Origin of the sequence: Xanthobacter sediminis, assembly GCF_043195015.1 — a bacterium.
Taxonomy (GTDB): Bacteria; Pseudomonadota; Alphaproteobacteria; order Rhizobiales; family Xanthobacteraceae; genus Xanthobacter.
In genome coordinates this window covers 113,894-171,135 of record NZ_JBAFWH010000011.1, presented here as the reverse complement: position 1 = coordinate 171,135, position 57,242 = coordinate 113,894, and the positions used below count along the sequence as shown (strand labels likewise).

The window sequence follows — 57,242 nt, the reverse complement described above, 5'->3', positions numbered from 1 at the left end:
ACGACATAGATGCCGCTACCGCCCGCACCGCCAAAGCCGCGCGTACCGCTTGCACCGCCTGCACCGCCCGTCACCTGCGCATTGATCCGAGCCGACGCCGCCGCGGAACTGGAGATGAAAAGGGCGCCGCCGCCCGTGCCGCCCATGCCGCCGAGGGCGAGGGCGCCGCCCGGCGTCCCGCCAGCGCCACCCACGCCGCCGGTGGCAGAGGTCATCAGCGTGCCCAGATTGCCTGTACCGACGACGATGGCGCCAAATCCGCCGCCACCACCACCACCACCGCCGCCGTTGGCGGTGGTGGTGGTGCCGCCGTTGCCACCCTTCCCGCCTGCGCCACCCAGCACATTGTAGGTAGGCAGCAACAGCCCCATATAGTCATGTATGCCGCCGCCGCCGCCGCCGCCGCCGCTGCCAGCCGCGCCATTGGAACCAATCGAGCCAAAGACGGGATCGCCGCCAAGACCACCCGCACCGCCGCCACCGCCTCCCGCGCCGCCAGCGCCGGCGGAGTCACCGCCGGCGCCACCCGCGCCGGAGGTGCTTGCCGAACCCGCCCCTCCCTGGCCCGAGATGCCGTCATAGCCCGCACTGCCCGAGCTGCCCGCGCCACCGCCGCCGCCGCCGCCGCCGCCACCGCCGCCGCCGCCACCGCCGCCGCCGCCGCCCTGGCCACCGCCAGTACCGCCGGCGCCACCGGCCTCGGCGGGAATCAAAATCCCCCCAGGCGCCGAGAGCGCGGGTGTGGCCACCGCCAGCGAGAGGGCCAGAACCGGGACCAAGGCCGAGCTGAGCAGCAGACCACTCCGCACGGAAGACCTCTCGGTGGCAGCATGTGCCGGGATGACGAAGCCCACGTAGCCATCAAGCTTCCGCTTTCCGCCCAGAACATTCCCCCGCACCATGACTTCCCCCAAGCTTCGCCCCACCGGCACCAGGACACGCGCCATCAGGCACGTCTTTGCGAACGTGCGGCTCAGGGCATGACCGCGCCCACGCAAGTCAAGGGGGAGTATATGTAAGTCTCTGGAAACGAATAGAAATCAATTGTTACGAATGTAACGCTCGGCAACGAATGTAACAAAAACCGTTGCCCCAGCATCACACCACCAGCCTAATCGTGCAGCCATGCGATGCACGACAGGGCACGCACCCCGGGGGACATCGCGAAATTTGCCCGCTGGCACTCACGCTGATTCCATGGAAAATATAACGAAGCGGGATATCTTCCCGCATGGGACAGGTGTGGAGCGCGAATACTCAGGCGCCTTGCAGCGGCAGGGCCATTCGAACGCAGGTTCCCTCGTCCTCGACGCTGTCGATATCCACCCACCCGCCATGGGCCGCGGCGATCTTCGCGACCAGCGGCAGGCCCATTCCGGTGCCGTCAGCCCTGCCGGTATTGGAGCCGCGGAAGGCGCTGTCGAACACATGCGGCAGATCCGCTGCGGGAATGCCGATGCCCTGATCCTGTACCGAAATGACGACGCCGCCCTCAGCGCTGGCCTTGAGCGCCAGGGTCACCGCCGCCCCGCCCTTGATGGCCGTGTATTTCACGGCGTTTTCCAGAAGGTTCAGGACCGCCAGCTCAAGCATGCTAGCATCCGCGCGGATGCGCATGTTGGCAACCGCCAACGGCATGTCGAGCCGGATATCCGGGCTATTGAGAAGGTCGCGCGCCCGCTGGTGCGCCGCCAACAGCACCACACCAAGCGCCACCTGGGCGAATTGCGGACGAAAGGAGGCGCCTTGCAGTAGGCTGCGCTCCAGATTGACCTCAAGAATTCCGACCAGCCAGCTAATCGACCGGCGCACCCTCTCGATGCGGGTGCGGTTCGCCGCGTCGTCGCCCGCCAGGGAGAGGCCGATGCTGTCGATGTCGGTGCGAATGGCGGCAAGCGGTGTGCGGTATTGGTGCGAGACAACCTCCATGAAACGCACCTGCTGCCGCTGAGACTGCTGCTCCGCCCTCAGGGCATCCTCGGCAACGCCGCGCGCGGCCACCAGTTCGCGTGTTCGCTCCTCGACCAGCCCCTCCGCGATCCGCTCGGCCTTCTGCGCCTCCTGGAGCAGGCTGTCCGTCATACTGCGGCTCAAGGCCTCGGCGGCACGCAGCCGCACGGCCAGTGCTCCGGTCAGCAGCATGGTCTGCACCAGCCCAGCGACACCGTAACTGTTGTGCACCCAGTTCGGGACCCCGGCCACGCCGAACCGTTGCAGCATGGACAGGAGGATGCCGATGAAGATGGCGGTAAAGGCCGCCGCCGTCAGCCGGCTCGCTGCCCCCTCACTGTTGGCGTAGCGCAGTCCGACGACCATGTTGAGCGCCCCGACAAGAATGCTGAGCGACGCGCCGAAGCTGCCGAAGGCGGAGCCCTGTTCCAGAAAGGCGCGCAATACGCCGACGGCGCCGGTGATGGCGATCCCGAGGTAGAGCCGGTGCAGCCATGTGCTCCGGCGCTTCAGAGCGAGGATGCGGTCGTAGGCGAGCGCGCTCGCCGCGAGACCGGCCCAGGCGTTGAAGCCAAGAAAAATGTTGTTGGCCGCACCGTTCGTGGGAAACAGATAGACGTGGCTGTAGCCGAGATTACCGAAATAAATGAGCATGATCCCGAGCGTGCTGAATGCCAGCAACGGATACTCCGCTTTCCTGTCGAAGTAGAAAAAAACAAATTGAATTATGCATAAAGCGCCCATCGCCCCAAACCAGACGCCGAATACGCTTACCTTTGCTACGCTCTCGTAGGAGTATGTGTCTGCTGGAGTGAGGGAAATATTAAGATGAACAGACGATGTTGGACTGACGATTCGAATAAACGCCATCGTCGTTTTTCCGACCGCGAATTCCAGCAGCACAGCCTCCTCGATATTGGATAGGCCGTTACGAGATGGCGTGCGGCGATCACCCGCGTCATATCGTGTGTAATCCTGCGCCCGCCCGCCCATGCCGGGCATGGCCGTGTAGACATCGATGAGATCGAGGAAATTGGGCGACAGCGAGAGCACGCCCTGCGCATTGTCTGCAGCGGGCAGCGACAACCGCACCCAGGCCGCATGTCGAATGTAACCGAAATTGATGCCATCACCGACGACAGGGCGAAAGGCCGCCTGTCGCTCCGGTTCGAGAATATCCGCGAGCGACAGGGCGGATGATTCATCCTCCAGAATGGCGATATGGCCTTTGAGAGCAGGAAGTCCAGCCGGGCCGGACAGGTCGTTCGCCTGAGCGGCCGCCGGAAAAAAGAGCAGCGCCAGGAGCGAGAACAGCGGCAGACGCTGCGCCCAGACACAGAAAGCCTTCTCGCAACGATGGCCCGCCGAGCGAAACACGGAACGAACCCCGCCCACTTGTGCCAATTCCAGCACCCCTGATATGGTCGCCCACGAAAAGCAGGAATAATCAAGCATAATCGTGGATTGTGATGCAAGCGTTGACGACGGAAAAGGACCGCGCCACCGAGCTTCGGCCGAGCATCATTCTCGTCGAGGATAATGAGGTCCTGCGGCAGAGTATTGCCGAATACATGCGCCTACGTGGTGCGGATGTGACCGAAGCCGCCTCCGGAACGGAGTTCCACGAACTCTTGCTAAAAGATCATTATGACATCGCAATTCTTGATGTGAACTTGCCAGACACGAGCGGATTTGAGCTGGCAGCCCAGCTCTCAGCGCGCGACGACATGGGTATCATCATGCTGACCGCCCGTGCCCGGCGCGACGACCGGATACACGGCTATCAGCAGGGCGCGGACCTCTACTTTACAAAGCCGGTCGACAGCGCGGAACTGGCCGCCGCGATCACCAACCTCACCCGCCGCGCGCGGAAATCTGACACATTGAGGACCGCACTCCCCGCGGCCGAGGCCCCTCCGGCCGCGCAGCACCTCGTGCTGGACCGCCGGCGACATATGCTGCAGGCCCCGGAGGGCGCATACGTCAGGCTCTCGGTGCGCGAAACCCTCTTCCTCGAATATCTGGCGCAGCGGCCGGGAACGACGGTGTCGCGCAACGATATCGCGGCCATATTCGGCAAGACGGAGCTGTCGGCGGAGAGTCGCGTGATCGATGCCGCGCTCACGCGTCTCCGAACGAGATTTCGCGCGGCGGAATTGGAGCTGCCCATTCAGGTTATATACAATGCCGGCCTTCGCCTGACGCGCCCTATTGAGCTGGTCTGATCATCATTTTTGTGCGGAAGAAAACACCCCTCAGATTTAGAGTGAGAAATAAAAAATTATGTAATTATTTAATTTTTAAAAATTGTTATACATAATTTATTACAATCATGTGCCCAACCATAGCCTATGACGGCACATGTTCAGAAACGGCACCGAGGCTATGATCGGACTTTATAATTGCCGCGGCTTTCTCGCCGATCATCACTGCCGGCGCGTGCGTGTTGGACGATGGCATGGTGGGCATGATCGCGGCATCCGCGACGCGGAGGCCCGCAATGCCGATAACCCTGAGCTTGGAATCCACCACGCTCAGGGTGTCCACCCCCATCTTGCAGGTACCGATGGGATGATACGAGCTCAAGCCGGTTGAACGCGCCCAATCGAGAAGCTCGTCATCGCGCCCCAGCGGCTCGAACGCCGGATCCACGGATCGGACGAAATCCCTGAAAGCATTGTCTGCCACAATCTTACCGATCAGGCGGAGAGCGCCGATGGTCGAGCGGATATCATCCTCATGCCGCAGGTAATTGGCGGAAATCTCGGGTGGAGCGTCCGCGTCATTGATCCGAATATGGCATGACCCTGCCGATTCCGGCCGCAATACAAAATTCGACAAGCTGAACCCTGGCATTGAATCCAGGCGCGTGCTGATGTTTCCGGTGGAATGTCCGGCGCTATATTGCAGCAATTGAATCTTTACATCGGCGCGATCAAGGTCTGGCCGTGTTTTCGCCCAGGCATGTGCTGTCGCACCGATGATCGACAGCGGGCCACCACGCTGCCGCAGCCACTGCCAGCCTGCGTTCAATTTCCAGAACAGGCTGTGCTGGACATCGTTGAGCGTACCGCGGAAATGGGTGTGATATCCGATCCGCGAATTCAGATGGTCGCGCAAATTCTCGCCGACGCCGGGCCGATGCAGGAACGTGGCAACGCCGGCCCGCTGAAGTATGTCATGATTGCCGATACCCGAAAGCTCCAGCAGTTTGGGAGAGTGGATCGCGCCGCAGGAAATGACCACTTCGCGTCCACAATACGCAGTATTCAAGCCGCTGCGCGTGCGATACTCGACACCAACAGCCTTCGCGCCATCGAAGATGATCCGCGTTGCAAGAGCATTCTCGCGAATGACCAGATTGCCGCGCTTGCGCGCGCTATCGAGATAGGCGCGATCCGTCCCGTGTCGAAGGCCGCCGCGCAAGTTGAATTGCAGATAGGCCGCCCCCTCGGAGACCCCCGCATTGTAATCGTCAGGCAGCGGGATCTGCAGATTGCGGCAGGCGGCCAGGAAGGCGCCGGAGAGGTCATCGGCCGGGCGATGGCGAACGACGGAAACATTACCTTTCCGCCCCCTCTGGCCGGGGTTTCCATGCGTATAGGTTTCGCTGCGTCGGAAATGGTCCAGGAGATCGGCGTACGACCACCCCTCACATCCCATGGCCGCCCACCGGTCATACTCTCTGGGATCCCCGCGCACCCAGAGCATGCCGTTGACGAGGGAAGAGCCCCCCATTCCCTTGCCGCGCGGCCACGCCAATGTGCGCCCGTTCAGCCCCGCTTCGGGTTCGGTGGCGAAGTTCCAGACCGCGCGCTTTTGGGCCAGCGCAAACGGGGTCAGGACCGGCAGGCGGAACTTCAAGCCGTTCTCCCACACTCCGGCTTCGAGAAGCAGGACGCGCACGCGGCTCTGCTCGGAGAGCCGCGCGGCGACAACGGCGCCGGCGGATCCTCCGCCGACGACGATGAAATCGAAATGTTCAGCAGTTGGGTCGGACACCGGAATCCTGCTTTCTATAGATCCAGCCCGAAGAGTTCGGCAGTGTTTTTGCCCAGGACTCGCTCCTTCACCGTATCGCTCACCGGCAATTCCAGATGACGCCGGATATGCTCAGCGTGCGGCACCACCGGATAGGCAGTGCCGAACAGGACCCGCTCCTGCCCGAAGGTCTTGATAAGGGCCAGGTAGTCTGCCTCGCCGGGAAGGCCGGGGAAGTAGAGATCCGGCAGCACCCAGACATTGCTTCTCCGGAAGACGACGCCGCAGATCTCCTGAACGTGCGGATAGCCGCCGTGGACCGCCACGATCTTGAGCTGGGGAAAATTCTCCGCGATCCGATCGATGTAGGTCGGATCGCTGAAGCCGATATCCGGGCCGGAACTTCCCCCGCCCATGACGTAGGCGACGAGACCGGCCGACTGAGCCGCCTCGTAGATGGGGAAATTGCTGGGATGGTCGACCGGATGGTGGTTGGCCCCCAGGCCGCTTTCGACGGTCACACCCTTGAGACCGGATTTGACGGCGGCGTCGATGAACGCGCCGGCATCGGTGATGCTGCCCGCATCGGCGCCGGCAAGGCCGGTCAGGTATCCCCCGCTGCCGGCGATCAGCTCGATCAGGGAGGCGGGGTCGCCGCCGCCCAGGGTCGGGTTCGGCGCGCGGGCGGGCACGATGCCGTGCCGAACGCCCGCGCTGCGCATTTCACTCAGAACGACCTGGACGCTCGATGTATCCGGATGTGGAACATGCCCGTAACCGGCCTGACGACGGAAGCCGTGGAGAAAATCCTTCTCATACAGCTTGCTCTCGGTGAACATCCGGATCGGCGGACGGACACGGGCGTCGACAATCAGCATGGTTTTTCCTTTGAGTGATGCCGGGTATTAAGTGAATCCGCCGTTCGCGACGGGTGTCCTCATGCGGCAAGAAAGCCGCCGTCACAGGGAATGATGGCGCCGGTCACATAGTCGGCGGCGTCACTTGCGAGGAATACGGCCAGTCCGGCCACGTCCTCCGGCCGCCCCCAGCGGCCGGCGGGGATGCGCTTCAGGAAATCCGCCACAGCGGCTGGATTGCTGCGCAGCTTCTCCGTGAGCGGAGTGATCATCGCCCCCGGCGCGATGGCATTCACGCGCAGACCCGAGGGCGCCCATTCATTGGAGAGGGTCTGGGTGAGGAGCGCGATGGCGCCCTTGCTTGCCGCATAGGCTGCCGCATTCATGCCGCCCCGAAGGCTGCGGATGGAACCGATGTTGATGATGCGCCCCCATCCCCGGGGCAGCATCACTTCCGCCGCGCGGCGGCTGAGGGCGAACGCCGCCGTCAGGTTGACCTCGATGATCCGGTCCCAGGTCGCAAGCGGCATGGTGATGGACGGCGTGTCATCCCAGACTCCGGCATTGTTGACGAGGATGTCGAGCTCCCCGCCAAGACTGGCCAATGCGGCATCGAAGCCCGCCTGCAACTGCTCCCGGTCGGCGAGATCGGCAGCAACAGACGCGATGCGGGCGCCCGCCGCGCTCAGGCGATCGACGTCGGCGAGGCTTCCGGGACGGTCGATGACCGCCACCTGCGCCCCGGCCGCCAGGAAGCCCTCGACGATACCGAAGCCGAGCCCGCGCCCACCGCCCGTAACGAGCGCCCTGCGGCCTGAGAGAGAAAACATGGGTACGCCTTGAAGAAGATGTTCACCGCAGGCCCGCCGGGCCGCCGCTTGTCCCGGAGATGGCCGTGACAAGCGGCAAGGCGACGGCGACGGGCCGGCGTGGAGAGCGGGCGTCAGCGGGAGGCGGGTGCCGCCACGAACTTCGCCACATCGAACGGCTGGCGAATGAAGCGGTTCTCGAGAAGGAACTTCACGGAGTCGGCGAGTTCGGCCTCATCCGCCTTGGTCACCGGCGGGTTCCAGTCGAAGCGCGCGAAGGCGAGCTGCGCCTGCGCCGGCGTCAGGCCGACCACCGGTGCCAGCACTTCCGCCCCTGCTGCCGGATCGGAGCGCAGGGAATCCGCGCCGCGCTTCACCGCCCGCAAATAGGCTTCGAGCACCTGAGGATGCTTCTCCACGAACGTGGCCGAGGCGACGATGGGATTGAGATTGCTCTTCAGGCCCGCCCCATCCCGCAGGGTGCGCGAGATGCCCTCGCTGTCGAGCTTGGTGAGCAGGGGCTCCCAGACCAGCACCGCATCGACGTCGCCCTTAGTCAGGGCGATGCCCATGTCCTGCAGGCCGAGGTTGATGAATTCGACATCGGAGATCTTGAGACCGGCCTCGCCCAGCACCGCCACCAGCAGCTCATGCACATTGCCGCCGCGCAGGGTCGCGACCTTCTTGCCCTTCAGGTCCTGCACCGTCTTGATCGGGCTGTCCTTCAGCACCAGCAGGGCTTCCGCCTTGGCGCCCTTGCAGGCAAGGCCGACGAGGCGGGTATCGATGCCGTTGGCGAAGGCGACGAGAGCGGGCGTATCGCCGAGGGCGGCGATGTCGATGGCGCCGGACGCGAACGCCTCGTTCACCGGCGGGCCGCCGGCGAACTGGTGCCACTTGACCTCAAGGTCCTTGAAGCCGGCCTTGGCGAATTCTTCTTCCACCCAGCCCTTCTGCTTCGCGAGCAGGATCGCGGAATAGGGCACGAACGGCATGAAGCCGATACGCACGGTTTCCGCGGCGGCGGAAGACGCCCAAAGGGCGGTCACGGCCGCAAGGGCACAGAGGGTTCTGGACAGAATTTTCAGCATGGCATGGTGTTCCTGTCGGGCAAGGGTCAGTGGCCGTGGCGGAAGAACTGGTCATGCAGTTCGTGCCGCAGGCGGGCGAATTCGGCGCTGCCGCGGTCACGCGGATGCGGCAGGTCCACCTGGAACCGGGCCCGGACATGGCCGGGACGGCTGGAGAGCACCACGATCTCGTCGCCGAGATAGATGGCTTCCTCGATGTCGTGGGTGATGAGCACGGTGGTGAGATGCTCGGTTTCGCGGATGCGCAGCACTTCGTCCTGCATCTGCAGGCGGGTCAGCGCGTCGAGCGCGCCGAACGGCTCGTCCAGCAGCAGGAGTTCCGGCTGGTGCGCGAGCGCGCGGGCAATGGCGACCCGCTGCGCCATGCCGCCGGACAATTGCTGCGGGTAGGCATCGCGGAACCCCTCAAGGTCGACCAGCCGCAGCTTCTCCGCGATGACGCGGCGCTTGTCCGCGGCGGACAGCCGGTGCAGGCCGAAGGCGATGTTGCGCTCCACCGTCATCCACGGCACCAGGCGATGGTCCTGGAACACGATGCCGCGGTCGAGCCCCGGCCCCTTGAGCGGCCGGCCGCCGAGTTGCACGGCGCCGCTGAAGTCCGCCTCCAGCCCGGCGATGATCCGCAGCAGCGTGCTCTTGCCGCACCCGCTGGCGCCGATGATGCAGGTGACGCTGCCGTCGGGCACCACGAGGTCGATGTGGTCGAGCGCGCGCACCTCGGCGCCATCCGGCCGCAGGTAGCTTTTGGAAACGCCCCGGACCACCAGCGAATGGTCCGTGTGATCGGCGGTCCGCGCGACGGAGGAAGTGGCCATGGCTGTCCTCTAGAGGCCGTTGAAGCTGTTGCGCCAGCGCACCAGCCGCCGCTCGGCGAAGCGCAGCGCGTCGTCGGTCAGCTTGCCGAGGATGCCGAGTGTGATCATGCCCGCCAGCACCACGCTGGCGTCCGACATCACGCGCCCGTCCATGATGAGGAAGCCGATGCCGCTGGACGCCGCGATCAGCTCCGCTGCCACCACGCACATCCACGACATGGTCACGCCCAGCCTCAGCCCGGTCATGATCTGCGGCATGGCGCCCGGAATCATGACCTCGCGGATGAAGTTGAGGCGCGGCACCTCCAGCACCCGTGCCAGCTCCACATAGCGCGCGTCGGTCTGGCGGACGGCATCGAGGGTGCTGACGAGAATGGGGAAGAAGGCGCCGAGGAAGATGATGAACACCTTGGCGCCCTCGCCGATCCCGAACCACAGGATGGAGAGCGGGATCCAGGCGATGGGCGGGATCGGTTTCAGGATCTGGATGATGAGATCGGCGAGGCGGTTCAGCGGCCGCGCGAGCCCCATCAGAATGCCCAGCGCAAGCGCGAGGAGGGCGGCGATGGAAAACCCCTGAAGCACCCGCGCGCCGCTCACCGCGACATGCACGGCAAGCTCACCGCTGCGCGCCATTTCCCACATGGTGCGGGCAATGGCCAGGGGAGACGGCAACAGCACGGGCCGCACGAACCCGAGGTCGCACAGCGCCTGCCACACCACGAGCAGCACCACCAATGGCCCGACACGCACCGCCGCGTCGGCGAGCACCGTAAACGGCCGGCTGGGAAGGGGACGGGCGCGGGGTGCGCTGGTTGCCTGCTCGCTCATGCGCGCACCGAAGTGTCGAAGCCGGCCGACCTCAGAGAAAGCGGCAGGCCGAGATTGTCCCGGAGGGTTGAGCCGCGATAATCGGCGTCCACGAGACCGCGCCGCCGCAGCAGCGGCACCACCTCGTCGACGAACACGGAGAAATCTCCGGGCAGCTCCTGGGGCATGATCATGAACCCGTCGACGGCCTCCGCGGTAAACCAGGCTTCGATGGTGTCGGCGACCTGTTCCGCGGTGCCGACCACCGACAGATGGCCCCGGCTCCCGGCCAATTGGCCTGCAAGCTGGCGGATCGTCAGCGGCTCCGTGCTGTCCGCGAGGTCGCTGATGACCGCAAACCGGCTCTTGATGCCTTCATAAAGGTCGATGTCCCCGAGCCTTCGGGGCAGGGGCGCGTCGAAATCGAAGGCGGACAGGTCGATGCCGAAGCTGTCGAGCCACGCCAGCGAAGCGGCTGGGACGATCAGGTCGTCCAGCGCCTGCTTCTTCGCGCGCGCTTCAGCCTGCGTCCCCGCGATCGTGGGGGCGAGCCCGAGGACGATCCGTATCGAGTTGGGATCGCGACCGTGCGCCACCGCCCGCGCACGCAGATCGCGGCGAAAGGCCTGGGCGTGGGACATGTCCCATTGGGCGCTGAACACCACTTCGGCGAAGCGGGCGGCGAAATCCCTCCCGTCCGGCGAGGAACCCGCCTGCACCAGCACCGGACGACCTTGAACCGGACGCGGCACGGGCGCCTCGCCCGGCGCCTCGGCAATGCCGTCCCACAGGGCGAGAACGCGGCTCGTGGCCTCCGCGCCCAGGCGATAACGCTCACGGTGGGGGATCGGCGCGGCAAAGCCGTAGTTGGCCGCCGCGGCGAGGTCGCCGGAGGTCACGATATTCCAGGCGGCGCGCCCGCCGGTGACGCCGTCGAGCGTGGCGAAGGTCCGGGCGATCTCGACCGGATCGGCAAAAATGGCCGAGCCGGTGGCGATGAAGCCGAGATTGCTGGTGGCGCGGGCGATGGCGGCGAACAGCGTCACCGGCTCCAATTCCCACCGGGGACTGTATTTCACCGCCGGGTTGAAGGCGAAGAAGTCAGCCATGAACATCGCATCGAAACGCCCCTTCTCGGCGATGCGGGCGATCTCGGCATAGTAATCGGGGCTGTGGATGCGCTCGGGCTGCGCGCCGGGCGTGCGCCACGCGGCCTCATGATGGCCGCAGAGCAGCGGATTGACGAACAGCGCGAGACGACGTCGATCCATCGCTTACACCCGACGTTCCGACGCGACCGAGGCGAAACGCCCCGAAGGGCGCCTCAGGCCAAGGGCCGCGCGCGGGCTGTCACGGGCGATGGACGACTGCGAAAGCGGCAAGCCCTCGGACGCCAGCGCGACGCCAGCCGGAGTGGCCTCGGCCCGTCGGAGGAAGCCGTCCGGCACCCCGGTCTCTGACCAGCGATGCGAGAGCGTTTCGCTTTGACCGGATGGCGCCCCGGCGATCCTGATGGGCCGGTCCGGTGCCGGCGCGCCCTTCGACGCCGTCCCGGTATCGGAGGGCAGCAGAACGACGTCCGCGACACTCAGGTCCGGGTCAACGCTCTCCGCCATCTCACGGACGAGGACCGGGCGGCCTTGCGGCGGGCGCGGGATATCAAGGGGACCGGCGACGCGGAAGGCAGCGCCGGCATGATCGAGGCGATGCACCTTGCCAAGGTCGACATAGAGCCCGCGCGCCTTGTCATAGAGCTGCGCGTCGTCGTCCCAGCTGTCCCAAAGATCGGAAACGACGGTGATGAATTCATTCATGCGCGCGGCGGCTTCCGCGCCTTGCGCGCGTGTCGTCGGCTTCCAGGCCGCGCGAGCGCTCGATACGTGATCGAGGGAGGCGAGGCAGCGGGCGAAGTCGTAAGGCGGCGTGCGGTCCACGTCCACCACCGCGGCGAGGCCGATGCGGGTGGTGCGCGCCGCAATGGCTGCCAATGCCGTGATCGGGTCGTAGGGGCAACCTGGACCGCCGATGATGGTCATCGTCCATCCGCGGGCTTCGGCGGCCTCGGAAGCGGAGAGAAGCGTCTCGATGCTTGTGCCGGAATAGCCTTCAAAAGCTATGGCGAACACGGGATTGGCACTCATCACGCCCTGCGATTCCGGTTGGAGCTTCCATCCCGCGCGCGCCGCCTGCGATGCCCGGCTGCGGAAACCTCTGAATGCTGCCGTCTAATCAAATACATATATTATGTCAAATTATCATGGCGCCTCCAGAGCCGACATCTCCCCTCGCGGCGCGCGCTGACGCGAAACGGCCTTCCAGCGAGCGGCAGGGCTTCAGTTCAGGCCCCCGTGCCCCAGCAGCCTTCCGACAGCACGTCCGAACTCTCTCCAAGGACGATGGCGGCCCCCTCGGCCGCACGGCACGTCCCATTCTCAGCCGTGGGCAGCCACGTGGATTGCATCCAATATCATCGGGAAAATGCCATGAAACACCACAATTGCATGCAAACTAAGCACGCACCATTCGCGCATGGCCGACGCCAGGACGCGGGCAGAAACCATACATTTTCATATGAAGATGCTGTTATTCCGGAGGGTTCGAAAATACATCCGTTGCCGGCTCGCGAATGGCACACTGCATGCAAACTCCATGGCAGCAACCTGCGTGGAGATGGACGATATGCGTGGACGTAAGCGAGTGGCGGGCTGGTTGGCAGCCGTGCCCGTTGCCATGATGCTGTGTGGCAGCGCCTATGCGGAAACTGTTGCCCGCTACGGCATCTCAATGGCCGATATTCCCCTCACCACCGGCCAGCCGGACCGTGGCGCGGGCGCCTACCAGTTCACCGGCCACACCCTGTATGACCCGCTGATCGCCTGGGAAGCCAATGTGGGCGACCGCCCCGGCAAGCTGGTGCCCGGCCTTGCCACCGCGTGGGAGGTGAACCCGGCCGACCAGACCAAGTGGGTCTTCACCCTGCGTGATGGCGTGAAGTTCCACGACGGCTCCGACTTCAACGCCGATGCGGTGATCTGGAATCTCGACAAGGTTCTCGACAGCAAGTCCCCGCAGTTCGATGCCAAGCAGGCCGCGCAGGTGGTGCCGCGCATTCCCTCCATCGCCTCCTATCGCAAGATCGGCGACAACAAGATCGAGATCACCACCAAGGCGGTGGACGCGCTCTTCCCCTATCAGCTGCCGTGGTTCCTCATTTCCAGCCCCGCCCAGTGGGAGGCCGTGGGCCGCGACTGGAACAAGTTCGCCAGCACCCCTTCCGGCACCGGCCCCTTCAAGCTGGACAAGCTGGTGCCGCGCGAGCGGGCGGACCTCGTGAAGAACGACGCCTACTGGAATGAAAGCCGCAAGGCCAAGACCGACCGCATCGTGCTGCTGCCCATTCCCGATGCCATGACCCGCGCCAATGCGCTGCTCACCGGCCAGGTGGACATCATTGAAACCCCGCCGCCGGATGTGCTGCCCCAGCTGAAGGCCAACGGCTTCTCCATCGTCCAGAACGTCACCCCCCATGTGTGGCCCTACCACTTCTCCACGCAGGAGGGTTCTCCCTGGGCGGATATCCGTGTGCGCAAGGCGGCCAACCTTGCCGTCGACCGCGCCGCCGTCGTGGCGCTGCTGAGCGGGCTCGCCACCCCCGCCAAGGGACAGGTGGATGTCACCAGCCCGTGGTTCGGCAAGCCCGAATTCGACATCAAGTATGACCCCGCGGCCGCCAAGGCCCTGATGAAGGAAGCCGGATACAGCCCGGAAAAGCCACTGAAGGCCAAGGTCATCATCGCCCAGGGCGGCACGGGGCAGATGCTCTCCCTGCCGATGAATGAGTTCATCCAGCAGAGCCTCGCGGAAATCGGCATCGATGTCGAGTTCGAGGTGGTGGAGCTGGAAAATCTCTACCTGCACTGGCGCGCCGGTGCCAAGAACGAGATGAATGCCGGCAAGAACATCACGGCCATCAATCTCGGCTACGTCACGGCAGACCCCTTCTACGCCATCACCCGCTTCGCCTATTCGGGTTATGTGGCGCCCAAGGGCGTGAACTGGGGCGGCTATTCCAACCCCAAGGTCGATGCGGCCATCGAGAAGATCCAGACCACCTTCGACACGAAGCAGCAGGATGCGCTGCTGGCCTCCGTTCACCAGCAAATGGTCGACGACGCCCTGATGCTCTGGGTGGTGCATGACGTGAACCCGCATGCGCTTTCGCCCAAGGTGAAGCAGTTCATCCAGGCCCAGCACTGGTTCCAGGACCTCACCACCATCGGCATGGAAACGGCCAAGAAGTGATCTCCCGCCCGTGACCGAGACGGGGCCGGCGTCCACCGCGCCGGCCCCATGAGGAAAGCTGTCATGCTGCTCTATGTGCTGAAACGCATTCTGTATTCTATTCCCATTGCTCTTGGCGTGACGGTCATTTCCTTCATGCTGGTGTATCTGGCGCCGGGCGACCCGCTCAACGCCATCGCGCCGGCAGATGCGCCCGAGGAGGTCATCAACGCCCTGCGTGAAAGCTATGGGCTCGATCGACCGGTGGTCGTCCAATATGCGCTGTGGCTGCTGCACGCCGTGCAGGGAGACCTCGGCACCTCCATCGCCTCCGGCCGGCCGGTGGTGGCGGAAGTGATGAAGGCGGTGGCCAACACCCTGCTGCTGGCGGGCGTGGCAGCGCTCATCGGCGTGGTCAGCGGCTGCATCCTCGGGGCCATCGCCGGCTATTATCACGGCGGCTGGATCGATCGCATGGCAACCGGGTCTTCCGTGATCGGCGTGTCCATTCCCCACTACTGGCTCGGGCTGGTACTCACCATCTGCCTGTCCATCTGGCTGCCCATCTTCCCGGCCATGGGCGCGGGCCCCGGCGGGTCCGCCTCCTGGCAATTCGACTGGGAGCACATCCGCTATCTGGTGCTACCGGCGCTCACCCTTGCGGTCATTCCCATGGGCATCATCACCCGCACGGTCCGGGCGCTGGTTTCCGACATGCTCCAGCAGGAATTCGTAACGGCGCTGCGCGCCCGCGGCCTCTCCGGGCGGCGCATCTTCCTCCACATCATCAAGAACACCGCGCCGACGGTGCTGGCGGTGGCGGGCCTGCAGGTGGGCTACCTGATGGGCGGCTCCATTCTGGTGGAAACCGTCTTTGCGTGGCCCGGCACGGGCTTCCTGCTGAATGCCGCGATCTTCCAGCGCGATATTCCCCTGCTGCAGGGCACCATCCTGGTGCTGTGCATGTTCTTCGTGGTCCTCAACCTGCTGGTGGACATCCTGCAGCCCCTGATCGATCCCCGCATGGGGAGAGCCTGACATGACCGCCCTGACCCAACTTCCCGTCGCCGCCCCGGTCCCACCCGTCGAGGCGGCACCGCCCAGCCGCAGCTACTGGGCCATGGTGTGGCAGCGCCTGAAGCGCGACCGCATGGCCTGGATCAGCGGCGCCGTGCTGGTGCTCATCATCGGCGCCGCGCTTCTCGCTCCGTGGATCTCGCCGGCAGATCCCTACAAGGGCTCCATGATCCGCCGTCTCCAGCCCATCGGCACCACGGGGCACCTGCTCGGCACCGATGAGTTGGGACGCGACATGCTCACCCGCCTCATGCACGGCGGGCGCCTCTCGCTGCTGATGGGAGTGGTGCCGGTGCTGGCCGCCTTCGTCTTCGGCTCGCTCATCGGCGTGTTCGCGGGCTATGCGGGCGGGCGGGTCAACATGCTCATCATGCGCTCGCTGGATGTCTTCTACGCCTTCCCCTCCGTGCTGCTGGCGGTGGCGATTTCCGGTGCGCTCGGCTCGGGCATGAGCAACTGCCTGATCGCGCTCACGCTGGTGTTCGTGCCCCAGGTCGTGCGCGTGGCGGAAAGCGCCACCACCCAGGTGCGCAAGCTCGATTACATCGAGGCCGCGCGCATGAGCGGCGCGGGGGCCCTCACCATCATCCGCGTGCATGTGCTGGGCAATGTGCTGGGGCCGGTGTTCGTCTACACCACCGGCCTGCTCTCGGTGAGCATGATCCTGGCCTCGGGCCTGTCCTTCCTCGGCCTTGGCGTGAAGCCGCCGGAGCCCGAATGGGGGCTGATGCTGAACACGCTGCGCTCGGCCATCTACAGCAACCCCTGGGTTGCCGCCCTGCCCGGCCTGTTCATCTTCGCCACCTCCATCGCCTTCAACCTGCTGGCCGACAGCGTGCGCTCCGCCATGGACATCCGGGCATGATGATGCAGCCTCACACTCCCCAGCCGCCGGTGGCCGCGCAGCCGCAGCCCGCGTTCGCGAACGAGGATCGCGGCGGACCGGCCCAGCCCCTGCTCATTGTGGAAGGGCTCACCAAGCACTTCCCCGTGCGCGGCAGCTTCCTCTCCCGCGAGAAGCGGGTGGTGCATGCCGTAGACGGCGTCAGCTTCTCCGTCCCCAAGGGCAAGACCCTCGGCATCGTGGGGGAATCCGGCTGCGGCAAGTCCACCACCGCGCGCCTCATCGCCCATCTCATGAAGGCCGACTCCGGCGAGATGATCTTCGATGGCGAAACGCTGGCGGACTTTCGCAAGATCAGCCACAAGGAATTCCGGCGCAGCCTGCAGATGGTGTTCCAGGATTCCTTCGCCTCGCTCAACCCGCGCCTGACCATTGCCGAGACCATCGCCTTCGGGCCGCGCGTGCATGGCATGGGGGCGGCGCAGGCCATGAAGCTGGCGCGGGACCTGCTGGCCCGCACCGGCATGGAGCCCGGCCAGTTCGCGAACCGCTACCCGCATGAGCTTTCCGGCGGCCAGCGCCAGCGGATCAATATCGCCCGCGCCCTGGCCTTCGACCCGCGCCTCGTCATCCTGGATGAATCCGTCGCCGCGCTCGACAAGTCCGTTCAGGCGCAGGTGCTGAACCTGCTGCAGGAGCTGAAGGCCGAGCGCAACCTCACCTATCTGTTCATCTCCCACGACCTGCACGTGGTGCATTACATCTCCGATCTGGTGATGGTGATGTATCTGGGGCAGGTGGTGGAATCGGGCCCGGTGGAGCGCATCTACAGCCACGCCGCGCATCCCTATACGCGCGCCCTGCTCTCCGCGGTGCCCTCCATGGATCCGGATCACCGCACGGAGGCGCCGCCCCTGAGCGGCGATCCACCCAACCCCATCAATCCGCCCAGCGGCTGCCGCTTCCGCGACCGCTGCGCCTTTGCGGAGGAGGTGTGCGCCGCCCGCGCACCGGCCTTGATGCAGGTGGGAAATGACGGCGAGCACCGCGCCGCCTGCCACATGAATGATCCCGCCTCCGGCCACAGCGCCGCCTCGGGGAGACTGTCCGCATGAACGCGCCCCTGCTGTCCATTCAGGATCTCACCGTGCGCTTCGAGGGCGCGCGCACCGCCAGCGCCCTCAACAGCGTGAATATCGAGCTGAGCAAGGGCGAAGTGCTGTGCCTGCTGGGCGAATCCGGCTCCGGCAAGAGCGTGACCCTGCGCACCCTGCTGCGCCTGCACCCGGAAAAGCGCACCCGCATCAATGGCCGCATCACCATGGATGGCGATGATGTGCTGGCCCTGCGCGGAAGGGCGCTGGAGCAGTATCGCGGCGGCAAGGTCTCCATGATCTTTCAGGAGCCGGGACTCGCGTTCGATCCGGTCTACACCATCGGCCGGCAGATCAGCGAGGCGGTGCAGGCTCATGAGAAGGTCTCCGCCGAAGCTGCGCGCGCGCGCGCTCTGGAGATGCTGGAGCATGTGCAGATTCCCCAGGCCCGCCAGCGTCTTGATGCCTATCCGCACGAGCTTTCCGGCGGCATGCGCCAGCGCGCCATGATCGCGCTCGCCCTTTCCTGCCGCCCGCAACTGCTGCTGGCGGATGAACCCACCACCGCGCTCGATGCCACCGTGCAGATCCAGGTGCTTCTGCTGCTGCGACAGTTGCAGCGGGAAACCGGCATGTCGATGATCTTCGTCACCCACGACATCGCCGCAGCAGTGGAGGTCGCGGACCGCGTCGCCGTCATGTATGCCGGGCGCATCGTGGAGGAAGGGCCCGTGCGCGAGATCGTGCGCGCGCCCCGCCACCCCTACACGCAGGGCCTGCTGGCGGCCACAGTCGGCCCGGAGGATCGCGGCAAGCCGCTGGCCGCCATTCCCGGTTCCCCGCCGGATCTGGCCCGCCTGCCCGCCGGCTGTTCCTTCGCCCCGCGCTGCGCCCTGGCGGATGATCGCTGCCGCAGCCAGGTGCCGCCACGCACCCGGACGACACAGGGCACCGTGAGCTGCTGGCCGATGGCGCAGGCGCTTGAGACGGAGGCAACACCATGAGCGAGCTGCGTTCCAAGCCCGCCCGCAACCGCGGCAACCTTGCCGACGAGGTGAGCCAGCGCATCGCCGATGAGATCGTCGTCGGGCAGCTCGAACCCGGCACGCGGCTCGATGAAGTCTCGCTGGCGGAGCGCTACCAGGTCTCGCGCACGCCCATTCGCGAGGCCCTGAAAAAGCTCTCCAGCATGGGGCTTGTGGAAACGCGCCCCAATCGCGGGTCCATCGTCACCAGCCTCTCCATCAGCCAGCTCGACATGGCCTTCGAGGCGATCGGCGAGCTGGAGGCCGCATGCGCGCGCCATGCCGCCGTACGCATGAGCGCGGATGAGCTGCAGGAACTGGCCGCCATTCATGATGCCAACCGGGCGGCCCTTCACGCCGGCGACATCGACCAGTATGACGAGGCCAACCGCGCCTTCCACAACAGCATTCTGCGGGGCTGCCACAACAGCATATTGATTGAGCAGATCACCAGCCTGCACAATCGCGTGGCGCCGTTCCGCCGGTCGCAATTCCGCAATCTCGAGCGCATGGGGGCCTCCTTCGAGGAGCATTGCGCCATCATCGATGCCATCCTGAAGCATGATGGCAGCACGGCCTATCGCGAGATGCGCGCCCACCTTCTGGCCGCCCGCAATGCGGCCACCCTCACAACTGCTGCCTGGACCGCGCCGGTGCCGGGAAAGCTGAGCGCCACCGCATGGTGACGCCCAGTCTCTGCCCCGCTCCATTCAAAAAGAGAGAAGCCTCCACATGCTGAGCGGCAGGATTTTCCCTGCGCGAACTCACATCCACTTCGTTTGAACATGCCTGGGCTTAAAGAAACCAGATGAACCCGATCCTCGGCACCAGCGGGGCCGTTGTCGCGCCCCATGCTCTCGCGTCACAGGCCGGCCTCGACATTCTGCGCGCGGGGGGCAACGCCATCGAAGCCACCATCGCGGTGGCGGCGACTCTGGCGGTGGTCTATCCGCACATGACCGGCATCGGCGGCGACGGTTTCTGGCTGCTGCACGCACCCGGCGCGCCCATGCAGGCCGTCGATGCCTGCGGGGCGGCAGGCGCACATGCCACGCCCGCGCTCTATGAGGGGCACAGCGCCATTCCCTGGCGCGGCCCGCTGGCGGCCTGCACGGTGGCCGGCACCATCTCCGGCTGGGGGCGGGCCTATGAACACAGCCGCAGCGCCTGGGGCGGCAGGCTGCCCTTCTCCCGCCTGCTGGAAAGCGCCATCCATTATGCCCGTGCCGGCTTTCCCGTCACCCGCAGCCAGGAAGCCAATACGCGGGCCAAGCGGGCGGAGCTGGAGCCGCAGCCGGGCTTTGCCGAAGCCTTCCTGCCCCATGGGGACGTGCCGGCCTATGGCACGCGCCACCATTTGCCCGTCCTTGCCGACACGCTGGAGCAGCTTGCCCGCGCCGGCGCGCAGGATTTCTACACCGGAGACCTCGCGCGCAGCATCGGCGCGGATCTGGACGCGGTGGGCAGCCCCGTCACGCTGGCAGACCTGAACGCACACCGCGCCGCGCTGAAGCCGGCATTGGAACGGGAGATCAGCGCCGGGCGGATCTTCAACATGCCGCCGCCCACGCAGGGCCTCGCGTCCCTGCTCATCCTGTCCATTTACGATCGCATCCGCCAGCCGGGATGGACGCCCGACACGGCCGCCGGCATCCATGCGCTGGTGGAAGCCACCAAGCAGGCCTTCCTGCTGCGCGACCGTCATGTCGGCGATCCCGCCCTGATGGAGATGGACCCCGCCCGCCTGCTGGACGAGGCGACGATCGCCGCCTGCGCCGCCGCCATTTCGCCGCAACGGGCCAGCCCCTGGCCGGCTCCGGTTTCCGACGGCGACACCACGTGGATGGGCGTGATCGACCGCGACGGGCGCGCGGTGAGCATGATCCAGAGCATCTATTTCGAATTCGGCTCCGGGGTGGTGCTGCCGCGCACCGGCATCGTCTGGCAGAACCGCGGCTGCGCCTTCGATCTGGCTCCGGGCCGGCTGCGCACGCTCGCACCGGGGCGCAAGCCTTTCCATACGCTGAACCCGGCCATGGCCCGGCTGAAGGATGGGCGGCTGCTCGTCTATGGCACCATGGGCGGGGAAGGCCAGCCACAGACCCAGGCCGCCGTGTTCTCCCGTTACATCTGGGGCGGGCACGATATCCGCGCCGCGGTGGCAGCCCCGCGCTGGCTTCTGGGGCGCACATGGGCCGAGGCCAGCACCAGCCTGAAGCTCGAAGCGCGCTACCCGGAAGAGACCATCGAAACCCTGCGCGCCCTGGGCCACCCGGTGGAAGTGGTCGCGGCGTTCGACGAGCGCATGGGCCATGCCGGCGCGCTGGTGCTGCACCCGGAAGGCTGGATCGAGGGCGGAGAAGATCCGCGCAGTGACGGCAGCGTCGCAGCATGGTGATGCCGCACGCCACCCAATGGAGTCAGCCTTAGATGAAGCAGAACCCACTTCGAAACATACCGAAGCACCATAGAAGAACCAGGCTTCATTGAAGAATGACCGGACATGGCAGGCATGACGCATACGCTTCGGCGCAGCGCCAGCCAGGCCATCAGCAGAACCCCACGGACCGGTCTCGGCCCGTCATCTCAGGCAGCCGTCAGGCTGCATGGCCCAAGCCAGAGAAACACGGTCCTGAAGGGCGCAGGCCCGGCTGGTTTCTCTGCCATTTGTTTTGAGCATCATGCTGGCGCGCTACAAGATCGATCCGTTTCTATTGTCCCTCGTCATCGTCGTGGTGCTGGCGCTGCTATGGCCGGCTCCGGGCGTGACGGGCGGTCCGCTCCATGCCGACAAGGCCGCCAACTGGGGCATCGCCATCGTCTTCTTCCTCTACGGCATCTCCCTGCCCACGAAGAAGCTCATTCAAAGCGCGACCCGCTGGAAGCTGCATCTGCTGGTGCAGCTCGCCACCTTCGTGGTGTTTCCGCTCGTGGTGATGCTCGCGATGCCTCTGCTGCGCAGCATCTTTCCCGAAGATGTGACGACGGGGTTCTTCTTCCTCGCCGCCCTGCCCTCCACCGTCTCATCCTCGGTGGCCATGACCTCGCTGGCGCGCGGCAATGTGCCGGTGGCCATCTTCAATGCCTCCGTGTCCAGCCTCATCGGCGTCTTCGTCACCCCGCTGCTCATGGCCTGGTATCTCCACGCGACAGGTGAAGGCCTGGCGCTGGGAGATGTCATTCTCAAGCTGGTGATCATCGTCATCGTGCCGCTGGTGATTGGGCAGTTGCTACGGCCCCCGCTGCTGAAGGTCGTGGAAAAGCACCGCGCCATCGTCAAGATCGCGGACCGCGCGGTGATCCTCGCCATTGTCTACAACGCCTTCTGCGACAGCGTGGCTGCGGGCCTGTGGAGCAACCGCAGCCCCACGCTTCTGGTGGAAATCGCGGTCGGCTCGGCCCTGCTGTTCGCGGTGGTGTATCTGCTCATGCTGCTGGTCTGCCGCGTGAGCGGATTTGACCGGGCGGATACGGTGGCGGTGACCTTCTGTGGCTCCAAGAAATCCCTGGCCACGGGCCTGCCCATGGCCACCGTGATGTTCGCCGCCCTGCCGCAGATGTCCCTCATCATCACGCCGATCATGATCTACCACTTCCTCCAGCTCATCATCGTGAGCTTCCTGGCCGGCCGCCATGCCTCCCACGCCGCACGGCAGGAAGCGCTGGAGAAGGAGATGGAGAATGAAGCGACACTTCTGCCGGGCCGGGAAAGTGATGCTTCCCGCTGACGGCGTTCAGATGTGAGAAAATGAGCGAATATTATAGGTCACGCGTAGGCCAGACGATCATTCAAAATCGAAAATGCCGTCTTGAATTTCTGTAGATGAGCGGAATTCCCGGACACTCAACGCAAATGCCCGAGATTTCCATTCTCGGGCATTCCGTTAAGCCCGGCGCAGCGCATGATCGAAACGGAACCAGCACCGCGCAAGGACCAGGGCTGCATCACGGGGCCGGGGTCGGCTCGCCCAGGGAGAGCATCAGCCGGTTGGCCCAGTTGAAGAAGGCGGCAGCGTGGATGATGTCGGATATTTCGGCATCGTCGAACCCCGCCTCCCGCAGTTGCGCCACATGGGCCGAGGTGAAAGCCGGCGGCGTTGCCGTGAGCACCGCGGAGGCTGCGGCGATGGCCGCCCAGCGCGGATCGAGGGGTGCTGCGAGGCCGATGTCGAGGAGTCGCTGCACCGCGTCCGGCTGCTTGGAGAACTGCGCGGCGAAACGCGAATGCACCGACGCGCAGAAGATGCAGCCATTGGTGCGGGAAACCGCGGTGGCCGCGAGTTCCCGGTCGGCACGGGGCAGGCCGTCCTTAGTATTGTAGAAAATGTCCTTGTCGGTGCGGGTGCGCGCCTCAAGGATGTCGGGGTCGCGCGCCAGCAGCATGAAATAGGGCGACTTCGCCCGCGACGGATCCACCAGCGCCGTGTGGTGGCGGTCCGTGAGGTCGGCCTCGGGCAGCGGCTCCAGCCAGGGCGTCCAGCCGATATGGGCCTGGGTGAAGACGTGGGGCGGGTTTTCCACCGCCGGCTCGATCACGCGTTCGGTCATGGGTCGGAACTCCCGTCAAGCCTCCGCCAGCACCTTGAGGCCGGCGGCGACGCGGATCTGGAAGGCGAGGAAGGAGACGAGCTGGGACAGCGTCACCACACCGGTGGTGCTCCAGCCGGCGGCGAGGAGCCGGCCGAGGTGCCCGGGCCGCGCGTCGCGGGGATGGAAGACGAGCAGATGTGCATGGGCGAGCGCCGCCGCGAGACGCGGGCCGAGCGCGGCCGCCACATCGGCGGAAAGCACGAGCTCCGGCCCCGGCTGGTCCTCCGCGGAAAGCGGCCCGGCCGGATAGCGGCCATAGGGGCCGCGCGCCGCCCCGGCCTCCGCCGCGCGCTGCACCGCCGGGAGAAGCGCGGCGCCTCCGGAAGCGTCCCGAAGATGGCCGGCATGGAGGGCGGCAAGGTCCGTCGCGTTATGGAGCGTGGCGACGAACACCGCCACGGCATGGCGCTCGGCGAGGCTCACGTCGGCGGTGGATGCCGGCACGAACAGCGCGAGGTGGCTCTTCTGGGCTTCGTCCCGCGTCACGGGCCGGCGGGCGCGCAGGGCGTCGCGGGCATCGCCGGGGCGGATGCCCGCGAGGGTGTCGATGATGTCGGGGTGCTGCTGGGTCATGGTTCTCAGGTTCCGTCCTGGTCCCGCGGCCTATTGGGCGGCGGCGAGATGGCCGTCATCGGCGCGGGTCCAGCCGAGGGCGGGCGCCACATGTTCCGCGGTCAGGGTCATGGACCGCAGGATGTCGCGATGCGGCGGATCGATGGAATGCACCTGGAAGACGATGTCGGTGGCCCGCGCGAGGGCGGTGTCGGCCTTCAGGGAGGCGATCACGTCGTCCGGCGTCCCCACGTGGCTGTCGAGGGTGCGGATGAGGTCGTGCACCCCGTTGCTCGGGAAACGGTGGCCGGCGGCGGCGAAGCGCTGCGCCGCCCGGGAGAGCCCCGCTTCGGCAAGGCGCAGCGCCGTGTCGCGATCCTCCGCCACGAACAGGCTGCGCGAGCCGAGGATGCGCGGCGCCCGCCCGGAGGGCAGCGCGGCGAGATAGGCGTCGATGATGGGGTTCTGGATGTCCCAAAGCGTGGCGTTCGGCGCCTCCGCCGGCCGGGGCTGGGTGCGCGAGAGCATCAGCCCGTCGCCGCTTTCCCCCGCGAGCCGGGCGCCGAGGGGGGAGAAGGTGGCGAGCCAGGTGCGGTCCAGCAGGCCCGGCGCGGGGGGATAGAGGGTATTGGCGGAGAACAGCGGACGCCCGGCCCAGGCATCCCGCACGATCTTGAGATTGGCGCCGTAGGCCTCGCCGCGCCGATCGCTCGCGATGCCAAAGGCCTCGAAGGATTCCCGCGTCCCGCCGGTGCCGAAGCCCACCTCCAGCCGGCCGCCCGACAGAAGGTCGAGCACCGCCGTATCCTCGGCGACCCGGATGGCGTTTTCCATGGGCAGGGTGATGACCCCCGTGCCGAGACGGATGGCGCGGGTCCGCGCCGCCACATGGGCGAGGAACACGGCCGGCGACGGCAGGGCGCCTTCGTCGGGATGGAAGTGATGCTGGGCGATCCAGGCGCTGTCGTAGCCCAGCGCCTCGGCGTGGGCGATCTGCTCGGCGGCGAGACGGTAGCGCTCCCCCGCGTCGCCCTCGTCGAGCAGGCGGGTGAAGAAGCCGAGGCGCTTCCGGGGCGTTTGTGTCATGTCGTGGTTTCCGCAAGTGGAGCGAGGGGGCTGGCGGGCCGCGGAAACGCCTTTCCGGGAATGGCGTCGATCAGCTCGCGCGTATAGTCGCTGGATGGGTGCTCGAAGACGTCTTCCACCCGTCCGTGATCCACCTGGCGGCCGTTGTGGAGCACGGACACGGTGTCGGCGATCTGCCGCACCACCGCCAGATCGTGGGACACGAAAAGATATGTGAGGCCGAGGTCGCGCTGCAGCTCGTCGAGCAGGTCGAGGATCTGCGCCTGGACCGTCACGTCGAGGGCGGAGACCGCCTCGTCCAGCACCACCACGCTCGGCTCCAGGATGAGCGCGCGGGCGATGGCGACCCGCTGGCGCTGGCCGCCGGACAAAGCGTGCGGCCGGCGCTCGAGCACGGCGCGCGGCAGGCCGACGCGCTCGATCAGCGCCTCCACCCGCGTCGCGCGCTCCGCCTTGGACAGCGGGTCGAAGTTGAGCAGCGGCTCCTCCACCACCGCGCGGATGGTCTGGCGCGGGTCGAGGGAGCCGAACGGGTTCTGGTAGACGAGCTGCACGGTGCGGCGGAACTGGCGCAGCGCCTCGCCGCGCAGGCCCTTGAGCGCCCGCCCCTCCACCTCGATCCGGCCGCCGGAGGGCGGGTTGAAGCCGGCCACGGCGCGGATGGTGGTGGTCTTGCCCGAGCCACTCTCGCCGACGATGGCATGGGTGGTGCCCCGCGCCACCGCGAACGAGACGCCGTCCACGGCGCGGAAGCGCCCGCGCCCCGGCAGGTGGAAGTCGTGGACCAGCCCCTCCACCCGCACCGCCGCTTCGGCGTCGGCCGGCACGGGGCGGCGGGGCCGCGCGGGCTTGAGCGCCGGAGCGTCGGACAGGAGCTTGCGGGTATAGGGGCTCTGGGGCGCGGCGAGCACTGCCCGCGTCGCGCCCCGCTCCTGGATGCCGCCGTTCTGCATCACGATGAGCCGGTCGGCGCGGTCGGCGGCGACCCCGAGATCGTGGGTCACCAGCAGCACCGCGGTGCCGTGGAGGCGCCGCAGCTCGTCGATGAGGTCGAGGATGCGCCGCTGAACCGTCACGTCGAGGGCCGATGTGGGCTCGTCGGCGATGATCAGCGCCGGCTCCAGCGCGATGGCGATGGCGATGAGCACGCGCTGCTTCATGCCGCCGGACAGCTCGTGGGGATACTGCCGCGCGCGCAGTTCCGGCTCGCTGAGGCCCACATGGCGCAGCAGCTCCACGACCCGCCCGCGCGCGGCCCGGCCCGAAGCCCGGCCGTGCACCTTCAGGATCTCGGCCACCTGATCGCCGATGGTCATCACCGGATCGAGCGAACTGGTCGGGTCCTGCGGCACCAGGCTCACCACCGCGCCGCGCACGGTGTCGAGCCTCCCCTGGCTCCAGCCGGCGATCTCGGCGCCGCCGAGCCGCACCTTGCCCGCCTCGATCCGCCCGGTGCCGGGCAGAAGGCCGATGATGGCCTGGGCGGTGGTGGTCTTGCCAGACCCGCTCTCTCCCACCAGCGCCACCACCTCGCCGGGGGCGACCTGGAACGACACGTCGTGCACGACGCGGGTGCGCTCCACGCCCTCGCCATAGGCGACGCAGAGGCCGGCGACCTCGAGCACCGGCGCGGGCGCGGCGGCGCTCATGGCGCGCTCCTTCCGATGGACCGGCCGATGCGGTTGGCCGAGAGCACCACCGCGACCACCACTAGGCCGGGCACCGCCGTGAGCCACCAAGCGGTGGCGATGTAGTTGCGGCCCTCGGCGATCAGCAGGCCCCATTCCGGCGTCGGCGGCGGCGCGGCGTAGCCGAGGAAGCCGAGGGTGGAGATCTGCAGGATGGCCCAGCCGAACTGGAGCGCGGTGAAGGCCACCACGGAGGTCAGCGAATTCGGCAGGATGTGCCGCCGGAGCACCGCCAGGAAGGTGCCGCCGGACCCGAAGGCCGCCTCCACGAATTCGGCGCGGCGCACCCGCACCACCTCCGCGCGCATCAGCCGGGCGAAGCTGGCGATGGCGGTGATGCCCACCGCGATCGCCGCGTTGAGCGTGCCGAAGCCCAGGAGAATGATGATGCTGAGGGACAGGAGCAGCGTCGGGATGGACAGGAGTACGTCCACGAGCCGCATCACCGCATCGTCCACCCAACCGCCCACGGAGCCTGCGACGAGACCCAGCGCCGTGCCGGTGACGAGGCCGACGGCGACCGCCGCCAGCGCGCCGGAGAGCGAGTGCACGGCCCCATAGACGATGCGGGCGTAAAGGTCGCGGCCGAGGGCATCCGTGCCGAGAAGATGGTCCGGCCCCGGCGGCCTGAGCTGCCCGCCGGGCACGCCCGTCAGGGGGTCGTAGGCGGTGAAAAGGCCCGGCGCTACGGCCCACAGGGCCACCAGGGCGAGCACCAGCCACGCCAGCACCAGCCCCGGCGCGACCCGGCGCAGGCGGTGGGGGAAGCGGGCGCGCCCGGGGGCGGCGCCGGCATCGGCGAACGCGAAGGCCGCCCCGGCGTCCTGCTCGCCGGAGGTGCTCTCGAAGGCCGTCTCGATGCTGGTCATGGCTTGGCCCCGCTGGCGGCGCGCAGGCGCGGATCGAGGAAGGGATAGGCGAGATCGACGGCGAGGTTGATGAGGACGAAGGCGGTGGCCGAGACCATCACCACGGCCTGGAGCACCGCAAGGTCCTGGTTGCTCACGGCCTGTTCGGTGAGGCTGCCGAGGCCGGGCAGGCCGAACACCGTCTCTGTCACCACCGCACCGGCCAGAAGCTCGCCGAACAGGACGCCGGCGATGGTCACCACCGGCAGCACCGCGTTGCGTGCCACGTGGCGCCACAGCACCCGCGCGCGCGACGCCCCCTTGGCGCGCGCCACCGCCACGAAGGGGCGGGTCTGGATCTCCTCGATGTTGCGGATGAGGATCTGGGCGAGCGGCGCGCAGATGGGCACCGCCAGCGTCATCACCGGAAGAACGAGACTCTCGAAGGGCCCCGGCGCGATCACCGACACCAGCTTCAGCCGGAAGGAGAAAATCTGGATCAGCATGATGCCGAGCCAGAAGGCGGGAATGGACACGAACAGCGACGGCGCCGCCTGCACCAGATTGCGCAGGACCGCGAAGGGCGCGAACGAGGACACGACTGCCACCAGAACCGCGAGCCCCGCCGCCGCGAGGAAGCCCAGGCTGGCGAGGGTGAGCGTCGCCGGCAGGTTGGCGGCCAGCAGCGCCGAGACCGGGACGCCCGCCTGGAGCGAGTAGCCGAGCTGTCCCCGGAAGACGTTCTGCACCGTGTTCAGGTATTGCGCCACGAGGGGCACATCGGCGGCGTAGGAGCTGCGGATCTCGGCGATCTGCGCCGGGCTGAGGCCGTATTCGGGATTGAGGAACTTGATGAGCACCGCGTCGCCCGGCATGGCCTGGAGCAGCACGAAGGACAGCGTGAAGGCGGCCCACAGCACCAGCACCGCCTGGGCGATGCGCGACAGAACGTATCTTGCCACGGGGTTTCTCCCCTCCACTCGCCGGTCCGGCGCCGCGATCCGGGGGACCGCGGCGCCCGCGCCCTATTTCTTCTCCAGCCACACGTCGTAGAAGCTCGGCCGCCCGACCGCCTCGAAGGCGACGCCCTTCACATAAGGGGCGCCAGCGAATGCCTGCGGCTCCTCGAAGATCGGGATGGCGTAGGCCTGATCGAGAACATAGGCCTGGGCCTCGCCCACCAGCTTCAGGCGCTTCTCGCGATCGGGCTCGGAGGCGATGGCGTCAAGCAGGGCGTTGAGCCTGTCGTCCACGAAGGACTGCACCTTGGCGCTGCCGCCGCCCTTCTGGCGCAGCACGTCGCGGTTCTTCGGGTAATACTGGCTCTTGATCACGTCCGGGTCGGCGCGCCCCACCATGGCGGGCGTCACGGGCGTCTTCTGCGGATCGAGGTCGTCGAGAGCGCGACTGCCGGAATCGCCGGCGAGCACGTTGAGCTTCACCCCCACCTTGGCCCATTGCTGGGCCACCAGCTGGAGCATGGCCTTGTTCTGCGGCTGGGGCAGGGATTCGTAGGCGGTCAGCTCCAGGCGCCTGCCGTCCTTCTCGCGGATGCCGTCCGGTCCGGGCGTGTAGCCCGCCTCGTCCAGCAGGGCTTTCGCCTTGTCCAGGTCGAAGCCCAGCTTGTCCGACTGGTCCACATAGCCGATGGCATCGTGGGCGATGATGGAGGTCGCCGCCGGATAGTTCCGGGAATAGAGCGTGGAGAGGATCTCCTTCCGGTTGGTGGCGAGCGAGAGCGCCTTGCGCACCCTCACGTCCGCCACCAGCGGGTTGTCGGGGCGGAAGACGATGGAATTGTTCTGCCCGCGGGTGCTCGGCGCATAGATCGCGAAACCCTTGGCCTCCACCTGGGGCTCATCATAGGCCTGCACCTGGCGAATGAAGTCCGCCTGGCCGGCGAGCAGCGCGCCGATGCGCACGCTGTCCTCCCCGGTGATGACGAACTTGATGCCGTCGAGATGGGCGCGGCCCTGGTGGGGCAGCTTGGCCGGGCCCCAATTGTAGTCGGGGCGGGCCTTCAGGTTCAGCTCCTTGCCGAGCCGCTCGCTCACCACCACGAACGGGCCGGAGCCGATGATCCTGGTGGCGTCGCCGAGCTGATCGAAGGGCAGGTCCAGCACCTTGGGCGACACGAGGCCCGAGCCGATCACCGAGGTGCCCTGCAGGAAGCCGGGCGAAGGCTTGCTGAAGTAGAACTTCACCGTCAGCGGGTCGATGACCTCGCTGCGCTCGTAATTGTTGACCACCTCGGAGACCGGCTGCTTCAGCGCCTTGTTGCCGAGGCCGAAGGCATCGAAATTCCTGGCCACCGCGGCGGCGTCGAGGGGGGTGCCGTCGGAGAAGGTCACGCCGGGCCGGATCTTGAAGGTATATTCCGTGGCGTCCGCATTCACCGTCCAGGATTCCGCGATCCAGGGCTCGATCTCGAGCGTCCTGGGATTCTGGTAGGTGAGCTTGTCGGTGATCTGGTTCAGCACGCCGCCATTGGGATAGAAGCCGCCCGCCGGCGGGTAGAGATTGGTGTGCGCCTGCTGCTCCAGATAGATCAGCGTGCCCCCCTTGAGCGGCTCCCCGGCCTGCGCGCGCGCGGCTGCGAAACCTCCGGCCGCCAGGGCGGCGACGCCGAATGCGGCCAACCAGCGATGTGTCCTCATAACCATGTCCTTCGGGTGCGGATCTGGCTGAGGTTAGTCCCGTACGGCCAATATGCAAATTAAATAGATTGATTAGGTATATTTATGTAGGCAACCTGTGGAGAGGTCGGTTCCCCGGCGGCAACCTTCCGGGGCTTCCCATGGCGCTGACGGCAGACAGCGGAAGCCCCCCCGCCGACCGCCAGAAACACCGCGGCGACATTTCCGGTGCTCGTCGCAGACGCCCAAGCTCCGCGGATGGAGCGGGCGCGGCCGGCCGCCCGAGGCTGAATTCGCAGCGGGGGCTCAAGAGCCATCGCGAAGGGAGCCGGGCGTCGCCGCGGATCAATGCCGAGCGGCCTTCACCCGCCACGCAGCTCGGCTGCCGGCCCCCGCTACCTTGTCGGTTCACCTTCACATCGTTTCGATGCTCGATGCCGAAAGGCGCAGGGGCGGACGGAACAATTCAGCTCACGGGCAATACGGGCTTGCCGGCGGCGATCCACTCGGCGAGGCGGTCGGCGGCTCTCTCGCCGAGGGCCGGCTGAGGATAGCCCGGCAGTTCTCTGGCGAAATCGACGATCAGGCTGAGCGCCGCGGCGTTGTTGGCCTTCACCTGCTCGACGAGGGCCTGCCCCTCTTCCTTCAGCGCCGCTTTGGGAACCACGCGGCTCACGAGGCCGATGCGCTGGGCTTCCAATGCCCCCACCTCTCGGCCGGTTATCACCAGCTCCAGCGCCGTGCGCGGTGCGATGAAGTGGGGAAGGTAAGCCTCCACGATCAGCGGCGCGAGGCCATGGCGGATCTCGTCGAAGCCGAAGATGGCATCAGCCGCGGCAAGCGAGATGGTGGCATGGAGCGACACGCCCGAGCCGAAGCCCAGAGCCCGCCCGTTCACGAGGGCGATGCTCACCCCGGGAAAAGCGCGCAGCGCAGCATTGGCCTTGAGGATCAGGCCCAGGTTGTCGCGCCGGGGGATGTCGGTGCGCACCTCCTTCTGGTCGCGGCCGAGGGTGAAATCTTCGCCCTCGGCGTCGATGACCAGTACATTCGCGCCGCTCGCCTTGGCCGCTTCCAGGGCCGCGATGAAGTCGAGCATGAGCTGGTAGGTGAAGCGATTGTGCGTCTCGGGCGTGTTGAAGGTAATCCGGGCGACGCCGTCCGCTGCGTTGTATTCGATCATTGAAGGCCCTCCAGGCCCAGGTTGGAGCGCAGGGTGGTGCCGGTGAAATCGGTGCGGAACACACCGCGTTTCTGCAGGATCGGCACGACGGTGTCGACGAAGTCGCCAAGGCTCGATGGAAGGGTATCGATCATCAGGTTGAACCCGTCCGCGGCCTTGGCGCGGTACCATTCCTCGATCTTGTCGGCCACCTGCTCGGGGGTGCCCACCACCTGGATGTGGCCGCCGCCGTTCTCGTAGACGATCTGGCGCACCGTCAGGTGCTTCTGCCGGGCGAGTTCCACGGCAGCGGAGCGGAAGCCCTCGGAGGCGCGAAAGCCGGCATTGGCCGCCACGAGATCGAGGGGCAGGGGCTTGTCGAGATCGAGGTCGCCGACCTTCACGCCCACCCGCAGCGCCAGCTTGCGCAGCTCGGCATCGCCGGCCAGTGCGTCGAGCTCGTCCTTGCGGCGCCGCGCCTCCTCGACGGTGGAGCCGAGCACGGGCACGATGCCGGGCAGGATCTTGATGGCGTCGGGCGCGCGACCGAAGGACACGGCGCGCGCCTTCATGTCGGCATAATAGGCCTGAGCGCTTTCGGTGGTGGAATGCACGGTGAACACCGCATCCGCCACCCGCGCCGCCAGCCGCCGCCCTTCCTCGGAGCTGCCGGCCTGGAACAGGATGGGCCGGCCCTGAGGCGAGCGCGGCAGGGTGAGCGGGCCGCGCACGGTGTAGTAGCGGCCCTTGTGGTCGATGGGAGCCACCTTGCTCCGATCAACGAAGCGGCCATGGGCCTTGTCGCCGATGAGGGCGCCGTCCTTCCAGCTGTCCCAGAGGGCGAGCACGACATCGACGAACTCCTCGGCCCGCTCGTAGCGCTCCGGCCCGGGCGGCAGGAGCTGGTCGCCGAAGTTCGCCGCGACGTCGGGCACGAAGGTGGTGACGATGTTCCAGGCCGCGCGCCCGCCGGAGATATGGTCGAGGGAGGAGGTGCGCCGGGCGAGATTGTAGGGCTCGTTGTAGGTGGTCGAGGCGGTGGCCACGAGGCCCACATGCGTGGTGGCTGCGGCAACGGCGGAGAGCGTCACCGCCGGGTCGAGCGCACCGAGGTTGGGGCGCTCGAAATTCTCCTCGGCCACCGCGAGCGTATCCGCCAGGAACACGGCATGCAGTTTGCCGCGCTCGGCGATACGGCCGATCTCCTGGTAATAGGAGATGTCGAGATAATCGAACGGCGAGCCCTCGCGCTTGCGCCAGCCGCCGAGATGCATGCCGAGGCCGAGGACCGCGACATTGAGAATGAGGCCGGGCGCGCTCATGACGCCACCACCTTGTTGCGCAGGCCCTTCTTTTCAAGAATCGGCAAGACGTTCTCGACGAAGAAGTCGAGCTCCGGATCGTAGTCGTAGAAGCCGATCTGAATGCCGTCGAAGCCGGCGGCATGGAGGCGCTCGATGTCGTCCGCCACGCTCTGCGGGTCGCCGACGATCTGCAGGTGGCCGCCCAGCACCCGGTCCGCGGGCACATGCTGCGGCCAGCCCTGGGCGTCGCCCCCGTTGTGGCGGGCGGTGTAGGCGACGATGGAGGCCTTGTCCGCCTGCGCCACGATGGCGTCGCGATAGGCATAGGCCTCCTCGCGGGTCTCGCGGCAGATGATGAGCGGAAAGATGATGATCTTGCCGCTCCGCCCGGTCTTCGCATAGGCGGCGCGGATGCGGGCGGTGTGGGCAGGCAGCACCTTGATGGCGTTCTCGAACACGGCACCGCCTGGGCTCGAGGTGAAGACCACATCGGCATGGTGCGCGGCGAAATTGAAGCCGGCATCCGAGGCACAGGCCGAGACCAGGATCGGCCGCCCGTAATTGGGCCGCGGCGACACGTAGGCGCCATCGAGCTGGTAGAAGCGGCCTTCGCGGGTCACGTTGTCGGCGCCGTCCCACAGCTCCTCCATGATGGAGGTGAACTCGTCCGCCTGCTCATAGCGGGCGTCGTGGTCGATGCGCTGCATGCCGAACATGCGCGGCTCGTGGGCGTCGTAGCCGGTGATGATGTTGAGGCCCGAGCGGCCTCCGGTGATGTGGTCGGCGGTGGCCGCGAAGCGGGCGAGGTAGAGCGGGTGCAGGTTGCCGTAGAGCACATGCACCGTGGACAGGCTGATGATGGAAGTCGTCGCCGCCCCGAGCGCCACCGTGGTGATGAAGGGGTCGAGGAAGTTCTCGCGGTAATGCGTCTCGCCGCCGAAGCCGCCCTTTGGCAGCCATTGCTGCAGGGAGAATACGAAGTCGAAGCCATGGGACTCCGCCTTCAGGGTCAGCGCCTTGTTGTAGTCGAAATCCCAGCGCGTGCCGCGCGGGTAGGTGGATTGGGAGTAGCCGCCGGTCTGGGTGGGCAGGAACAGGCCGAGCATCAGCGGCTGGCGCGCGGCGCGGGCGAGCGGGCTATCCGCGAAGTCGAGGGGGCCTGCGTAGAATCGAGGTGAGAGATTTGGTGTGAGGGTCATGGGCTTCGATTTTGCTGCTGGACGGGGCTGACTTCGTTCTCCGCCCCGCTGAGCGGGGCGGAGAAATTCTCACGCAGCATGCCTCCTCGGAGCCCGAAAATGACGCTGGTCCATAGGTCATAGCCGCTATGTCCATGGCGGCAACGCGGGGCCGGAAATGCCCTCCGGGGTGTTCTCAGCAGGTGGTCGCGCCGTGCCCCGCGCGCTGGGCGTACTCGCGGATTTCGGTGCGGATCACCCCCGCCAGCTCCCGGGTCGCCGAGGTGAGCGGGCGGTGCCGCGCGAACACCATGGAGAAGATGCTGTCGATGCCGGGCGTGATGGGTGCCGCGAACCCCTGCTCCAGAGCGCTGTCCTCGGCATAGGCGCCGCACGGCAGCAGCGCGAAGGCGGCGCCGGCGCGGCACAGGGCCTTGATGGTGGCGAGATTGTCCACCTCGTAGGTGATGGAGAGGCGGACCCCGGCGCGCTGCGCCTGATGCTCGATGGCGCGCCTCAGGCCGTGGTGGCGGCTGGTGAGGATGAGGGGCAGGCGGGACAATTCCTGGAGCGGCACCTCGCCGAGGTCGGCGACGCCATGCTCCTGGGCCAGCGCCCGCGAGCCGAACAGGCAGGTCTTCTCGCAGAGGATCGGCTCGCCGCTGAGCTCATGCGAGCGGCCGGCATCGTAGATGATGCCGATGTCGATCCGCCCGTTCAGCAGCCATTCGTGGATGACGCCGCTGTTGCCGCCGGTGATGTGCACCGCGATTTCCGGGTAAGTCTCGCGAAAGCGCATCAGAAGCTGGGGCGCGAAGGTGGCGCCCAGGAACTGCACCACGCCCAGGGAGACACGCCCGCGCGGGTGCGCCCGCTCGTCCTGCACGCGCTGGCGCAGGTCGGACATATCATTGATATAGCGATTGGAAATATCCAGCAGGTCGTCTCCGACCTCGGTGAGCTTCACCCCGCGGCCGGTGCGGAAGAACAGGCGCGCGCCGATCTCGTCCTCCAGCTGCTTGACCTGGCGGCTGAGGGAGGGCTGATCGGCGCCGAGCACAGCCGCGGCGCCCGAGAAGCTCCCGCTTCGGGCGATCTCGACGAACAGCTGCAACTGCCGGATGTTCAATGGCTCCCCGCTATGTCCCAGTTGAAATGACAGGCCACCGCATATGTCCGAACGATGATGTGTGCAGCGGCCTCATATTGTCAATAAATACGATTGATTTAATGAAAATTAGACGGATCAAAGCCCTTCACCCGAGCTTGAAGGGGTCGCGCGCGGCGCCGGACAGCTCCACATAGACCGACTTCGGCTCGGTGAACTCGTTGACGGCATGAACGCCGTTTTCCCGGCCGAGACCGCTTTCGCCAAAGCCGCCGAACGGCGCCGTGTATGACACCACGCGATAGGCGTTGATCCAGACCGTGCCCGCCCGCAGGCGATGCGCCACCCGGTGCGCGCGGGCGACGTCCCGCGTCCACACCGCCGCGGCGAGGCCGAAGCGGGTGTCGTTGGCGATGCGCACCGCCTCCTCCTCGTTCTTGAACGTGAGGATGCTGAGCACGGGGCCGAACACCTCCTCGCGGGCGATCCGCATGTCGTTGGTCACGCCGGTGAAGATCGTGGGCTCCACGAACAGCCCGCCGAGCACCGAGGGCTTGCCGCCGATGGCGAGGCTTGCCCCATCGGCGCGGGCGATATCGAGATAGTCCAGCACCTTGCGGTATTGCGGCGGGTTCGCCACCGGCCCCATCTCGGTGTCCGGGTCTTCCGGATCGCCGAGGCGGATGGCGCGCGTGCGTTCCACCAGCTGTTCCACCAGCCGCTGGTGCACGCTCTCCTGCACCAGGAGCCGGGAGCCGGCCATGCAGGTCTGGCCGGTGGCGCCGAAGATGCCGGCGACGGCGCCATTGGCCGCCAGATCGAGATCGGCGTCCTCGAACACGATGTTGGGCGACTTGCCACCCAGCTCAAGGGATACGCGGGTGAGGTTCTGCGCCGCCTCGGCGGCGATGCGTTTGCCGGTGGAGGTCGCGCCGGTGAACGCCACCTTGTCGATGCCGGGGTGGCGCACCAGGGCGGCGCCGGTCTCGGCCTGGCCGGTGACCACGTTGAACACGCCGTCCGGGAAGCCCGCCTCGGCGATGCGCTTCGCCAGTTCCAGGGTCGAGACCGGCGTGTGCTCGGAAGGCTTCACCACGAAGGTGCAGCCCGCGGCGAGCCCGGCCGCCAGCTTGTAGGCGAGCAGCAGCGCCGGCGAGTTCCAGGGCGTGATGGCCGCGACCACGCCGAGCGGCTCGCGCCGGGTGTAGATGAAGAAGTTCGGCCGGTCGGAGGGCGCCACCTCGCCGGTGATCTTGTCCGCGAGCCCGGCGAAGAACAGGAAGTGGTTGGGCAGGTCCCGCCATTGGCCGATCAGCTCGCGGTAGAGCTTGCCGTTGTCCTTCAGCTCGATGCGCGCGAGTTCCTCGGCGTCGCGGGCGATGATGTCGGCCAGCCGGCGCAGCAGCGCCGCCCGCTGGACGCCGGTCAGGCGCGGCCACGGACCGTCCTCGAATGCGGCCCGCGCCGCCTTGACCGCGCGGTCCACTTCCTCTGCGTCGGCATCGCCCACCACCGCCCATGGGGTGCCGGTGTAGGGATTGACGCTCTCGAAATTGCGCCGGGCGGGGACCTCGGCGCCGGCGATGTAGAGGCCGTAAGCCGGAAGCCCGGATTCAATGGTGGCGGGACGGGTCATGATGGCTCCCCTCGTTCAGCCGTTGGCCGGCGGAATGGCTGCGGCGGGCGTGGCCGCTTTGCCGGCGAACGCCGCAGAAACACCGGCGCCGTAGGCGGGCACGACGCGCGCGTCGATCACCACCGGCGCGCCGGACCGCGCGATCTCCACCGCCTGCTTCACCGCCACGGCCAGCTCTCCGGCGGTCGAAACGGGGCCGATGGCCTCCACGCCCTGCGCGCGCGCCAAAGCGGCGATATCCACGTCCGGCCCGGCGATCCTCTGGCCGATCCACTTGTTTTCCACCGGCCGGCCGCGCTGCACGGCGACGCGCTCCTGGTGCACCTCATCGTTGAAGAAGGAGCGGTTGTTGGCGATGACCGCGATCAGCGGGATGCGATAGCGCGAGGCGGTCCACAGCGCGCTGGCGGACATGAGCAGGTCGCCGTCTCCCAGCACCGCCACCGCCAGCCGGCCGGAGCCCTCCAGGCCGAGCGCCGCGCCGATGAGCATGCCGGGGCCGGAGCCGATGCCGCCGCCGCCGTCATAGCCCAGGAAGTCCAGCGGATGGCGGAAATGCCATTCATCCCCGCTCCAGCCGAGGGGCAGGCGCACCAGGCTCACGCATTCGCCTTCCAGCCCTTCTCCGAGCGCCGCCGCCAGCCGGCGGATGTCGAGCTCAGCCGAGGCCTCCGCGCGAGCGACGGCGGGCTGCGTGGGCGCGTCCACCGGCGCGGTGCCGGCCGCCACGCCCAACGCATCGGCGATGGCATGCACCGCCAAATCCGGCTGGCTGGCAATGTGGATATCCGCCGGCGGCAGCCCCTGATGCTCCATGCCCCAGCCGTTGTGGAGCTGGTGATCGAGGGACACCTGAATGATCTTTCCCCCTGCGCTCTTCCCGAGCTTCAGGGTGCCGGAAAGATCGAGCCAATCGAGGCTGAGGATCACGTCGGCCGCCTTCAACGCGTCGGCGGCGACGGGATCGAGGAACATGGCGGGCCGGCCCACATGCAGCGGATGATCGGTGGGAAACGCCGCGCCGACGCGGATGTCGGTGATGACGCGGGCGCCGAGATGCTCCGCCAGCGCCACCCGGCGCGCCCAATCCACCGGGCTGCGCGAGGTGCGCCCGGCGAGGATGACGATCTTCTCCGCGTCCGCCAGCAGCTGGGCGGCCTCCGCCACGGCGTCAGCCGGCGGGGCGGCGGGGCGCGGCGGCTGGAAGCGCTTCAGGTCCGGCGCGGGGGGCGCCTCCTCCACGCGGCGCTCCTGCAGGCCGACATCGAAATTCACATAGACCGGCCCGTGCGGGGCGGTGCGCGTGATCCGGTCGGCCCGCACCAGGGCCTCCACCGCCGCCTCTATGGAGGCGGGCTGGTCGTCCCACTTGATGTAGTGGCGGATGAGCGCGCCCTGGTCGCGGCAGGTGTGCAGCCAGTCGATCCAGGGGCGGCGGGCGGCGGCATCGACCGGGCCGGTGGCGCCCAGCAGCAGCAGCGGCACGCGATCGCACCAGGCGTTGAACACCGCCATGGTCGCGTGCATCAGCCCGACGTTGGAATGCACGATGGCGGCGAGCGGCTCGCCCGTCACCTTGGCGTAGCCGTGGGCGATCGCCACCGCATGCTCTTCGTGCAGGCACAGGAGCATCTGCGGCGAGGTGTTGCCGAGATGATTGACGATGCTGTCGTGCAGGCCGCGGAAACTGGAGCCGGGGGTGAGCGCGGCATAGCGCACGCCGAGGCGGCGCAACGTGTCCGCTATGACATCGCTGCCCCATACCCCGTTGGCTCCGCTCGCAACCGGACGCTCGATAACGCTGACAATACCCACCTTGATCGCCCTTCGCTCGGGTCATGCGGTGCGCAGCGTTCCATAGCGGTTTTGCCAACGCCAATGCGTCCGGCGACATAGCGGCTATGATAAAATGATAAATTTTATAGATTTTGTATAGTGTGATTTACCCTAGCGTCCCGACACGAAAGGCGCGCTTCGCGCACCCCTCGGGCGCTGTGAGGTCGATACGATGATTTCCGGGACGATCGTTCCCCCGCTGACGCCGTTCACGGCGGACCTGAAGGTGGACACCAAGGCCCTGCGCAGGGGCGTCGACTACGTGGTCGAGCGCTGCCGCGCTTCCATGGTCATTGCCGCCGGCGTCGAGGCGCAGGAATACCAGTACCTCACCTTCGAGGAACGCAAGAAGCTCATCCGCGCCACGGTGGAATATGTGGACGGCCGGCGCCCGGTGGCGGTCGGCATCTCGCACCCGTCCTTCAAGGTCGCGATCTCCCTTGCCCACCATGCCGAGAGCCTGGGCGCCAGCGCGCTGCAGCTTCTGGCCCCGCTGAAGCCCACAGGCGGCGCGCCCACCACGGCGGAGCTGGTGCGCTATTTCGAGCTGGTGGCGAAGGAAACGAGCCTTCCCATCATGCTTTACCTCAATGCCGGCCCGGGAGCGGATGTCTCCATCCCCGCCACCATCGAGCTTTCGAAGCTCGATCGGGTGAAGTTCATCAAGGAAAGCTCCCGCGACCTCTCCCGCGTCTCGCGCCTCATCGCCGAGATCGAGCTGGCGGGCCATGCCCGCTACTTCACCACCATGCAGATGCTGCTGATCACCCTGCAGCTTGGCGGTTCGGGCATCACCCTGCCGCCGCCCGCCGCGGAGATCGCCCGGCTGGCGATCGACGCCTATGAGGCCGGCGATACGGCCGGGGCCATCGCCTTCCAGAAGCAGTTCGCCACCTTCCCCAACCACTGGATGAGCAACGGCCTCGCTGCGGTGATGAAGGCGGCTTCCAACTGGCTCGGCGTGCCGGCGGGGGCGCCCTATCCGCCCTATGCCCCGGTCTCCGGCGCCGACCTCGACGCCCTCCACGCCTATCTCTCCACCACGGCCCTGGCCACGCCGGGCGCCGTCCGCGAGCCCGCTCATGCTTGACATCAAACGCCTGTCCGACGCCGAAGCCGCCATTCTCGTGGAAGGGGCGGTGCGCTCTTCCCTGGCGCTGGCCATCCCCATGTGCATCGCCGTCGCCGACGAGAGCGGCAACCTGATCGCCTTCAAGCGCATGGACGGCGGCAAGATCTCCTCGATCTCGATCGCCATCGACAAGGCCTTCACCGCCGCCGCCGCCGCCCGCAAGGGCACCCACGTCTACAATCAGCTGTGCCAGCCCGGTCAGCCCACCTTCGGCATCCACATCACCAATGGCGGTCGCTTCTCGATCATCGGTGGTGGTCTGCCGGTGGTGGTGGACGGGACCATCGTCGGCGGCGTGGGCATTTCCTCCGGCACGGCCGGCGAGGACCAGGTGGTGGCGCAGGCCGCGCTCGACCATTTCTACGCCGCCACTGGGTTCAAGGCGGAATGACCGTGACGGTGGACACCGGCGCTCTCAGCGCCGTCGCGGCCGCGCCGGTGTCCGCCGCCGCGGAGATCCGTGGCCTCGGATTCAGCGTCGTCGCCCGGCGCGGCAGGCGCAGCGAAATCCTGTCGGGCGTCGACCTCACTCTGGCCGATGGCGAGTTCGTGGCCATCGTCGGCCCCAGCGGCTGCGGCAAGAGCACCCTGCTCAATTTCATCGCCGGCTTCCTGAAGCCCACCTCCGGCAGCGTGCGCGTGTTCGGTGCCACGCCGGGCGGCACGTCGGCGGAACACAGCGTGGGCTACATGTTCCAGACCCATGCCCTGCTGCCGTGGCGCTCGGTGCTGCGCAACGTGGAGCTGGGGCTGGAGGTGGCCGGCGTCGGCCGGGCCGAGCGCCGGGCACGGGCGCAGGAGATGCTGGCGCAGGTGGGCCTGTCCGCCTACGGCCAGCATTATCCGTCCGAGCTTTCCGGCGGCATGCGCCAGCGCGCCGCGCTCGCCCGCACCCTGGTGGCCGATCCGCGGCTGCTGCTGATGGACGAGCCCTTCGGCGCCCTCGATGCCCAGACCCGGCTGGTCGTCCATGAGCTGTTCCTGCGCGCGTGGGAGGCGGAGAGCGCGGCGAAGCGCAAGTCGGTTCTGTTCGTCACCCACGACCTCGCCGAGGCCATCGCGCTCGCCGACCGGGTGCTGGTAATGGGCGCGCGGCCGGGCCGGATCGTCGCCGAGTACGAGGTCGGGCTGCCCCGTCCGCGCGATGTGCAGAAGCTCCACAACCATCCGCGCTTCAATCAGCTGCTGGACCGCATCTGGGAGCATCTGCGGAGCGGCGCGGCGGAGGCGACGCAATGAGCGCCCTCAGCGCCCGGGCGCCGCGCGGCGCCATCTTCCTGCTGCAGGCGGTCATGCTGGCGACGGTGCTGGCCCTGTGGGAGGGGCTCGCCCGCGTGGGGGCCATCGATCCGTTCTGGGTGTCCAGTCCGAGCCGCCTCGCGGAGGCCTTCCTCGCCTCCCTGCGCTCCGGCGAAATCGTGCGCCATCTCGGCGTGACCGGCGGCGAGGCCCTCGCCGGGCTGGCCGTGGGCGCGCTGGTCGGCATCGCGCTCGGACTGCTGCTGGGCGTGAGCCGCCTCGTGGGCGCGGCGCTGGAGCCATTCGTCATCGCCCTCAACGCGCTGCCGCGCGTGGCCCTCGCGCCGCTCATCATCATGTTCGTGGGCATCGGCTTCGCGTCGAAGTTCCTGCTGGCGGTCTCGCTGGTGGTGGTGCCGATGATGATCAACACCTACGAGGGCATCCGGAGCGTCGATCCGGCTCTGGTGAAGGTGATGCAGGTCTACCGCGCCAGCCGGGCGCAGATCTTCCTCAAGGTGTTGCTGCCCAATTGCGTGCCATGGCTGTTTTCCGGCCTGCGCGTCTCCATCTCGTTCGCCATCATCGGCGCCATCGTCGGCGAGCTGATCTCGGCGCGGGCCGGCATCGGCTACATGATCGATCGCGCCGCCGGCGACTTCAACGTGACGGGCATGCTGATGCCGCTCGTCGTCCTGATGCTGGCCGCCTTCAGCCTGGATCGCCTGGTGCTCGCCCTGTCCAACGCTCTGCTGCGCTGGCGCGAGGCTGCCCACTGAGATCGTCCCGAAACCCCCACCGACGCCGCGTCGGACATCCCCATCGAGGAGAGCGCAACGTGAAGCATCCGTCCCATTCCCTCTCACGCCGGCTGGCGCTGGCGGCCGTCCTCGCCGCCAGTCTCGCCGCCGGTCTTTCCGCGGGCGTCGCGCAGGCGGCTGAGAAGGTGGCCATCGGCATCTCCAACCGCTCGCTGCTCGGCCTGCCGGTGGTGGTGGCGAAGGAGCGCGGCTTCTTCGCCGACGAGGGCCTCGATGCCCAGATCGACTATTTCGCTGGGGGCACCCCGTCCACCGCGGCGCTCATCGGCGGATCGGTGCAGTTCATCACCGCTGCCTTCGAGAACAACATCAAGGCGGTGAAGAATGGCCAGAAGCTGGTCTCGGTGCTGAACCTGCAGACCGATTTCGCCGGCGCGCTGATCGTGCGCAAGGATGCGATCCCGAAGGTCGCGGGCAAGCCCACCGTGGCCGATCTCAAGGGCCTCAGGATCGGCACCCTGGCGCGTGGCGGCTTCGCCGACGTCTCCACCCGCTACATTCTCAACGATGCCGGCCTCGATCCGGAGAAGGACGTGACGCTGGTGCCCATCCGCGGCGCCGATCGCCAGCTTACCGCCGGCGAAGCCGGGGAAATCGACGCGGCCTTCGTCATGGAGCCGTGGTCGGTGATCGCGGTCGAGACGTCCAAGAAGTGGGCGTTCGTGATCGACATCACCGCCGGCGAGGGGCCGCAGGTGTTCCAGGGCCTCGGCTACATCACGCTGCAGACCACCCGCGACTTCGTGGAGAAGAACCGCCCGACGGTGGAGAGGGTGGTGCGCGCGCTGGTGAGGGCGCAGCATTTCATCGTCGATCCCGCCAACATCGACGCGGTGGCGCAGATCGCCGATCGCGAATACGGCGGCTCCGGCCTCGACGTAGTGAAACTCTCCCTCGCCCGGCAGGCGCATTCCTTCTCGCCGATCCTGACGCCGCAGAACGTGGCCAAGACCTCGGAGCTGCTGATCAAGAGCAACTCGATTCCGGCGCCCGCCCCGACCTTCGAGGAGGTGGTGGACGTCTCCTTCGCCCCGCTGTGGAAGCCGGCCGGAAAATGAGCCAGCCCCTCGCCATCACGCCTCATCGGTGGTCCCTCGCCATGCGCCTCCTGCCCCGTTCCCTGTTCCGCACATCGCTGGCGGTGGCGGCCCTCCTCGGGTCGCTCACCGCCGCGTCCGCCGAGACCAGGGAGGCGCCCGCCGCGGTGCCTCTCACCTACGGCTACATCTCGTCCACGGCCTATTATTGGGACGTGTTCGCCGCCATCTCCCTCGGCTTCGCCAAGGAAGAGGGGCTCGACATCAAGCCGGTGCGCATCGACAGCGCCAGCCAGGCCATCCAGACCCTGCTGACAGGTGCGGTGGACATCGTCTCCGTGCCGGCCGAGCTGGTCATCGCCGCCGGCGAAAAGGGCGGCGACGTCAAGGCGATCGGCACCGAGACGCGGCGCACCTCCTTCTCCCTCGTCGCCCAGGGCGACATCCGCAGCTACAAGGACCTGAAGGGCAAGGCCATTGCCGTCACCCAGCTCAACGAGGCGGCGGCGACCATGGTGCGCCTGCTGCTGAAGAAGAACGGGCTGGAGGCGGACGACTACCAGCTCGTCGCCCTCGGCGCGACGCCCAACCGCTTCGCCGCGCTCCAGAACGGCGCCGTCGCGGCGGCGTTGCTCTCCCAGCCCATCGACTTCAAGGCGGTGGCGGAGGGCAAGGTGAAGCTCGGCGACACCGCCGATGCCTTCACCGGCCCCTACATCGTGTTCGCGGCCACCGGCGCCTGGCTGAAGGCGCAGCCGGACACCGCCGCCCGCTTCCTGCGCGCGGCCCGGCGCGGCGCGCAGTGGCTCTATGATCCGAACAACAAGGAGCGGGCCGTCGACATCCTCGTGAAGGCCATCAAGTCGACCCCCGAGGATGCCGCCAAGACCTACGACTTCTACTTCGGGCCAGACCGGGTGATCTCGCCCGATCTCGCGCTCACGGCGGCGGACCTCGCGCCCTATCTCGACATCCGCAGGAGCACCGATGATCCGGCGCGCTATGTGGATCTCAAATCGCTCGAGGCCGCGGGAAAGCCGTGATCCGACATGGCTGAAAGACGCATGTCGCGGGCGCAGCGCTGCCGGCTTGCGCGGAGCGCCGCCTCGGTGGTGGGCGGGCTGCTGCTGTGGGAGCTGGTCGGGCGGTTCGTGATCACCAACCCCATCCTGTTCGCGCCCCTTTCCAAGGTACTCGCGGTCGGCTGGACGCTGACCGCGAGCGGCGAGCTCGCAAGCCACCTGGCCGTGAGCATGACGGAGTTCGCCGGGGGCTTCGCCCTCGCCGCCGTGGTGGGGGTGGCGTTCGGCCTGCTCATGGCGGTGAGCCGGCTTGCCCGCGATCTCCTCGATCCCTGGGTCTCGCTCTTCTATTCGAGCCCGCTGGTGGCGCTGATGCCGCTGCTCATCGTGGTGTTCGGGCTCGGTTACGGCTCGAAGATCGCCATCGTCTTCATCGTCTCGGTGTTCCCCATCCTGCTGTCCACCTATTCCGGTGTCGCCACCATCGATCGCCACCTCGTGGACGTGGGCCTCGCCTTCAATGCGAGCCGGCTCCAGCGCTTCACCAAGATCCTGCTGCCGGCGGCCTTGCCGGCGGTGGTGGTGGGGCTGCGCCTGGGCATCGGCCGGGGGCTCACCGGGGTGGTGGTCGGCGAGCTGTTTGCCGCCAATGGCGGCGTGGGTTTCCTGATCGCCACCGCCGGCCAGAGCTTCGACACGCCCGTGGTGCTGTTCGGCGTGCTGGTGTTCTCGCTCGTCGGCCTCTGCCTCACCGAGGCCCTGCACGCCGTGGAGCAGCGCATCGCGCCGTGGCGGGCCACCGTGGGAGAGCTGAAATGACCGCCGCCGCGCTCGAGACCATCGGCCTCTCCAAGAGCTTCGAGGGGCGCGGTGACCGCCTGCGGCTGGTGCTTGCCGACATCTCCCTCACCATCGCGCCCGGCGAGTTCGTCTGCGTGGTGGGCGCCAGCGGCTGCGGCAAGACCACCTTCCTGCGTCTCGTGGCGGGCCTGGCCCAGCCGGATGGCGGCGAGATCCGCGTCGGCGGCCGCCGGGTCGCCGGGCCCGGCTCCGACCGGGGCCTCGTGTTCCAGAATGACAGCCTGCTGCCGTGGCGGCGCGTCATCGACAATGTGGTGTTCGGCCTGGAGGTGCAGGGCCTGCCGCGGAAGGAGGCCCTCGCGCGCGCCGAGGCGCTGATCGCGCTCGTGGGCCTCTCGGATGCCGCCGAGCTGTTTCCGCACGAACTCTCCGGCGGCATGCGGCAGAGGGTGAACCTCGCCCGCGCGCTCGCCATCGATCCCGACCTGCTGCTCATGGACGAGCCGTTCGCCGCGCTCGATGCCCAGACCCGCGAGATCATGCAGCGCCAGCTGCTCAAGATCTGGTCCACCCAGCGCAAGACCGTGCTGTTCATCACCCACCAGATCGACGAGGCGATCTTTCTCGCCGATCGGGTGCTGGTGTTCGGCGCAAGGCCCGGCCGGGTGGTGGCGGACATCCCCATTTCCTTCGCGCGGCCGAGGGCGCTGCCGCTGAAGCGCACGCCCGAATTCCTCGCCCTCACCGACCACATCTGGAGCCTCATCGAGGCTGAGGCGGTCCGCGCCGCCAGCACCGTCGGCGAGGGACCGTGACGGCGAAGCGCCGGGCGGCCGCATGGAGGCGACGCGAGGAGAAGGAACGGCGCGGATCGGCGGCCATGCGGGAGGCGGCATAACGGCTATGCGGGGACGATGTGCGGGAGCGGGCGCTGACGAATTGACAATAAACTAAAATGATAAATGTAGTATAATTACTCCAGTCATTCGAAGAAACGCCCTCCTCATGAAAAGACGCTCCTTCCTCCTCGCCGCGGCGCTTGCGACCGTCTTTGGCGTGCCGGCCTCGACCCGTGCCGCCGAGCCGATCCGTGTCGGCTTCTTCTCGCCCCTCACCGGCAACGTGGCCGCCTATGGCGTGCGCTTCCGCGAGGGCATCGAGCTCAAGGTCGAGGAAGTGAACGCCGCCGGCGGCATCGAGGGCAGGCCCATCGAACTCGTGATCGAGGACGACCGCAACCAGCCCAAGGACGCCGCCACCATCGCCCAGAAGCTGGTGAACACGCCCGGCCTGGTCTTGGCCATCGGTGGCTTCTCCACGACGGCGTCGCTCGCCGCCGCGCCCATCTTCGCCGAAGGAAAGATCCCGCAGATCAGTCCCTCGGTCTCCCATCCGGACTTCACCAGGCAGAGCCCGTACCAGTTCCGCCAGAACAATCGCGAGGATCTTCTGGCGTTGACCAATGCCGAGATCATCCTCGACAAGCTGAAGGCCAAGACCGTCGTCATTCCCTACAACCAGGACGACTGGGGCCAGTTCTCCTCCAGCGCCACCGCGGCCGCCGTGGAGAAGGGCGGCGGCAAGGTGCTATTCGTCGAGCCGGTGGCGCCGAACTCCAAGGATTTCCGTCCGCTGGTCTCGAAGATCAAGTCGCTCAATCCGGATGCGGTATTCCTGGCGCTCTACGCCCAGGAGGCGGCCATCCTGACCCAGCAGCTGCGGCAGGCCGGTGTGGAGGTCGCCATCGGCGGGCCGACCCCGCTCACCAACCCGAAGTTCATCGAGCTCGCCGGCAAGGATGCGGACGGCGTGGTGCTCCACACCATCTTCTTCGCCGACACCGCTCCCAAGCAGGCGTTCGCGAAGGCCTACGAGGCCCGCGCCAAGCGTCCGCCGGACCAGTGGGCGGCGCTCGCCTACGATGCCGCCGGGGTCTCCATCGAGGCCATCCGCCGGGCGGTGAAGTCCGGCAAGCCGCTCACCGGCGAGGCGGTGCGCGACGAACTGGACAACGGGCCGGCCTATGAGGGCGTCACCGGCGTGACCAAGTACAACCGCGGCGACGTCCAGAAGAAGCCGACCATCATCACCATCCGCAACGGCGAATATTCCGCCCTGTGACCCCCGGCGGGCGCCTCGGGCGCCCGCCTTTCGCGGCGCGGCGGCCCCGGTCGCCGCGCCGCCCGTTTTCACGCGCCTTCTCGCGAGCTCCCGCTCCGCGCGGCGCCTCAGGCCGGATCCATGGAACTCTTCTTCAGCCAGGTCCTGAACGGCCTCGTCATCGGCCAGGTCTACGCGTTGATCGCGCTCGGCTTCGCCATGGTGTTCGGGGTGGCGAACATCATCAATTTCGCCCAGGGCGCCCTGTTCATGCTCGGCGCCTTCCTTGCCTTCTCCGCCATCAACTGGTTCGGCCTGCCGCTGGTGCCTGCCGCCGTGATCTCGGTGCTGCTGGTGGCCGCCCTCGGCGCGCTGCTGGAGCGCCTTGCGCTGCGTCCGCTCTCCGGCGCGAGCGCCATCGTGCCGCTGTTGTCGACTCTGGCCATCGCCATGATCCTCGATCAGGCGGCGGAGATGATCTGGACGCCGGAACCGCAGGCGTTCCCGTCGCCCCTCTCCGACGAGCGCGTCTTCATCGGCGCGGCCTATGTGACGGGCACCGACATCGCCATCTTCGGCTTCGGCATCGCGACCGCCGTGGTCCTCGTGCTGGTGCTGTCGCGCACCTGGGTCGGCCGGGCCCTGCGCGCCACCGCAGAGGACCGCGACGCGGCCGTGCAAATGGGCATCCGCACCGATGCCATGCGGCAATATTCCTTCACCCTCGCCGGCGCCCTCGGTGCGCTGAGCGGCATCTTCGTGGCGCTCTATTTCCAGAGCGCATTTCCGCAGATGGGGCTGCCGTTCGCCCTCAAGGGCTTCGCAGCGGCGCTGCTGGGCGGCCTCACCTCCATTCCCGGTGCCATCATCGGCGGCGCCGTGCTCGGCATCTCCGAGACCCTGGCCTCCGGCTATCTCGGCGATACCTATCGCGACGTGGTGGCCTTCTCCATCCTGTTGCTGCTGCTCACCTTCCGGCCCCAGGGCCTGTTGGGCGACCACCGCCTCGAAGCCCTGGGCGGGGCCCATGCCGCCGCCGGCGCGGCGCCGTCCACCAGCCTGCTCGCCGCCGCGGGCGGCGTCCAGGCGCAGCGGCGCGTGCTGGCGCTGCCGGCATGGGGCTTCCTGGCGCTCGGCGTGGCGCTGGTGCCCGTGCCCTGGCTCATCGGCTCCAGCTACCATCTGCAGGCGATCACCTACGGTCTCGTCTTCGCGTTGCTGGCGGCGAGCGTGAGCCTCGTCTCCGGGGCGCTCGGCATCCTGTCCATCGGCCATTCCGCCTTCTTCGGCGTCGGCGCCTATGCGGTGGCGATCCTCGCGCGGTTCGAGGGCTGGCCGGCGGAGGCCGCCCTTGCCGCCGCCATCGGCGTCACTGCCGCCGTGGCGATCGCCGCCGCGCTGCCGCTGCTGCGCCTCTCCGGCCACACGGTGGCGCTCGGCACACTGGCCCTCGGGCAGATCGGCCATCTGGTCTTCATCAACTGGGTGTCGCTCACCCGCGGCCCCCTCGGCATCCCCAACGTGCCCGGCCCCGTGCTGGCCCTGCTCGACGGCCTCCGGCTCTCGACGCTCACGCAGAAATACTGGCTGGTGCTTGCCGGCGTGGCGCTGGGGCTGTTCGTGGCCGAGCGCTTCGTGGGCTCGGACATCGGCCGGGTGTGGCGCGCCATCCGCGAGGATCGCCTCGCCGCTCACACGGCAGGCATTCCGGTGCGGCGCTACATCCTCCTCGCCTTCGCCGTCTCCGGCGCGCTGGCGGGGCTGGCCGGCGGTCTGCTGGCCTATGTGCAGACGGTGGTGAGTCCGGAGAGCTTCACCGTGGAATTGTCCATCATCCTGGTCACCATGGCGGTGCTGGGCGGGCTGGGCAACATCACCGGCGCGGCGCTGGCGGGCTTCCTCCTCACCCTCATTCCCGAGCTGCTGCGCGTCTTCGCCGATTGGCGGATGATCGCCTACGGCCTCGTCCTCCTCGCCATGCTCAGGCTTCGCCCGCAAGGCCTCCTGGGAGCGCGCTGATGGACGCCGGCGGCACCTCCCGAGGCTATGTGGTGGACAGCGTCTCGAAGGCTTTTCGCGGCGTGCAGGCGGTGGACCGCGTCTCGCTGCACCTGCGGCCGGGCGAGACGGTGGCGCTGGTCGGCCCCAACGGCGCCGGCAAGTCCACCCTCATGCAGCTCATGAGCGGCGTCGACCGGATCGATTCCGGCGCCCTGGCCGTGGATGGAATCCGCGTTGCCGGCCTCGCGCCGGAGAAGATCGCCGCGCTCGGGGTCGGCCGCACCTTCCAGACCTCACGCGTCTTTCCCGCGCTCACCGTGTGGGAGAGCGTGCTCATCGGCCGCCAGCTCCACCTGCTGCGCGGGGAGGGGCGGACCCTCATCGACCCGGTGCGTGAGAGCCTCGGCGCCGTGCTCGGCCTCGGCTTCTGGCGGCGGCGGGTCCGGCGCGAGGAGGCGGCGGCCGAGCAGGCGCTGAAGCTGTTCGGCGACCGCCTGTGGCCGCGCCGCGACCAGCTCGCCGCCTCGCTTTCCTATGCCAACCGGCGGCGGCTGGAGCTTGCCCGCGTGCTCGCCGGCGCGCCGCGCTACCTGCTGCTCGACGAACCCGCCGCCGGCATGAACCCCACCGAGACCGCTGAGCTGACCGATATCATCCTCGACCTGCGCCGCAGCCATCCGGACATGGGCATCCTGGTCATCGAGCACAAGCTCTCCCTGGTGCGCCGGGTCGCGGAGCGGGTGCTGGTGCTGAACCAGGGCACCCTGCTGGTGGAAGGCACGCCGGACGAGGCGCTCGGCCATCCCAAGGTGGTGGAGGCTTATCTCGGCCACGCCCGCGCCGACCGCCAGCTCTTCAAGGATGCCCACCTTGGCTGAACCCGCTCCCCGCCTTCGCGTCGAGAATATCGACGTGCACTACGGCGCCGTGCAGGCCCTGTTCGGCGTATCGCTGGAGGTCCATGTGGGCGAGGCCGTGGCCGTGCTGGGCGGCAACGCTTCCGGCAAGTCCACCACGCTCAAGACCGTGCTCGGCCTCGTGAAGCCCTCGCGGGGCTCCATCCATTTCGATGGCGCCCGCATCGATGGGTGGCCGACTCCCGATATCATTGATGCCGGGCTCGGCAGCGTGCCGGAAGGCCGCCGCTTGTTCCCGCGCATGTCGGTGCACGACAACCTCCTGCTCGGCGCCTATCCGCGCCGCCGCGACCGCGCGGGCCTCGACGCCGACCTGGGGCGGGTGTTCGACGCCTTCCCGCGGCTGAAGGAGCGGCGCCGGCAGGCGGCGGGCACTCTCTCCGGCGGCGAGCAGCAGATGCTGGCGCTCGGCCGCGCCTGGCTGCGCCGGCCGCAGCTCCTGTGCATCGATGAGCCGTCCATGGGCCTGTCCCCGCTGTTCGTGGACCATGTCTATGACGTGCTCATCGGCTGGAAGGCCGAGGGCCTCACCATCCTCATCGTCGAGCAGAACGCGCGGCTCGCGCTCGAACTGGCGGACCGCGCCTATGTGCTGCAGCACGGGCATGTGGTGAAGGCCGGCCCCGCCGCCGCACTCGCCGCCGACGAAGCGGTGCAGCGCGCCTATCTCGGCCAGGGGTGAGGCTCACCGTCCTGCAAGGGCGATCACCAGGAAAGGGAGGGCGCGCCATGTGCGGCAGTCACGTGTCCGGCAGGGGCTGGAAGGGCTGAGGCCCGTCTCGGCACGGCGCTCTAAGATCGCCACCCGCGCCTCGCCTTGCAGGCGGCGGCAGGGCTGGTGGAGCGCGGCATCAAGTTCTGGGCGATGGATTTTCCCGCTCCCGACCTGCCCAGTCATCGATGCCCCCGCCGGCTTCGACCGGCCCGTGCACCGGCTGCTGCTCGGCAAGGGCGTGCTTACCTGCGGGCGGACGCGGCGCTTACCGGCCGGCGGGCGGAGTTTCTTTGTGCCATTCCGGTGGTGGATGGAGACGGCGCAGCGGCCCGCATCGCCGCCCGGCCGATTGCAGGCTGAGGAGGGCGGCCCGTCCCTCAAGCGGCCTTCGCGCGGCCGTGCTTGTAGGCGGCGACGATGCGGGCGCGGTCGGAGGCCAAGCGCGGATCGCCCTCGGCGATGCGTTCACCGTGGTGCAGCACCACCGCCCGCTGCGCTTCGGACAACACCAGGTCGAGATCGTGCTCGACCCACAGTACCGACAGGCCCGCCCGCAGGCGGGCGAGGCGCACCATCTCGCCGATCAGGGGCCGTTCCTCGTGGCTGAGGCCGGAGGCTGGCTCGTCGAGGAGCAGCAGCCGCGGCTCGCTCACCAGGGCGCGGGCGAGATCCACCCGCCGCAGCACGCCGAGCGGAAGCTCGGAGCAGGGCGTGGCGAGCAGCCCGGAGAGGCCGCACAATTCGGCCGTCTCCTCGGCGCGCCGCCGCGCTTCCCGCTCGGCGGCAATGGCGCGCCAGGGCAGGGCCAGGGTGCCGGCGAGGCCAAGATTGAAGCGCGCCGCCCAGCCGAGCCGGATATTGTCCAGCACCGAAAGCGTCCGCACGAGGTTCAGGCCCTGGAAGGTGCGCATTACCCCGCGCCTGGCGATGGCGTGGGCCGGCAGCGCCTCGATGCGCTGTCCCTCGAGGCGGATCGCGCTCGCTCCCTCGGCCCGGTAGACCCCGCCGACGCAGTTGATCAGCGCCGATTTTCCCGCGCCGTTGGGACCGATGAGGGCCACCACTTCGCCGGGGGCCACCGCGAGGTCGACCCCGTTCAGCACCCGGACCCCGCCGAAGGTCAGGCTCACGCGGTTGAGCTCCAGCACGGGGCCGGGTGTGGACGGCTGCTGCGGCTCAGGCAATGCCGGCTTCCTGAAGTGCGCCGCCGGCCGGCGGGACGAGGCCGAGAAGGACATCGTGGACCGCATCGAGGCTGGCGGCGTCGAGCCGCGGAAAGCTGGCGACCAGCCGGCCGCGGTCGATCGCCACCGCCCGATCCGCGAGATGGGGCAGCCATTGGGAATCGGATTCCGCCACCAGGATGGTGAGGTAGAGTTCCCGCCTGAGGCGGCCGAGGCGCGCGCACACGTCCTCGATCACCGGCGCGGCAAGGCCGAGGGTCGGCTCATCCAGCAGCAGCAGCTTGGGGCCGGCCAGAAGGCACAGGGCGATGGCGAGCATCTGCTGCTCGCCGCCGGAGAGATTGCCGGCCAGGGTATCCCTGCGCTCGTGGAGCCGTGGAAACCAGTCGAACACGTCGTCGAGCCCGATGCCGCTCCGGCGCGCGAGGCGGCCGCCGACCATCAGGTTCTCTCCCACGGTGAGCAGGCGGAACACCTTGTCCCGTTCCGGCACGAGCCGGATGCCGGCGGCGATGTGGCCGGCTACATCAGCGAAGCGAAGCCGGGCGCCGTTCAGGCGCACCACCCCTTCGAGCCGCTGGCCGCGCTGGGCGAGGCCCGCCACGGTGGTCAGCAGGGAGGTCTTGCCGGCGCCGTTGCTGCCGGCCAGCGCGACGCTCTCCCCGCGCGCCACATCGAGGCTGAAGCCGCGCACGGCCGGCTGGCGACCATAGGAGACGCCAATCCCGGACAGGGACAGCCATGCGGCGGCACTCGCGCCATCGGCGTGGGATTCAGCCTTCGACATGGCGGGTCCTCCGGCGGGAGAGGCGGGCGGTGAGCTTCTGTGGGACGCGACGCAGGGCGAGGATGAGGATGAGGCCGATGACCACATTCTCGAGCCCGGCGACCCGTGATGTCGCGTCGAGGGAGAGGGCCTCAAGCGTCGCGACGATGATGCCGGGCAGCAGGATGACCAGATAGGATGCGGCGATGGCGCCCTTCAGGTTTCCCGCGCCGCCGAGCGCGGCCACCGTCAGGTACACCACCGCGAGCTGGAGGGTGTAGATGGAGGCTTGAACGTTGCCCAGCCGGTAACCGTCGAGGGCACCGGCCGCGGCGATCACCGCCGAGGTCAGGGCGAACACGCCGACGCGGCTGCGCGACACCGCCACCCCGAGCGCCCCGGCGGCGGTTGGTTCGGTGCGCTGGAACACCCATGCACGGCCGATGTGGCTCGCCTGCAGCGCCCGGAACAGGCCGTGGACCAGCGCCAGCACCACCAGCACCAGGGCCCACCAGCGTTCCGGCGAGGAGATGGGCAGGCCCAGCACCACCGGATCCTCCAGCACAAAGCCGGCGGCATAGGTGAACTTGAGATCGAGCTCGGCGGCGAGGATGTGGACCAGGTACTGCAGGGCCAGCGTGCCCACGGCGAGATAGAGCCCGGAGACCCGCAAGGTCAGGATCGCGACGAGCGCCCCCGCCACCAGCCCGAGGCCAGCCGCCGCCGCTGCGGCGGGCAGGAGCCCGAGCCCGAACCGGGTGGAGAGCATGCCGGCGCTGAAGGCGCCGATGGCGAGAAAGGCGGCGGTGCCGAGGGACGGCAGGCCCGCCGATCCCGACAAGACCGTGAGCGCCATGGCCGACAGCGCCATCAGCCCGCCGCTGACGGCGAGATGGAGGGCATAACCACCGAGGAAGAAGGGCGCAGCCGCGATCAGCGCGACCGCGGCGACCAGCGCACCCTGCCGGCCGGCCCGGGAAACGGGGACGGAAGCGAAGATCATGTGCGGGCGATGTGTTCGATGCGGGCGCTGAGGCCCTGCGGGCGCACGGCCAGCAGCAGCACCAGCAGGCCGACGGGAACGGCGATGGAGTAGCGCACGTCGAGATGGAGGGCGATGGCGTTTTCCCCCACCGCCAGCAGCAGCGCCCCGGCAAGCGCGCCTGCCGGGCTGGTGAGGCCGCCGATGATGGCGGCGACCATCCCCGAGAAGCCCACCACCGTGCCTTCCGCCGAAACCGAGGACACCGCGGCCGAGAGCACGCCGGCGAGGCCGCTCACCAGCGCCGCGCCGATCCATACCGCCAGCAGGCGCGTGCCGACGGGAATGCCGGCCAGGGCCGCGAGCTGGCGATTATCCGCCAGCGCCTGCAGCTCAATGCCCACCGCCGTGCGGTAGAACACGAACAGGATGCCGAGCGCCACCAGCCCGCCGACGAGGATGGTGCCGAGGCTGATGCGGGACAGCGCCACATCCCCCACCATGACCGGGGTCGACGGCAGCGGCAGCTGGTACACCGACCCGCCCCAGAACACCGCCATGACCCCGAGCAGGGTGATGGACAGGGCGATGGTGATGACGGTGCCCGTGAAGGGGTCTTCCAGCGCCTCGTCCTGCAGGATGGCGTAGAGCACCAGGCCCAGCGCCACGTCGACCACGATCACCGCCGAGGCGGCGAGTGCCGCACCGGTGGCGGTGGTGCCGGCGGCCAGCCACACCGTGTGGAAGACATAGGCGGAGACCATGCCGATCTCGCCCATGGCAAACAGAAGGATGCGACTGGTCCGATAGGCGATCACCGTCGCCAGCGCGAACAAGGCATAGATCGCCGCGGTGCTCAGCGTGTTGACGATGAACGGCAGGGACAGCATCGCGCCATCACTCGGAGAGGGTGCCGTCGGATGCGACGTTCAGCCAGTTGCCCACCGGGGTGAAGGTTCGCGCCTCATTGTCGAACTTGTAGACGCGATAGGCGCTTGGGCCATAGTGGTCCGCGGCGGTGAGGCGGATGGGCGTGCCGGTGAGGCCGCCGGAATCCAGGTCCACCTGCTCCAGCGCCGCGTTGAAGTCGGCCGGGGAGGCGCAGCCGTTGGCGCACTTGCGCAGCGCCTCCTCCACCACCGCGCCCAGGGCCCAGCCGCCGGCGGCGGAGGAGGTCAGCTCGCCGCGCTTCGCCTCCTTCAGCGCCGTGCGCAGGGCGTCGATCCTCACGCCGGAACCGTCGGAGCCGCTGGCATAGCGGCCGTAGCTGTAGACGGTGAGCTTGGAATCCGGCGGGGTCGAGTTGCTCAAGGTCGCTTCCCCGATGCCGGTATCCATGGCGAGGAACACGCCGCCATAGCCCGAGGTCGCCAGCACCGGCAGCAGCGAGGCCACGTGGCCCTGGCCGAGGCACATGGTGACCACATCCGGATTGGCTTTCACGATGCGCTCCACCACGGCCCGGAAATCGCGCTGGGGCAGCGGCACGGTGATGGTCTCGGTGCTGGTGAAGCCCTGAGCCTTGGCGGTTTCCAGGATCTTCTGGCAGGCCAGCATGGAGCCCGGCACCTCGAAGGCAATGCAGATGGTGCTCTTGCCCTCCGGTGCCACCTTGCGCGCCAGATGCCCGCCGACGGTGCCGGCCAGCGACAGCTCCAGGCCGATGCCGTAGGTGCCCTCCTTGGCCGGGGGCAGCACCACGGGGATGTTCACCGGATAGCCCGCCAGGACCGGCAGCGACAGCTTTCTGGCGGCCGTATAGACCGCCGCATGGGCGTTGGAGGCGGCGAGGCCCAGGATGCCCACCACCTTCTGGCGGCCGAGATCCTGCACCGCGTCGAGGGCGCGCTGCACGTCGCTCTGTGTGTCGCGGGCGAGAATGGACACCTTGCGCCCGTTGATGCCGCCGGCGGCGTTCAGGCGCTCCACATAAAGCTGGAAGGCATCGAACGCCGGCTTGATGGTGGTCTGCTGCGGCCCGGAAGCATCCACCAGATAGCCGAGCTTGATGTCGTCGCCAGCCGTGCCCTGGGCGCGCGCCGCGACTTGCGGAAATAGTGATATAGATGCGGACAGTAATAACAGATATGTCAAATGCGACATATGTGCGTGAATAAAAGAAATGGGCCGGCGGTTCATCAGGATCTAGCTCATCAGAAGCGGTCGTGGACTGCGAACATTTTCCGTGTCATAAAAAATCATGATCTATCGAATTGGTCAACATTTGTGCCCGGCAAGCTGGAAGCGGACCAGGACTGTGGAGCCGGGCGTGTCTGTGGCGGAATACGACTACGTGATCGTGGGCGCAGGCTCGGCCGGCGCAACCCTTGCTGCCCGCCTCAGCGAGGATCGGGATGTCTCGGTGTTGCTGCTGGAGGCCGGCGGCTGGGATCATAATCCGTGGATCCGGATCCCCCTCGGCTGGCCGCGCCTGCTTGGCGCGCGCATGAACGACTGGATGTATTTCTGTGCCCCGGAGCCCGCGCTCGGCGGGCGGGCCATCGAGTGCGCGCGGGGCAAGGTCATTGGCGGTTCCTCGGCCATCAACGCCATGGCCTATGTGCGCGGCCACGAGGGCGATTACGACCGCTGGGCGCAGGCGGGCCTCGATGGCTGGTCATTCCGCGAGGTGCTGCCCTATTTCAAGCGCCTCGAGGACTGGGAGGGCGGGGCCGATGCCCACCGCGGCGCCGGTGGGCCGCTCTCGGTGGAGTTCTGCCGCTATCCCGATCCGCTGGCCGACGCCTTCCTTGCCGCCGGTCTCGCCGCGGGCCACGCCTACACCCCCGATTATAACGGCGCGCGCCAGGAGGGCTTCGGCTGGTGGCAGTCCACCATCCGCGACGGGCGGCGCTGCTCCACGGCCACCGCCTATCTCAAGCCGGCGCTCACGCGGCCCAACCTCACCCTCGTCACCGGCGCGCTCGCCACCCGCGTCGCGTTCGAAGGCGCACGGGCGTGCGGTGTGCATTATGTGCGCGGCCGCGCGGAGCGCCTCGTCCGGGCCGGCCGCGAGGTGATCCTGGCGGGGGGCGTCATTAACTCGCCCCAGCTGCTGATGCTGTCGGGCATCGGCGATCCCGCGCAGCTCGGGGCGCACGGCATCTCCGTGCGGGCGGCGCTGCCGGGGGTCGGGCGCAATCTTCAGGACCATATCTCGGCCGCGGCCGCCTTTACCCGGCGCGCGCCGGGGCCGCTCCACGCGGCGATGCGGGCGGACCGGGTCGGCGGCGTGCTCGCCGACGCGTATCTGCGCGGGCGCGGCATCGCCACCAACCTGCCGGCGGCGGGCATGGCCTTCCTGAAGAGCGATCCGGCCGAGGCGCTGCCCGACATCCAGCTCATCTGCATCGCCGCCCCCATGACCGCGGGGCCATGGCTGAGGCCCTTCCGCGCGCCCTACGCCGACGGCTTCGCCATCCGGGCCGCGGTGCTGCGCCCGGAGAGCCGCGGCCATGTGCGCCTCGCCTCGGCCGATCCCGCGCGCGCGCCGATCATCACCCAGAACTTCCTCGCCTCTGAAAAGGACCGGCGAGTGCTGCACGCCGGTCTGCGTCTCGCCCGCGAAGTGGGCGCGCAGGGGCCGCTCGCCCGCCACGTGGCGGGCGAGACGGCGCCCCGTTCGGATGCGCCCGACGACATCGACGCCCACATTCGCGCCACCGGCATCTCCGTGCACCACCCCGCCGGAACATGCGCCATGGGGCTCGATCCGGACGCCGGCGCGGTGGTGGACGCCGCCTTGAGGGTGCACGGCATCGAGCGGCTGCGGGTGGTGGATGCCGCCGCCATGCCCGATCTCGTGGGTGGCAACATCAATGCCGCCGTCATCATGATGGCGGAGCGCGCCGCCGACCTCATCCGTGGCCGCGCTCCACCCCTCCAGCCCACGCCGCCACCCGCCGCTCGCGCGGACGCGCCGGCGCCGGCGCACTGACAGGCGGCCCCGGCCGCCACCTTCCCCCGGCCATCCCGGCGGCGCGCCGCCGCAGCGAACGGATTCCCCGATGACCGCTCCCATGAGTGTCGTGCCGATTTCCCCCGCCGTCCGGCCCGTGGTCGAGGTGGCCGGCCTCGTCAAGTCCTTCGGCGCGCCGCCGGACGAGACGCTGGCCATCCGCTCCGCCAGCTTCGACGTGCGGCGGAAGGAATTCGTGACGCTGCTGGGGCCGAGCGGCTGCGGCAAGAGCACCATCCTGATGACTCTCGCCGGGCTGGAGACCCCGACCTCCGGCACGGTGCGGCTCAACGGGCAGCCAATCACCGG

51 protein-coding genes (2 of these 51 running past the window's edge) are annotated in these 57,242 nt (G+C 67.9%); 23 read left to right on the top strand and 28 right to left on the bottom strand.

The window, feature by feature from the left end:
- Positions 1-947: part of a beta strand repeat-containing protein coding region (locus tag V5F61_RS15670; RefSeq protein WP_393989607.1), annotated on the bottom strand (this coding region is incomplete at its 3' end). The annotated region extends 1,519 nt beyond the left edge of the window; the window shows 947 of its 2,466 annotated nt.
- Positions 948-1,257: 310 nt separating this feature from the next.
- The gene (locus tag V5F61_RS15665) at positions 1,258-3,405 is read right to left on the bottom strand and encodes a sensor histidine kinase (protein ID WP_393989608.1); all 2,148 of its coding nucleotides are present in this window, start codon (positions 3,403-3,405) and stop codon (positions 1,258-1,260) included.
- 14 nt (positions 3,406-3,419) lie between these two features.
- On the opposite strand from V5F61_RS15665, the gene V5F61_RS15660 reads away from it, so the two are divergent.
- Positions 3,420-4,175 carry a response regulator transcription factor gene (locus V5F61_RS15660; protein ID WP_393989609.1) on the top strand — a complete coding sequence of 252 codons (756 nt, stop codon included), beginning with the start codon at positions 3,420-3,422 and terminating at the stop codon, positions 4,173-4,175.
- A 124-nt stretch (positions 4,176-4,299) separates the two neighbouring features.
- Here the strand turns inward: V5F61_RS15660 and V5F61_RS15655 are convergent, their stop codons facing one another.
- From V5F61_RS15655 to V5F61_RS15620, 8 genes are all read right to left on the bottom strand, one after another.
- Positions 4,300-5,952 carry a GMC family oxidoreductase gene (locus V5F61_RS15655; protein ID WP_393989610.1) on the bottom strand — a complete coding sequence of 551 codons (1,653 nt, stop codon included), beginning with the start codon at positions 5,950-5,952 and terminating at the stop codon, positions 4,300-4,302.
- Positions 5,953-5,966: 14 nt separating this feature from the next.
- A complete protein-coding gene (locus V5F61_RS15650; RefSeq protein WP_393989611.1) occupies positions 5,967-6,809 on the bottom strand; it encodes an amidohydrolase family protein in 843 nt (280 codons plus the stop codon).
- Positions 6,810-6,868: 59 nt separating this feature from the next.
- Positions 6,869-7,618: an SDR family NAD(P)-dependent oxidoreductase gene (locus V5F61_RS15645; RefSeq protein WP_393989612.1), complete on the bottom strand. Its 750-nt coding sequence runs from the start codon at positions 7,616-7,618 to the stop codon at positions 6,869-6,871.
- 113 nt (positions 7,619-7,731) lie between these two features.
- Complete coding sequence (locus V5F61_RS15640; RefSeq protein ID WP_393989613.1) at positions 7,732-8,688, bottom strand: aliphatic sulfonate ABC transporter substrate-binding protein; 957 nt, start codon at positions 8,686-8,688, stop codon at positions 7,732-7,734.
- Positions 8,689-8,714: 26 nt separating this feature from the next.
- Entirely contained in the window at positions 8,715-9,503 is a 789-nt protein-coding gene (locus tag V5F61_RS15635) for an ABC transporter ATP-binding protein (protein ID WP_393989614.1), read from the bottom strand.
- A gap of 9 nt (positions 9,504-9,512) precedes the next feature.
- Positions 9,513-10,334 (bottom strand): ABC transporter permease, encoded by an 822-nt coding sequence (locus V5F61_RS15630; protein WP_393989615.1) that lies wholly within the window; start codon positions 10,332-10,334, stop codon positions 9,513-9,515.
- The gene (locus V5F61_RS15625; protein ID WP_393989616.1) at positions 10,331-11,584 is read right to left on the bottom strand and encodes an LLM class flavin-dependent oxidoreductase; all 1,254 of its coding nucleotides are present in this window, start codon (positions 11,582-11,584) and stop codon (positions 10,331-10,333) included. The genes V5F61_RS15630 and V5F61_RS15625 overlap by 4 nt, the downstream gene beginning before the upstream one ends.
- A 3-nt stretch (positions 11,585-11,587) precedes the next feature.
- Positions 11,588-12,454, bottom strand: a complete 867-nt coding sequence (locus tag V5F61_RS15620; protein WP_393989617.1) for an LLM class flavin-dependent oxidoreductase — start codon at positions 12,452-12,454, stop codon at positions 11,588-11,590.
- A 589-nt stretch (positions 12,455-13,043) separates the two neighbouring features.
- On the opposite strand from V5F61_RS15620, the gene V5F61_RS15615 reads away from it, so the two are divergent.
- The 8 genes from V5F61_RS15615 (at position 13,044) to V5F61_RS15580 (ending at position 22,362) form a co-directional block, all read left to right on the top strand.
- The gene (locus tag V5F61_RS15615; RefSeq protein WP_393989688.1) at positions 13,044-14,615 is read left to right on the top strand and encodes an ABC transporter substrate-binding protein; all 1,572 of its coding nucleotides are present in this window, start codon (positions 13,044-13,046) and stop codon (positions 14,613-14,615) included.
- Between the two features lie 63 nt (positions 14,616-14,678).
- Complete coding sequence (locus tag V5F61_RS15610) at positions 14,679-15,632, top strand: ABC transporter permease (protein WP_393989689.1); 954 nt, start codon at positions 14,679-14,681, stop codon at positions 15,630-15,632.
- Between the two features lies 1 nt (position 15,633).
- Positions 15,634-16,536 (top strand): ABC transporter permease, encoded by a 903-nt coding sequence (locus V5F61_RS15605; protein ID WP_393989618.1) that lies wholly within the window; start codon positions 15,634-15,636, stop codon positions 16,534-16,536.
- Between the two features lie 2 nt (positions 16,537-16,538).
- Complete coding sequence (locus tag V5F61_RS15600; protein ID WP_393989690.1) at positions 16,539-17,630, top strand: ABC transporter ATP-binding protein; 1,092 nt, start codon at positions 16,539-16,541, stop codon at positions 17,628-17,630.
- Positions 17,627-18,613: an ABC transporter ATP-binding protein gene (locus tag V5F61_RS15595; protein ID WP_393989619.1), complete on the top strand. Its 987-nt coding sequence runs from the start codon at positions 17,627-17,629 to the stop codon at positions 18,611-18,613. The genes V5F61_RS15600 and V5F61_RS15595 overlap by 4 nt, the downstream gene beginning before the upstream one ends.
- Entirely contained in the window at positions 18,610-19,320 is a 711-nt protein-coding gene (locus V5F61_RS15590) for a GntR family transcriptional regulator (protein ID WP_393989620.1), read from the top strand. Before V5F61_RS15595 ends, V5F61_RS15590 begins: the two co-directional genes overlap by 4 nt.
- Before the next feature lie 122 nt (positions 19,321-19,442).
- Positions 19,443-21,032 carry a gamma-glutamyltransferase family protein gene (locus V5F61_RS15585; protein WP_393989621.1) on the top strand — a complete coding sequence of 530 codons (1,590 nt, stop codon included), beginning with the start codon at positions 19,443-19,445 and terminating at the stop codon, positions 21,030-21,032.
- Between the two features lie 283 nt (positions 21,033-21,315).
- Positions 21,316-22,362 carry a bile acid:sodium symporter family protein gene (locus tag V5F61_RS15580; protein ID WP_393989622.1) on the top strand — a complete coding sequence of 349 codons (1,047 nt, stop codon included), beginning with the start codon at positions 21,316-21,318 and terminating at the stop codon, positions 22,360-22,362.
- Positions 22,363-22,579: 217 nt separating this feature from the next.
- On the opposite strand, the gene V5F61_RS15575 is transcribed toward V5F61_RS15580, so the two are convergent.
- From V5F61_RS15575 to V5F61_RS15515, 13 genes are all read right to left on the bottom strand, one after another.
- Positions 22,580-23,182, bottom strand: a complete 603-nt coding sequence (locus tag V5F61_RS15575) for an alkylhydroperoxidase domain protein (protein WP_393989623.1) — start codon at positions 23,180-23,182, stop codon at positions 22,580-22,582.
- A 15-nt stretch (positions 23,183-23,197) separates the two neighbouring features.
- Entirely contained in the window at positions 23,198-23,797 is a 600-nt protein-coding gene (locus tag V5F61_RS15570; protein ID WP_393989624.1) for a CMD domain protein, read from the bottom strand.
- A gap of 30 nt (positions 23,798-23,827) precedes the next feature.
- Positions 23,828-24,862: a putative FMN-dependent luciferase-like monooxygenase gene (locus V5F61_RS15565; RefSeq protein ID WP_393989625.1), complete on the bottom strand. Its 1,035-nt coding sequence runs from the start codon at positions 24,860-24,862 to the stop codon at positions 23,828-23,830.
- Positions 24,859-26,511: a dipeptide ABC transporter ATP-binding protein gene (locus V5F61_RS15560; RefSeq protein ID WP_393989626.1), complete on the bottom strand. Its 1,653-nt coding sequence runs from the start codon at positions 26,509-26,511 to the stop codon at positions 24,859-24,861. The genes V5F61_RS15565 and V5F61_RS15560 overlap by 4 nt, the downstream gene beginning before the upstream one ends.
- The gene (locus tag V5F61_RS15555; protein ID WP_393989627.1) at positions 26,508-27,419 is read right to left on the bottom strand and encodes an ABC transporter permease; all 912 of its coding nucleotides are present in this window, start codon (positions 27,417-27,419) and stop codon (positions 26,508-26,510) included. The genes V5F61_RS15560 and V5F61_RS15555 overlap by 4 nt, the downstream gene beginning before the upstream one ends.
- Positions 27,416-28,360 (bottom strand): ABC transporter permease, encoded by a 945-nt coding sequence (locus V5F61_RS15550; RefSeq protein WP_393989628.1) that lies wholly within the window; start codon positions 28,358-28,360, stop codon positions 27,416-27,418. Before V5F61_RS15550 ends, V5F61_RS15555 begins: the two co-directional genes overlap by 4 nt.
- A gap of 63 nt (positions 28,361-28,423) precedes the next feature.
- Positions 28,424-30,055, bottom strand: coding sequence for a TIGR04028 family ABC transporter substrate-binding protein (locus V5F61_RS15545; RefSeq protein WP_393989629.1), 1,632 nt, complete (start codon positions 30,053-30,055; stop codon positions 28,424-28,426).
- Positions 30,056-30,500: 445 nt separating this feature from the next.
- Positions 30,501-31,217: an enoyl-CoA hydratase/isomerase family protein gene (locus tag V5F61_RS15540; RefSeq protein WP_393989630.1), complete on the bottom strand. Its 717-nt coding sequence runs from the start codon at positions 31,215-31,217 to the stop codon at positions 30,501-30,503.
- On the bottom strand, positions 31,214-32,518 hold the full coding sequence (locus tag V5F61_RS15535) for an LLM class flavin-dependent oxidoreductase (protein ID WP_393989631.1): 1,305 nt from the start codon (positions 32,516-32,518) through the stop codon (positions 31,214-31,216). Before V5F61_RS15535 ends, V5F61_RS15540 begins: the two co-directional genes overlap by 4 nt.
- Positions 32,515-33,699, bottom strand: coding sequence for an LLM class flavin-dependent oxidoreductase (locus V5F61_RS15530; RefSeq protein ID WP_393989632.1), 1,185 nt, complete (start codon positions 33,697-33,699; stop codon positions 32,515-32,517). Before V5F61_RS15530 ends, V5F61_RS15535 begins: the two co-directional genes overlap by 4 nt.
- 175 nt (positions 33,700-33,874) lie before the next feature.
- Positions 33,875-34,792: a LysR substrate-binding domain-containing protein gene (locus tag V5F61_RS15525; protein WP_393989633.1), complete on the bottom strand. Its 918-nt coding sequence runs from the start codon at positions 34,790-34,792 to the stop codon at positions 33,875-33,877.
- A gap of 142 nt (positions 34,793-34,934) precedes the next feature.
- The gene (locus tag V5F61_RS15520) at positions 34,935-36,422 is read right to left on the bottom strand and encodes an aldehyde dehydrogenase (protein WP_393989634.1); all 1,488 of its coding nucleotides are present in this window, start codon (positions 36,420-36,422) and stop codon (positions 34,935-34,937) included.
- Between the two features lie 15 nt (positions 36,423-36,437).
- Positions 36,438-38,237, bottom strand: coding sequence for a thiamine pyrophosphate-binding protein (locus V5F61_RS15515; protein WP_393989635.1), 1,800 nt, complete (start codon positions 38,235-38,237; stop codon positions 36,438-36,440).
- 193 nt (positions 38,238-38,430) lie between these two features.
- Between V5F61_RS15515 and V5F61_RS15510 the strand changes: the two genes are divergently transcribed.
- The 12 genes from V5F61_RS15510 (at position 38,431) to V5F61_RS15455 (ending at position 50,010) form a co-directional block, all read left to right on the top strand.
- Positions 38,431-39,348, top strand: a complete 918-nt coding sequence (locus V5F61_RS15510) for a dihydrodipicolinate synthase family protein (RefSeq protein ID WP_393989636.1) — start codon at positions 38,431-38,433, stop codon at positions 39,346-39,348.
- Positions 39,341-39,781, top strand: a complete 441-nt coding sequence (locus V5F61_RS15505) for a GlcG/HbpS family heme-binding protein (protein ID WP_393989637.1) — start codon at positions 39,341-39,343, stop codon at positions 39,779-39,781. Before V5F61_RS15510 ends, V5F61_RS15505 begins: the two co-directional genes overlap by 8 nt.
- Complete coding sequence (locus V5F61_RS15500) at positions 39,778-40,629, top strand: ABC transporter ATP-binding protein (protein WP_394104053.1); 852 nt, start codon at positions 39,778-39,780, stop codon at positions 40,627-40,629. The genes V5F61_RS15505 and V5F61_RS15500 overlap by 4 nt, the downstream gene beginning before the upstream one ends.
- Positions 40,626-41,408 (top strand): ABC transporter permease, encoded by a 783-nt coding sequence (locus V5F61_RS15495; RefSeq protein WP_393989639.1) that lies wholly within the window; start codon positions 40,626-40,628, stop codon positions 41,406-41,408. Before V5F61_RS15500 ends, V5F61_RS15495 begins: the two co-directional genes overlap by 4 nt.
- A 59-nt stretch (positions 41,409-41,467) precedes the next feature.
- On the top strand, positions 41,468-42,508 hold the full coding sequence (locus V5F61_RS15490; protein WP_393989640.1) for an ABC transporter substrate-binding protein: 1,041 nt from the start codon (positions 41,468-41,470) through the stop codon (positions 42,506-42,508).
- Complete coding sequence (locus V5F61_RS15485; protein WP_393989641.1) at positions 42,505-43,530, top strand: ABC transporter substrate-binding protein; 1,026 nt, start codon at positions 42,505-42,507, stop codon at positions 43,528-43,530. Before V5F61_RS15490 ends, V5F61_RS15485 begins: the two co-directional genes overlap by 4 nt.
- A 6-nt stretch (positions 43,531-43,536) precedes the next feature.
- Positions 43,537-44,328 (top strand): ABC transporter permease, encoded by a 792-nt coding sequence (locus V5F61_RS15480; protein WP_393989642.1) that lies wholly within the window; start codon positions 43,537-43,539, stop codon positions 44,326-44,328.
- Positions 44,325-45,125 (top strand): ABC transporter ATP-binding protein, encoded by an 801-nt coding sequence (locus V5F61_RS15475; protein ID WP_393989643.1) that lies wholly within the window; start codon positions 44,325-44,327, stop codon positions 45,123-45,125. Before V5F61_RS15480 ends, V5F61_RS15475 begins: the two co-directional genes overlap by 4 nt.
- A 190-nt stretch (positions 45,126-45,315) precedes the next feature.
- Positions 45,316-46,431, top strand: coding sequence for an ABC transporter substrate-binding protein (locus V5F61_RS15470; protein ID WP_393989644.1), 1,116 nt, complete (start codon positions 45,316-45,318; stop codon positions 46,429-46,431).
- A gap of 120 nt (positions 46,432-46,551) precedes the next feature.
- A complete protein-coding gene (locus V5F61_RS15465; RefSeq protein ID WP_393989645.1) occupies positions 46,552-48,429 on the top strand; it encodes an ABC transporter permease in 1,878 nt (625 codons plus the stop codon).
- Complete coding sequence (locus V5F61_RS15460) at positions 48,429-49,289, top strand: ABC transporter ATP-binding protein (protein ID WP_393989646.1); 861 nt, start codon at positions 48,429-48,431, stop codon at positions 49,287-49,289. The genes V5F61_RS15465 and V5F61_RS15460 overlap by 1 nt, the downstream gene beginning before the upstream one ends.
- On the top strand, positions 49,273-50,010 hold the full coding sequence (locus V5F61_RS15455; protein WP_393989647.1) for an ABC transporter ATP-binding protein: 738 nt from the start codon (positions 49,273-49,275) through the stop codon (positions 50,008-50,010). The genes V5F61_RS15460 and V5F61_RS15455 overlap by 17 nt, the downstream gene beginning before the upstream one ends.
- Before the next feature lie 410 nt (positions 50,011-50,420).
- Here V5F61_RS15455 and V5F61_RS15450 read toward each other — a convergent pair whose 3' ends face one another.
- Genes V5F61_RS15450 through V5F61_RS15430 form a run of 5 tightly spaced genes read right to left on the bottom strand, consistent with a single transcriptional unit; the run spans position 50,421 to position 55,078 of the window.
- A complete protein-coding gene (locus V5F61_RS15450; RefSeq protein ID WP_393989648.1) occupies positions 50,421-51,227 on the bottom strand; it encodes an ABC transporter ATP-binding protein in 807 nt (268 codons plus the stop codon).
- Complete coding sequence (locus V5F61_RS15445) at positions 51,220-52,014, bottom strand: ATP-binding cassette domain-containing protein (protein ID WP_393989649.1); 795 nt, start codon at positions 52,012-52,014, stop codon at positions 51,220-51,222. Before V5F61_RS15445 ends, V5F61_RS15450 begins: the two co-directional genes overlap by 8 nt.
- Positions 52,001-52,996, bottom strand: a complete 996-nt coding sequence (locus tag V5F61_RS15440) for a branched-chain amino acid ABC transporter permease (protein ID WP_393989650.1) — start codon at positions 52,994-52,996, stop codon at positions 52,001-52,003. Before V5F61_RS15440 ends, V5F61_RS15445 begins: the two co-directional genes overlap by 14 nt.
- Positions 52,993-53,865 carry a branched-chain amino acid ABC transporter permease gene (locus tag V5F61_RS15435; RefSeq protein WP_393989651.1) on the bottom strand — a complete coding sequence of 291 codons (873 nt, stop codon included), beginning with the start codon at positions 53,863-53,865 and terminating at the stop codon, positions 52,993-52,995. The genes V5F61_RS15440 and V5F61_RS15435 overlap by 4 nt, the downstream gene beginning before the upstream one ends.
- A 7-nt stretch (positions 53,866-53,872) precedes the next feature.
- On the bottom strand, positions 53,873-55,078 hold the full coding sequence (locus V5F61_RS15430) for an ABC transporter substrate-binding protein (protein WP_393989652.1): 1,206 nt from the start codon (positions 55,076-55,078) through the stop codon (positions 53,873-53,875).
- A gap of 166 nt (positions 55,079-55,244) precedes the next feature.
- On the opposite strand from V5F61_RS15430, the gene V5F61_RS15425 reads away from it, so the two are divergent.
- Positions 55,245-56,912: a GMC family oxidoreductase gene (locus tag V5F61_RS15425; RefSeq protein ID WP_393989653.1), complete on the top strand. Its 1,668-nt coding sequence runs from the start codon at positions 55,245-55,247 to the stop codon at positions 56,910-56,912.
- A 70-nt stretch (positions 56,913-56,982) separates the two neighbouring features.
- A protein-coding gene (locus V5F61_RS15420) for an ABC transporter ATP-binding protein (RefSeq protein WP_393989654.1) crosses the window boundary here: on the top strand, positions 56,983-57,242 show its 5' portion. It continues 568 nt past the right edge of the window; only the first 260 of its 828 coding nucleotides appear in the window; its start codon is at positions 56,983-56,985; its stop codon lies off the right edge, out of view.

Bases quoted from the DNA above. Each gene is read 5' to 3' on its own strand.
- V5F61_RS15665 (WP_393989608.1), bottom strand. From the start codon at position 3,405: ATGCTTGATTATTCCTGCTTTTCGTGGGCGACCATATCAGGGGTGCTG.
- V5F61_RS15660 (WP_393989609.1), top strand. From the start codon at position 3,420: ATGCAAGCGTTGACGACGGAAAAGGACCGCGCCACCGAGCTTCGGCCG.
- V5F61_RS15650 (WP_393989611.1), bottom strand. From the start codon at position 6,809: ATGCTGATTGTCGACGCCCGTGTCCGTCCGCCGATCCGGATGTTCACC.
- V5F61_RS15645 (WP_393989612.1), bottom strand. From the start codon at position 7,618: ATGTTTTCTCTCTCAGGCCGCAGGGCGCTCGTTACGGGCGGTGGGCGC.
- V5F61_RS15640 (WP_393989613.1), bottom strand. From the start codon at position 8,688: ATGCTGAAAATTCTGTCCAGAACCCTCTGTGCCCTTGCGGCCGTGACC.
- V5F61_RS15635 (WP_393989614.1), bottom strand. From the start codon at position 9,503: ATGGCCACTTCCTCCGTCGCGCGGACCGCCGATCACACGGACCATTCG.
- V5F61_RS15630 (WP_393989615.1), bottom strand. From the start codon at position 10,334: ATGAGCGAGCAGGCAACCAGCGCACCCCGCGCCCGTCCCCTTCCCAGC.
- V5F61_RS15625 (WP_393989616.1), bottom strand. From the start codon at position 11,584: ATGGATCGACGTCGTCTCGCGCTGTTCGTCAATCCGCTGCTCTGCGGC.
- V5F61_RS15620 (WP_393989617.1), bottom strand. From the start codon at position 12,454: ATGAGTGCCAATCCCGTGTTCGCCATAGCTTTTGAAGGCTATTCCGGC.
- V5F61_RS15615 (WP_393989688.1), top strand. From the start codon at position 13,044: ATGATGCTGTGTGGCAGCGCCTATGCGGAAACTGTTGCCCGCTACGGC.
- V5F61_RS15610 (WP_393989689.1), top strand. From the start codon at position 14,679: ATGCTGCTCTATGTGCTGAAACGCATTCTGTATTCTATTCCCATTGCT.
- V5F61_RS15605 (WP_393989618.1), top strand. From the start codon at position 15,634: ATGACCGCCCTGACCCAACTTCCCGTCGCCGCCCCGGTCCCACCCGTC.
- V5F61_RS15600 (WP_393989690.1), top strand. From the start codon at position 16,539: ATGCAGCCTCACACTCCCCAGCCGCCGGTGGCCGCGCAGCCGCAGCCC.
- V5F61_RS15595 (WP_393989619.1), top strand. From the start codon at position 17,627: ATGAACGCGCCCCTGCTGTCCATTCAGGATCTCACCGTGCGCTTCGAG.
- V5F61_RS15590 (WP_393989620.1), top strand. From the start codon at position 18,610: ATGAGCGAGCTGCGTTCCAAGCCCGCCCGCAACCGCGGCAACCTTGCC.
- V5F61_RS15585 (WP_393989621.1), top strand. From the start codon at position 19,443: ATGAACCCGATCCTCGGCACCAGCGGGGCCGTTGTCGCGCCCCATGCT.
- V5F61_RS15580 (WP_393989622.1), top strand. From the start codon at position 21,316: ATGCTGGCGCGCTACAAGATCGATCCGTTTCTATTGTCCCTCGTCATC.
- V5F61_RS15575 (WP_393989623.1), bottom strand. From the start codon at position 23,182: ATGACCGAACGCGTGATCGAGCCGGCGGTGGAAAACCCGCCCCACGTC.
- V5F61_RS15570 (WP_393989624.1), bottom strand. From the start codon at position 23,797: ATGACCCAGCAGCACCCCGACATCATCGACACCCTCGCGGGCATCCGC.
- V5F61_RS15565 (WP_393989625.1), bottom strand. From the start codon at position 24,862: ATGACACAAACGCCCCGGAAGCGCCTCGGCTTCTTCACCCGCCTGCTC.
- V5F61_RS15560 (WP_393989626.1), bottom strand. From the start codon at position 26,511: ATGAGCGCCGCCGCGCCCGCGCCGGTGCTCGAGGTCGCCGGCCTCTGC.
- V5F61_RS15555 (WP_393989627.1), bottom strand. From the start codon at position 27,419: ATGACCAGCATCGAGACGGCCTTCGAGAGCACCTCCGGCGAGCAGGAC.
- V5F61_RS15545 (WP_393989629.1), bottom strand. From the start codon at position 30,055: ATGAGGACACATCGCTGGTTGGCCGCATTCGGCGTCGCCGCCCTGGCG.
- V5F61_RS15540 (WP_393989630.1), bottom strand. From the start codon at position 31,217: ATGATCGAATACAACGCAGCGGACGGCGTCGCCCGGATTACCTTCAAC.
- V5F61_RS15535 (WP_393989631.1), bottom strand. From the start codon at position 32,518: ATGAGCGCGCCCGGCCTCATTCTCAATGTCGCGGTCCTCGGCCTCGGC.
- V5F61_RS15530 (WP_393989632.1), bottom strand. From the start codon at position 33,699: ATGACCCTCACACCAAATCTCTCACCTCGATTCTACGCAGGCCCCCTC.
- V5F61_RS15520 (WP_393989634.1), bottom strand. From the start codon at position 36,422: ATGACCCGTCCCGCCACCATTGAATCCGGGCTTCCGGCTTACGGCCTC.
- V5F61_RS15510 (WP_393989636.1), top strand. From the start codon at position 38,431: ATGATTTCCGGGACGATCGTTCCCCCGCTGACGCCGTTCACGGCGGAC.
- V5F61_RS15505 (WP_393989637.1), top strand. From the start codon at position 39,341: ATGCTTGACATCAAACGCCTGTCCGACGCCGAAGCCGCCATTCTCGTG.
- V5F61_RS15500 (WP_394104053.1), top strand. From the start codon at position 39,778: ATGACCGTGACGGTGGACACCGGCGCTCTCAGCGCCGTCGCGGCCGCG.
- V5F61_RS15495 (WP_393989639.1), top strand. From the start codon at position 40,626: ATGAGCGCCCTCAGCGCCCGGGCGCCGCGCGGCGCCATCTTCCTGCTG.
- V5F61_RS15485 (WP_393989641.1), top strand. From the start codon at position 42,505: ATGAGCCAGCCCCTCGCCATCACGCCTCATCGGTGGTCCCTCGCCATG.
- V5F61_RS15480 (WP_393989642.1), top strand. From the start codon at position 43,537: ATGGCTGAAAGACGCATGTCGCGGGCGCAGCGCTGCCGGCTTGCGCGG.
- V5F61_RS15475 (WP_393989643.1), top strand. From the start codon at position 44,325: ATGACCGCCGCCGCGCTCGAGACCATCGGCCTCTCCAAGAGCTTCGAG.
- V5F61_RS15470 (WP_393989644.1), top strand. From the start codon at position 45,316: ATGAAAAGACGCTCCTTCCTCCTCGCCGCGGCGCTTGCGACCGTCTTT.
- V5F61_RS15465 (WP_393989645.1), top strand. From the start codon at position 46,552: ATGGAACTCTTCTTCAGCCAGGTCCTGAACGGCCTCGTCATCGGCCAG.
- V5F61_RS15460 (WP_393989646.1), top strand. From the start codon at position 48,429: ATGGACGCCGGCGGCACCTCCCGAGGCTATGTGGTGGACAGCGTCTCG.
- V5F61_RS15455 (WP_393989647.1), top strand. From the start codon at position 49,273: ATGCCCACCTTGGCTGAACCCGCTCCCCGCCTTCGCGTCGAGAATATC.
- V5F61_RS15445 (WP_393989649.1), bottom strand. From the start codon at position 52,014: ATGTCGAAGGCTGAATCCCACGCCGATGGCGCGAGTGCCGCCGCATGG.
- V5F61_RS15440 (WP_393989650.1), bottom strand. From the start codon at position 52,996: ATGATCTTCGCTTCCGTCCCCGTTTCCCGGGCCGGCCGGCAGGGTGCG.
- V5F61_RS15435 (WP_393989651.1), bottom strand. From the start codon at position 53,865: ATGCTGTCCCTGCCGTTCATCGTCAACACGCTGAGCACCGCGGCGATC.
- V5F61_RS15430 (WP_393989652.1), bottom strand. From the start codon at position 55,078: ATGTCGCATTTGACATATCTGTTATTACTGTCCGCATCTATATCACTA.